Origin of the sequence: Thioclava sp. ES.031, assembly GCF_002563775.1 — a bacterium.
In the GTDB taxonomy this organism is placed as follows: domain Bacteria; phylum Pseudomonadota; class Alphaproteobacteria; order Rhodobacterales; family Rhodobacteraceae; genus Thioclava.
In genome coordinates this window covers 2,291,632-2,347,665 of sequence record NZ_PDJO01000001.1, presented here as the reverse complement: position 1 = coordinate 2,347,665, position 56,034 = coordinate 2,291,632, and the positions used below count along the sequence as shown (strand labels likewise).

Annotated in this window: 53 protein-coding genes, 1 tRNA gene and 1 riboswitch (2 of these 55 cut by a window edge); of the genes, 33 read left to right on the top strand and 21 right to left on the bottom strand. The window is 64.9% G+C overall.

Annotation, left to right across the window (positions count from 1 at the left end; all coding sequences use genetic code 11):
* The 4 genes from AXZ77_RS11210 to AXZ77_RS11195 form a co-directional block, all read right to left on the bottom strand.
* Positions 1-487, bottom strand: the 5' portion of a protein-coding gene (locus AXZ77_RS11210; RefSeq protein WP_255266479.1) for a phosphoadenosine phosphosulfate reductase. It extends 452 nt beyond the left edge of the window; the window shows 487 of its 939 coding nt (coding positions 1-487); its start codon is at positions 485-487; its stop codon lies beyond the left edge, outside the window.
* A 175-nt stretch (positions 488-662) separates the two neighbouring features.
* Positions 663-1,706 (bottom strand): glycosyltransferase family 2 protein, encoded by a 1,044-nt coding sequence (locus tag AXZ77_RS11205; protein ID WP_098411218.1) that lies wholly within the window; start codon positions 1,704-1,706, stop codon positions 663-665.
* A gap of 44 nt (positions 1,707-1,750) precedes the next feature.
* Entirely contained in the window at positions 1,751-2,416 is a 666-nt protein-coding gene (locus AXZ77_RS11200; protein WP_098411217.1) for an SDR family oxidoreductase, read from the bottom strand.
* Positions 2,417-2,480: 64 nt separating this feature from the next.
* Positions 2,481-4,796: a glycosyltransferase family 2 protein gene (locus tag AXZ77_RS11195; RefSeq protein WP_098411216.1), complete on the bottom strand. Its 2,316-nt coding sequence runs from the start codon at positions 4,794-4,796 to the stop codon at positions 2,481-2,483.
* Positions 4,797-5,592: 796 nt separating this feature from the next.
* Between AXZ77_RS11195 and AXZ77_RS11190 the strand changes: the two genes are divergently transcribed.
* The gene (locus AXZ77_RS11190) at positions 5,593-6,363 is read left to right on the top strand and encodes a hypothetical protein (RefSeq protein WP_098411215.1); all 771 of its coding nucleotides are present in this window, start codon (positions 5,593-5,595) and stop codon (positions 6,361-6,363) included.
* A gap of 182 nt (positions 6,364-6,545) precedes the next feature.
* On the opposite strand, the gene infC is transcribed toward AXZ77_RS11190, so the two are convergent.
* Entirely contained in the window at positions 6,546-7,088 is a 543-nt protein-coding gene (gene infC / locus AXZ77_RS11185) for a translation initiation factor IF-3 (RefSeq protein ID WP_078521052.1), read from the bottom strand.
* A 232-nt stretch (positions 7,089-7,320) separates the two neighbouring features.
* Between infC and AXZ77_RS11180 the strand changes: the two genes are divergently transcribed.
* The 4 genes from AXZ77_RS11180 (at position 7,321) to AXZ77_RS11165 (ending at position 11,890) form a co-directional block, all read left to right on the top strand.
* Positions 7,321-8,304, top strand: coding sequence for a hypothetical protein (locus AXZ77_RS11180; protein WP_098411214.1), 984 nt, complete (start codon positions 7,321-7,323; stop codon positions 8,302-8,304).
* 142 nt (positions 8,305-8,446) lie between these two features.
* On the top strand, positions 8,447-9,127 hold the full coding sequence (locus AXZ77_RS11175) for an FAD-binding oxidoreductase (protein ID WP_098411213.1): 681 nt from the start codon (positions 8,447-8,449) through the stop codon (positions 9,125-9,127).
* 145 nt (positions 9,128-9,272) lie between these two features.
* Positions 9,273-10,427 carry a heme A synthase gene (gene ctaA, locus AXZ77_RS11170; protein WP_098411212.1) on the top strand — a complete coding sequence of 385 codons (1,155 nt, stop codon included), beginning with the start codon at positions 9,273-9,275 and terminating at the stop codon, positions 10,425-10,427.
* Positions 10,424-11,890, top strand: coding sequence for a carboxypeptidase M32 (locus AXZ77_RS11165; RefSeq protein WP_098411211.1), 1,467 nt, complete (start codon positions 10,424-10,426; stop codon positions 11,888-11,890). Before ctaA ends, AXZ77_RS11165 begins: the two co-directional genes overlap by 4 nt.
* A gap of 84 nt (positions 11,891-11,974) precedes the next feature.
* Here AXZ77_RS11165 and AXZ77_RS11160 read toward each other — a convergent pair whose 3' ends face one another.
* A complete protein-coding gene (locus AXZ77_RS11160; RefSeq protein ID WP_098411210.1) occupies positions 11,975-13,828 on the bottom strand; it encodes an ABC-F family ATP-binding cassette domain-containing protein in 1,854 nt (617 codons plus the stop codon).
* 274 nt (positions 13,829-14,102) lie between these two features.
* On the opposite strand from AXZ77_RS11160, the gene ndk reads away from it, so the two are divergent.
* Positions 14,103-14,525, top strand: coding sequence for a nucleoside-diphosphate kinase (gene ndk, locus AXZ77_RS11155; protein ID WP_078520946.1), 423 nt, complete (start codon positions 14,103-14,105; stop codon positions 14,523-14,525).
* A 1-nt stretch (position 14,526) separates the two neighbouring features.
* On the opposite strand, the gene AXZ77_RS11150 is transcribed toward ndk, so the two are convergent.
* The 3 genes from AXZ77_RS11150 to AXZ77_RS11145 form a co-directional block, all read right to left on the bottom strand.
* Entirely contained in the window at positions 14,527-14,886 is a 360-nt protein-coding gene (locus AXZ77_RS11150; RefSeq protein WP_098411209.1) for a TfoX/Sxy family DNA transformation protein, read from the bottom strand.
* Positions 14,887-15,077: 191 nt separating this feature from the next.
* Positions 15,078-15,212: a hypothetical protein gene (locus AXZ77_RS19745; RefSeq protein ID WP_255266477.1), complete on the bottom strand. Its 135-nt coding sequence runs from the start codon at positions 15,210-15,212 to the stop codon at positions 15,078-15,080.
* 224 nt (positions 15,213-15,436) lie between these two features.
* Complete coding sequence (locus tag AXZ77_RS11145; protein WP_098411208.1) at positions 15,437-15,916, bottom strand: Rrf2 family transcriptional regulator; 480 nt, start codon at positions 15,914-15,916, stop codon at positions 15,437-15,439.
* 332 nt (positions 15,917-16,248) lie between these two features.
* On the opposite strand from AXZ77_RS11145, the gene AXZ77_RS11140 reads away from it, so the two are divergent.
* From AXZ77_RS11140 to AXZ77_RS11095, 10 genes are all read left to right on the top strand, one after another.
* Positions 16,249-17,259 (top strand): SLAC1 anion channel family protein, encoded by a 1,011-nt coding sequence (locus AXZ77_RS11140; protein ID WP_098411207.1) that lies wholly within the window; start codon positions 16,249-16,251, stop codon positions 17,257-17,259.
* A gap of 256 nt (positions 17,260-17,515) precedes the next feature.
* A complete protein-coding gene (gene speB, locus AXZ77_RS11135) occupies positions 17,516-18,487 on the top strand; it encodes an agmatinase (protein ID WP_098411206.1) in 972 nt (323 codons plus the stop codon).
* Positions 18,484-18,909 carry a DUF1499 domain-containing protein gene (locus AXZ77_RS11130; RefSeq protein ID WP_098411205.1) on the top strand — a complete coding sequence of 142 codons (426 nt, stop codon included), beginning with the start codon at positions 18,484-18,486 and terminating at the stop codon, positions 18,907-18,909. The genes speB and AXZ77_RS11130 overlap by 4 nt, the downstream gene beginning before the upstream one ends.
* Before the next feature lie 156 nt (positions 18,910-19,065).
* The gene (locus AXZ77_RS11125) at positions 19,066-20,112 is read left to right on the top strand and encodes a DUF475 domain-containing protein (RefSeq protein WP_098411204.1); all 1,047 of its coding nucleotides are present in this window, start codon (positions 19,066-19,068) and stop codon (positions 20,110-20,112) included.
* A 29-nt stretch (positions 20,113-20,141) separates the two neighbouring features.
* Positions 20,142-20,336: riboswitch (cobalamin riboswitch) on the top strand.
* A gap of 136 nt (positions 20,337-20,472) precedes the next feature.
* Positions 20,473-22,296 carry a TonB-dependent siderophore receptor gene (locus AXZ77_RS11120; protein ID WP_098411203.1) on the top strand — a complete coding sequence of 608 codons (1,824 nt, stop codon included), beginning with the start codon at positions 20,473-20,475 and terminating at the stop codon, positions 22,294-22,296.
* Positions 22,297-22,384: 88 nt separating this feature from the next.
* Entirely contained in the window at positions 22,385-23,134 is a 750-nt protein-coding gene (locus AXZ77_RS11115; protein ID WP_176536025.1) for an ABC transporter substrate-binding protein, read from the top strand.
* Positions 23,131-24,114, top strand: coding sequence for an iron ABC transporter permease (locus AXZ77_RS11110; RefSeq protein WP_098411201.1), 984 nt, complete (start codon positions 23,131-23,133; stop codon positions 24,112-24,114). Before AXZ77_RS11115 ends, AXZ77_RS11110 begins: the two co-directional genes overlap by 4 nt.
* On the top strand, positions 24,114-24,860 hold the full coding sequence (locus AXZ77_RS11105; protein ID WP_078570900.1) for an ABC transporter ATP-binding protein: 747 nt from the start codon (positions 24,114-24,116) through the stop codon (positions 24,858-24,860). Before AXZ77_RS11110 ends, AXZ77_RS11105 begins: the two co-directional genes overlap by 1 nt.
* Positions 24,860-25,678, top strand: a complete 819-nt coding sequence (locus AXZ77_RS11100) for a cobalamin-binding protein (RefSeq protein ID WP_098411200.1) — start codon at positions 24,860-24,862, stop codon at positions 25,676-25,678. The genes AXZ77_RS11105 and AXZ77_RS11100 overlap by 1 nt, the downstream gene beginning before the upstream one ends.
* A 64-nt stretch (positions 25,679-25,742) precedes the next feature.
* Positions 25,743-27,353 (top strand): FMN-binding glutamate synthase family protein, encoded by a 1,611-nt coding sequence (locus AXZ77_RS11095; protein WP_098411199.1) that lies wholly within the window; start codon positions 25,743-25,745, stop codon positions 27,351-27,353.
* Between the two features lie 278 nt (positions 27,354-27,631).
* On the opposite strand, the gene AXZ77_RS11090 is transcribed toward AXZ77_RS11095, so the two are convergent.
* Positions 27,632-28,522, bottom strand: a complete 891-nt coding sequence (locus AXZ77_RS11090; protein ID WP_255266476.1) for a serine hydrolase — start codon at positions 28,520-28,522, stop codon at positions 27,632-27,634.
* Between the two features lie 154 nt (positions 28,523-28,676).
* Between AXZ77_RS11090 and AXZ77_RS11085 the strand changes: the two genes are divergently transcribed.
* From AXZ77_RS11085 to AXZ77_RS11070, 4 genes are all read left to right on the top strand, one after another.
* Positions 28,677-29,192 carry a YeeE/YedE thiosulfate transporter family protein gene (locus tag AXZ77_RS11085; RefSeq protein ID WP_078540566.1) on the top strand — a complete coding sequence of 172 codons (516 nt, stop codon included), beginning with the start codon at positions 28,677-28,679 and terminating at the stop codon, positions 29,190-29,192.
* Positions 29,189-29,839, top strand: coding sequence for a DUF6691 family protein (locus AXZ77_RS11080; RefSeq protein WP_078540567.1), 651 nt, complete (start codon positions 29,189-29,191; stop codon positions 29,837-29,839). The genes AXZ77_RS11085 and AXZ77_RS11080 overlap by 4 nt, the downstream gene beginning before the upstream one ends.
* A 41-nt stretch (positions 29,840-29,880) precedes the next feature.
* Entirely contained in the window at positions 29,881-30,633 is a 753-nt protein-coding gene (locus tag AXZ77_RS11075; RefSeq protein ID WP_083077371.1) for a sulfur transferase domain-containing protein, read from the top strand.
* A gap of 69 nt (positions 30,634-30,702) precedes the next feature.
* Positions 30,703-31,494 carry a hypothetical protein gene (locus tag AXZ77_RS11070; protein WP_098411197.1) on the top strand — a complete coding sequence of 264 codons (792 nt, stop codon included), beginning with the start codon at positions 30,703-30,705 and terminating at the stop codon, positions 31,492-31,494.
* A 9-nt stretch (positions 31,495-31,503) separates the two neighbouring features.
* On the opposite strand, the gene AXZ77_RS11065 is transcribed toward AXZ77_RS11070, so the two are convergent.
* Both AXZ77_RS11065 and AXZ77_RS11060 read right to left on the bottom strand, forming a co-directional pair.
* A complete protein-coding gene (locus tag AXZ77_RS11065; RefSeq protein ID WP_078520929.1) occupies positions 31,504-32,088 on the bottom strand; it encodes an ImuA family protein in 585 nt (194 codons plus the stop codon).
* A 96-nt stretch (positions 32,089-32,184) separates the two neighbouring features.
* A complete protein-coding gene (locus AXZ77_RS11060) occupies positions 32,185-33,003 on the bottom strand; it encodes an alpha/beta fold hydrolase (protein ID WP_098411196.1) in 819 nt (272 codons plus the stop codon).
* 328 nt (positions 33,004-33,331) lie between these two features.
* On the opposite strand from AXZ77_RS11060, the gene AXZ77_RS11055 reads away from it, so the two are divergent.
* Positions 33,332-33,538 carry a cold-shock protein gene (locus AXZ77_RS11055; RefSeq protein WP_075775053.1) on the top strand — a complete coding sequence of 69 codons (207 nt, stop codon included), beginning with the start codon at positions 33,332-33,334 and terminating at the stop codon, positions 33,536-33,538.
* 63 nt (positions 33,539-33,601) lie between these two features.
* Here AXZ77_RS11055 and AXZ77_RS11050 read toward each other — a convergent pair whose 3' ends face one another.
* Both AXZ77_RS11050 and acnA read right to left on the bottom strand, forming a co-directional pair.
* Positions 33,602-34,213 (bottom strand): thioredoxin family protein, encoded by a 612-nt coding sequence (locus tag AXZ77_RS11050; protein ID WP_098411195.1) that lies wholly within the window; start codon positions 34,211-34,213, stop codon positions 33,602-33,604.
* 294 nt (positions 34,214-34,507) lie between these two features.
* On the bottom strand, positions 34,508-37,258 hold the full coding sequence (gene acnA / locus AXZ77_RS11045) for an aconitate hydratase AcnA (RefSeq protein ID WP_098411194.1): 2,751 nt from the start codon (positions 37,256-37,258) through the stop codon (positions 34,508-34,510).
* Between the two features lie 307 nt (positions 37,259-37,565).
* Here acnA and AXZ77_RS11040 point away from each other — a divergent pair, with 307 nt between their 5' ends.
* The 6 genes from AXZ77_RS11040 to AXZ77_RS11015 all read left to right on the top strand — a co-directional run bounded on the left by AXZ77_RS11040 (position 37,566) and on the right by AXZ77_RS11015 (position 41,603).
* Complete coding sequence (locus tag AXZ77_RS11040) at positions 37,566-38,408, top strand: thioredoxin family protein (RefSeq protein WP_255266475.1); 843 nt, start codon at positions 37,566-37,568, stop codon at positions 38,406-38,408.
* A 204-nt stretch (positions 38,409-38,612) separates the two neighbouring features.
* On the top strand, positions 38,613-38,966 hold the full coding sequence (gene rpsF, locus AXZ77_RS11035; RefSeq protein WP_098411193.1) for a 30S ribosomal protein S6: 354 nt from the start codon (positions 38,613-38,615) through the stop codon (positions 38,964-38,966).
* A gap of 22 nt (positions 38,967-38,988) precedes the next feature.
* Positions 38,989-39,213, top strand: coding sequence for a 30S ribosomal protein S18 (gene rpsR, locus AXZ77_RS11030; RefSeq protein WP_038073027.1), 225 nt, complete (start codon positions 38,989-38,991; stop codon positions 39,211-39,213).
* A gap of 12 nt (positions 39,214-39,225) precedes the next feature.
* Positions 39,226-39,852, top strand: a complete 627-nt coding sequence (gene rplI, locus AXZ77_RS11025; RefSeq protein ID WP_098411192.1) for a 50S ribosomal protein L9 — start codon at positions 39,226-39,228, stop codon at positions 39,850-39,852.
* Between the two features lie 209 nt (positions 39,853-40,061).
* Positions 40,062-41,225, top strand: a complete 1,164-nt coding sequence (locus AXZ77_RS11020) for a YihY/virulence factor BrkB family protein (RefSeq protein WP_098411191.1) — start codon at positions 40,062-40,064, stop codon at positions 41,223-41,225.
* An 87-nt stretch (positions 41,226-41,312) separates the two neighbouring features.
* Positions 41,313-41,603 carry a hypothetical protein gene (locus AXZ77_RS11015; protein ID WP_078520921.1) on the top strand — a complete coding sequence of 97 codons (291 nt, stop codon included), beginning with the start codon at positions 41,313-41,315 and terminating at the stop codon, positions 41,601-41,603.
* 109 nt (positions 41,604-41,712) lie between these two features.
* Here AXZ77_RS11015 and tig read toward each other — a convergent pair whose 3' ends face one another.
* The 3 genes from tig to AXZ77_RS11000 form a co-directional block, all read right to left on the bottom strand.
* On the bottom strand, positions 41,713-43,041 hold the full coding sequence (gene tig / locus AXZ77_RS11010) for a trigger factor (protein WP_098411190.1): 1,329 nt from the start codon (positions 43,039-43,041) through the stop codon (positions 41,713-41,715).
* 501 nt (positions 43,042-43,542) lie between these two features.
* Positions 43,543-44,475 carry a hypothetical protein gene (locus AXZ77_RS11005; RefSeq protein WP_098411189.1) on the bottom strand — a complete coding sequence of 311 codons (933 nt, stop codon included), beginning with the start codon at positions 44,473-44,475 and terminating at the stop codon, positions 43,543-43,545.
* A 119-nt stretch (positions 44,476-44,594) separates the two neighbouring features.
* Positions 44,595-44,678, bottom strand: a tRNA-Leu gene (locus AXZ77_RS11000).
* A gap of 179 nt (positions 44,679-44,857) precedes the next feature.
* On the opposite strand from AXZ77_RS11000, the gene AXZ77_RS10995 reads away from it, so the two are divergent.
* On the top strand, positions 44,858-45,391 hold the full coding sequence (locus AXZ77_RS10995; protein WP_176536024.1) for a Hint domain-containing protein: 534 nt from the start codon (positions 44,858-44,860) through the stop codon (positions 45,389-45,391).
* 307 nt (positions 45,392-45,698) lie between these two features.
* Positions 45,699-46,334, top strand: coding sequence for a Crp/Fnr family transcriptional regulator (locus AXZ77_RS10990; RefSeq protein WP_176536023.1), 636 nt, complete (start codon positions 45,699-45,701; stop codon positions 46,332-46,334).
* A 6-nt stretch (positions 46,335-46,340) separates the two neighbouring features.
* On the opposite strand, the gene AXZ77_RS10985 is transcribed toward AXZ77_RS10990, so the two are convergent.
* On the bottom strand, positions 46,341-47,096 hold the full coding sequence (locus AXZ77_RS10985; protein ID WP_098411186.1) for a Crp/Fnr family transcriptional regulator: 756 nt from the start codon (positions 47,094-47,096) through the stop codon (positions 46,341-46,343).
* A 216-nt stretch (positions 47,097-47,312) separates the two neighbouring features.
* Between AXZ77_RS10985 and AXZ77_RS10980 the strand changes: the two genes are divergently transcribed.
* The 4 genes from AXZ77_RS10980 (at position 47,313) to AXZ77_RS10965 (ending at position 52,294) form a co-directional block, all read left to right on the top strand.
* Complete coding sequence (locus AXZ77_RS10980) at positions 47,313-47,495, top strand: hypothetical protein (RefSeq protein WP_098411185.1); 183 nt, start codon at positions 47,313-47,315, stop codon at positions 47,493-47,495.
* 75 nt (positions 47,496-47,570) lie between these two features.
* Entirely contained in the window at positions 47,571-48,974 is a 1,404-nt protein-coding gene (locus AXZ77_RS10975) for a surface lipoprotein assembly modifier (RefSeq protein WP_098411184.1), read from the top strand.
* Positions 48,975-49,261: 287 nt separating this feature from the next.
* Positions 49,262-51,664, top strand: coding sequence for a calcium-binding protein (locus tag AXZ77_RS10970; RefSeq protein WP_176536022.1), 2,403 nt, complete (start codon positions 49,262-49,264; stop codon positions 51,662-51,664).
* Between the two features lie 36 nt (positions 51,665-51,700).
* Positions 51,701-52,294 carry a hypothetical protein gene (locus AXZ77_RS10965; RefSeq protein ID WP_141536261.1) on the top strand — a complete coding sequence of 198 codons (594 nt, stop codon included), beginning with the start codon at positions 51,701-51,703 and terminating at the stop codon, positions 52,292-52,294.
* Positions 52,295-52,480: 186 nt separating this feature from the next.
* Here the strand turns inward: AXZ77_RS10965 and AXZ77_RS10960 are convergent, their stop codons facing one another.
* From AXZ77_RS10960 to AXZ77_RS10950, 3 genes are all read right to left on the bottom strand, one after another.
* Positions 52,481-53,785: an HlyD family type I secretion periplasmic adaptor subunit gene (locus AXZ77_RS10960; RefSeq protein WP_098411181.1), complete on the bottom strand. Its 1,305-nt coding sequence runs from the start codon at positions 53,783-53,785 to the stop codon at positions 52,481-52,483.
* Positions 53,782-55,479 (bottom strand): type I secretion system permease/ATPase, encoded by a 1,698-nt coding sequence (locus AXZ77_RS10955; protein WP_098411180.1) that lies wholly within the window; start codon positions 55,477-55,479, stop codon positions 53,782-53,784. Before AXZ77_RS10955 ends, AXZ77_RS10960 begins: the two co-directional genes overlap by 4 nt.
* A 163-nt stretch (positions 55,480-55,642) precedes the next feature.
* Positions 55,643-56,034, bottom strand: the 3' end of a protein-coding gene (locus AXZ77_RS10950; RefSeq protein WP_098411179.1) for an NAD(P)H-hydrate dehydratase. Its footprint extends 1,174 nt past the window's final position; only the last 392 of its 1,566 coding nucleotides appear in the window; its start codon lies off the right edge, out of view; its stop codon occupies positions 55,643-55,645.

Here is a 56,034-nt window from a genome sequence, read left to right as displayed (position 1 = left end):
AGCGATCGGTGAAGGACATCCGGCGGGTCTGCGGGAACCGGTCATCCCAGCCCGCGAGTGTCGGATCGAGTGTCGCCTGCGGTGCGAGAGCGATCACCGTGGCGCCGGGTGCCGCGACTGAAAACGCGGCCGCCGCATAGCCGCAGGGACCGGCGCCGTAGAACACGACACGGTCGAAATCTTCAAAGAAGGCTTCGTCGACGAGACGGTCGAAATAGGCATAGATGGCCGGATCCCGGAACCAGCTTTCGTCCGAGGCGATAACGCTGAGCGCGGACCAGCCCTCATCGCGGGCGATCTTGTAGCCGAAGGGCAGGGCCTCCTCGCGATCGGCCTCGATCTGGGGCCGGGTCTCGAAGCTGACGATCAGGACGGGCGAGTCGTCGTGGAACAGCACCTCGTGATCGGGGCCGAGCGGCTCGTGATAGCCGGTCTCGTCCGCGATCTTTTCCAGCCGTGCGTGCCACTCCGTGTCTGCTTTGCTCACCTTCGCCTCTTTCAGCTTTCGTGCGCGCTTCGCATGCTGCGGGCGCGGGCGGGTCGCCGCCAATTCTGCTCACCCAACGTATCACCGCAAGAAAGGGGCACAAATAGGAGCCAAGCGAGGAATCTGCCGCCACATTTCTTAACAGGCAACAATTGGCGCATTTAGTGGCGTTTGTTCACGATTGCTCGGCAATCGCCGCTTTTGCAAGGCGGACCATGAGTTTAGCGGCTTGCGGCGAGAGCGGACGGCTTGGCGGGCAGAGCAAGAGCCGTCCGAAAAGCGCGCGGTAAGGCTCCTCGCGCAGAAGCGTGCGGGCTTTCGCCTTGCGCCACGTAACCGCCGCATTGTGCAGGCGGGGCAGGTCGGGATCGGCGCTCAGCTCGGCGAGGCGCGCCTGCGTGCCCGCATCGTGGCGACGGATCGAATCGTCCTCCACGTCCGAGAAATTCCGCTCAACCCAGTAGGACATGTCGAAGGCCCCGGCCTGCCGGTTCGACCGGCCCCGGTCACATTTCACGAGGTAGCCCTCCATCGACCCAAGCGGGTAATGGTTGAGCTGAACAAGGTCGTAAGGCGCGCTGCCGGGCGGGGTGAACAGCTTCTGGCGCTGATATTGCGGCGGCAGTTTGCGGCCCGATCCGTCGACCCAGAGCGTGCCCGCCAGCTTGTCGTCCTGCGGCGCACGGGGGCGGTGGACGCCGAGCTTGGCATAGGCGCCCGTATTGGCGAAGAGCGTCTTGAACATCGACGCGCGCCACGGCCAGAGCATGTCCGACGGCGCGCAGCGGGGGAATTGCTGCGTGACGGGGCGATCCTCGAAGCCCACCACGCCACAATTGCCGAACAGCCGCCACGTCATCGCGAAGGCGGTGGCCTGCGGGACGGCCTCGATCAGCGCGCCAAGCGTGCCGTCGCCGGTCTTTATGGTGACGAATTCGTCAACGTCGATCACCGCGATCCAGTCGGCCTGAGCCACCAGCGGATGCGCATCGGCCTGTTTCAGCGCCGCCCATTGCGGGCCTTCCTTCCACGGGCCGGGATTGGGCACATGGGTCAGCCAACCGATGTCTTGCAACCGATCCAGCATCGCATCGGTGCCGTCGTCGCAGTCATTTGAAAAGACAAGGAAATCCGTGAAGCCGATGGCGCGGTGATGGGCCAGCCATTCCAGCAGAAACGGGCCTTCGTTCTTGACGGATGTGATCGCGAGCGCACGCATTACGCCACTGTAGTGAGGCCGCGCGCGCCCGCAAGTGTCTGGGATCACACGGGGACGTGGCGCGGCAGGGCGGCCACGCTTGCCGCGATTTCCTCGGTGCCGTCGGTCAGCTCCAGAATTTCGTGGCTGATCTCGGGCGCGTCGATCAGCGCGGCCAGCACCGCTGCGACATGGCCGCGCGCGACCGAGCCGTAGTTGAGCGCATGGGCCAGCGCCACGCGCCCGTCGCCCTCCTCATGGAGAAGCGTGCCGGGGCGCAAGATGACATAGTCGAGCCCGCTCGCCACCACGGCGGCATCGGCGGTCTTCTTCGCCAGCATGTAATGCTCGAAACCCGGCTTGATCTCCTTGCCGCGCCCCGCATCGGGGAAGGCGGAGACGAGGTAGAGCCGCGGCACGCTCATCCGGTTCATCGCGGCGATCACGTCGAGCGGTGCCTCGCCATCGATCCGGGTGGTGCGTTCGAGCCCGGAGCCCGCAGCCCCCGCTGAGAAGACGACCGCATCATGGCCCTCGAACATCGGCTCGAAATCGCCCGCGGTCAGTTCCATCAGGTCGCCTTGCACGGGCGTCGCGCCCATCGCACGCAGGCTGTCGGCCTGCTCGGGTTTGCGGTGCAGCGCGGTGACCTCGTGCCCTGCCGCGATCAGAAGCGGGACCAGCCGATGCCCGACACCGCCTGTCGCGCCGATGACGAAAATGCGTGCCATGTGATCCATCCTTTCCTTTGACCGGAAAGCTAGGTCAGGGCCTTCTTGGGTAAAGGTGGCGCTCTCAGTGCGTCGCCTCGTCGGGCGCTTCGACGGTGAAGAAGAAGTCGTCGGGCAGATCGCGCGCGTGAAGGTCCTCGGGGATCACATGCGGGCCGGTGTTGAACACGGCCGAGCCGAAGACATGCAGCATCCGCGAGAGCGCCTCGAAGCGCTCCGAGGTCAGGGTCTCGTAGAACTCGCACTGATCGGGGCGCGCCATCAGTTCCTCGATCTTCGCGCGGTGGCAGGCGACGGAGTGATGATGCGCGGCGGCGATCTCGGGATCGGCCATCATGCGGTCGAACTCGGCGCGGGCGGCGGGCAGCATCCGCTGGATCGAGCGATCCTCGACCGCGTTATGGTTCATCCGGAACCAGTAATTCAGCCCCTGATCGCGATCGACATGGTTCACCCGGCCCCGGTCGCGCTTCACGAGGAAGCTCTCGGCCGAGCGCACCGCGTAATGGTTAAGCTGCACCCAGTCATAGCCATAGGTGTCGAGCGTCGAGCGCCAGCCATTGCGGAACATCTCGCGCGGCATCGGCTGGCCCGAGCCGTTGAGCCAGTTCACCTGATCCCAGAGGTCCGGGTTCAGCCCCTTGGGACGATGGACGCCCAGCTTTTTGTAGAGCGCGATATTGCGAAACAGCGTCTTGAAGCCCCAGGCCTGATGCGGCTTGCGCACGATCTCGGGGGCGCAGCGGGTGAATTGCCCGGTGATGAAGCCGTCCTCGTATTCATGGACATCCGCATTGCCGAAGAGCCGCCAGGTGAGCGCGATCATGTTCGCCTCGCCCATCGCCTGATACAGCGATTTCAGCGTGCCGTCGCCGATCTTCACATTGATGAACTCGTCCACATCCATGCAGATCGACCAGCCCGCCTTGGTGATCACCGGCTCGGTCTCCGCCGCCGCCAGCGCCGCGTGCTGCGGTTTCATGTCGACCATCGTGCGGAACGGGTTCTCGCGGTGTTGGACGTAGCCCTTGGCCTGCAGCAGGTCGAGCATCGTGTCGGTGCCGTCGGTGCAGTCGTTGGTGTAGACGAGGAAATCATCCACCCCGATCGCGCGGTGATAGGCGATCCATTCGAGGATGAAGGGGCCTTCGTTCTTCATCGTGGTGACGATGGCGGTGCGGCCTGCCTCGACGGCTTGGGCGGGCGCGTCCTTCACCTTCGAGACCGGCGGACGCACCGGCTTGAACCCCCAGATGTCACGCGACAGGTGCAACAGGCGTTCGTCCTCGACCAGCGAGGTCTTGGGCGCGAGTTCCGCAGGCGAGGTCCCCGGCACCCTCAGCGCCATCGCGCGCCAGAAGCCGTAGGTCAGCCCCGGATCGGGGCGGCAATAGCTGACGCGCAAGAGGCGCCACGTATTCTCCAGCCCGGCCTTTTGCGGCGCGCAGCCCCAGCGGGCGATACCGCGCCGCGCGTCGAACTGGCGGCAGATATGGTCGGGGAAGCGCGCAGGCTGATCGTTGCGCACGCGCCAAGGGTAGATGCGGCGGCCCACCAGAAGGATCACGCCGTTTTCGGCCTCTTGCGTGGCCTCGAAAGCCGAGGGCTGGCCCGGCTCGCGTTCGGCCAAAAGGTCGGTCACGTCGAGCACCAGCACCGAGGCCGCCTTCGCGAAGAAGCGCCATTTCGCGATCTCGAAGATCAGCGCCTGACCCAGAGGGCTACGCTGCGGATCGGGGGCAGGCGGCTCCATCCGGTCCTTGCCGGGCGCGTCGGGCGCGAGGAAGACATGGTTCTCCGGCCCCATCCCCGGCTTGCCGAGCGGCAGCGGGCTTTCAAGGATCGCGACCGGCAGGTCCAACTCGCGCAGCGCCATGCCCGCCTCGAGCGCATCGGCGAAACTCTCGCCGGACCCTGCGGGGCTGTCCTCTGGCGCGCGGTTCACGATCACCGCGCCTGTCGCGCCGTGATGATCGTGATGCCAGCTCAGCCAATCGAGCACCGTCTCGACGCTTTCCTCCAGCCGCAGCCCGAACAGGCAGTTGCGGCCTTCGAAGATATCCCAATCGGGGGCGGCGGGGGTGATCTCGCGCAGGCTGGGGCCGTCCGGCCCGCTCATCGCGGCCTGGATCGGTCCCGGCGCGGCCGGCTCGTAGATCGCCATCACCGCGCCCGCGACATTGCGCCCCTCGGCCAGATGCGCAGCCCCGGGCACGGCATCGAAGCTGAGATCCTCGGCCTGCGCGGGGGCGGCGAAGAAGGCGCGCAGATGGTGGCGGGGCCCGAGATCGGTGTCCTCGGTCCAGCCCACCGCGTCGAGCAGCGCGGGCTTGCCCGTTTGCGCCTGCATCCTGCGCCGGATCACTCGTTGCTTGCCCATGTCGATCTCGAAACTGCCTCTCGTTCCAACTAGCACGCAGGGGGCGGCGCAATAAAGAGCGCGCAATAGCCGGTAACCCGATTCCGGGCCGTGCCTGTCCGGGTTCCGATTTCGCCTCCGAACGGGGCGATTTCGCGCGGTGGGAATGGCGAAACCGGGGCAATCGCGGAGGCATGCGTGCAAGACCGGATGGGACGGGAAGAAAAAGGCACTGAAAGTTCGGTCGGGGCGACTCGCTCGCGTGATCGCGCCGTGTGTCTTGAGAGCCCGAAAAGACAGGTCCGAAGGCGGGGCGTCGGGCTTCTGGTAAGGTTTTCCTCACACGCGGCTCACCGACCCTGCCAGAAACGTGACCATTGGAACAGTTTGTCGCAGTTCAAACCGGATGAGTTTTGACCTAAGTCAAGTTCAGCACACGGATACTCCCATATCACAAGTGCATCGGGTTCTTGATCTCCCTGACGCGGCCCAAACCGCACAGAACCCGACCAGAGGAACAGACGTTCTCCCTCGTCTTTTCCCCAAAATGCGCCGCGGGTCTCCCTCCCGCGGCGCTTTAATTTTTTTGGGTGTTCGCAAAGCGTTTTGGTCCGCTATGCGCGCTGTGCGAAACTCGCGGCTCGCGCGAGTGCCGTTCCCTGTGCCAATGCGTCCCGATGGCGAGGATGCGACCTGTCGGGCGGAGCGCGGGCCCTGCAAAAACATACATCTTATTGACTACAATCAACGCAGGCTTCGGCCTCGCATGTTCTCCTAGCGCCGACGCCAAGGCGTCATGAATTAGGAGGAAATGGAAATGCGCAATTCAATTTTCACGAGTAAATCCCGCACGTCTCTCGTCGCTATTGCAGCGGCACTGGGGCTTGCCGTCGCATGGCAGGCACCGATCAACGGTCCGTTCAGTTCCGCGGCCTATGCCCAAGGAACCGGCGGCCAAGGGAGCGGCGGCCAAGGGAGCGGCAGCGGAAGCCAGGGCGGTCAAGGTCAGGGCAGCGGCGGCGCCCAGAGCGGGCAATCTCAAGGCCAAGGTCAGGGCGGACCCGGCGGCGATGCCGAGGGCAAGGGGCCGCAAGCCGGGGCGCCTTCTTCGTCCGGTGGCGGCAAGCCGACCTGGTCGCAGGAAGGTATTCCGGAGGTCGAGCTGGGGCGTCTGAACGTCGCGCGGTCGCCGGGACATGTGCTGGATCAGGCCTATGAAGAGGCGCTCGCGTCGATCTCGCCCGAGATGGTGTCGTTCTACAACCTCTCGCTCGACAGCGCGATCGAGGAGCTCTCCCTGAACTGGGACAACGTGACCTTCATCGACTCGCCGCTGCAGAACCTCGCGCTGCTGCAGGCGACGCTCGATGGGAAGACGCCGCTTTCGAGCGATGGCGTGACGAATGATGCTGACACGCTCGCCGCGATCTTCCTTGGCGCGGCGTCGGACAAGACCGTTCCGATCTCGACCGATACGGTGATCGCGGTCACGCAAATCCTCGGGGTGCCGGTGACGGGGGCTGCGGCCGAGTCGCTTGCGGCCGATGCCGAGGCTGTCCGGATCGCGATCCTCGCCGGCCATGGCTGATCGCGCCTGATGCGCAAAGATCCGGACCCGCCTATTGGCGCGGGTCCGGGTCGCGCGTTCTGCCGAGTACGCCAATCGGTTGATCTCTTCATCCCCCGAAACGCGAGAACCGCCCGCGACGGGCCATGAAAAAACCCTCCCGGTGAGGGGAGGGTTCAAACCATCTCGCGATGCTCGGGCGCTTATTTCGCCGGGGCGATCATCATCACCATCTGGCGACCTTCAAGCTTGGGCATGTTCTCGACCTTGCCCAGTTCGCCCACATCGGTGCGGACGCGGTTGAGAAGCTCGAGACCGAGATCCTGGTGCGCCATCTCGCGACCACGGAAGCGCAGGGTGACCTTCACCTTGTCGCCGTTCTCGAGGAACTTCACCACGTTGCGCATCTTGACGTCGTAATCGTGCACATCGGTGCCCGGACGGAATTTGACTTCCTTGATTTCGATCGTCTTCTGCTTCTTGCGGGCTTCGGCTTCGCGCTTTTGCTGTTCGTATTTGAACTTGCCGAAATCCATGATCTTGCAGACGGGCGGATTGGCGTTGGGCGAGATCTCGACGAGATCGAGCCCGGCCTCTTCGGCCATGGACATCGCTTCGCGCGGGGTAACCACGCCGACATTCTCGCCTTCCGCGCCAATGAGTCGAATCTCGTTCGCGCGGATACGGCCGTTCACTCGGGGGCCGGTGTCACGGGTCGGCGGGGCGTTATGGGGTCTGCGGGCTATGGTGGGAATCCTTCTGTAGCCATTAAGTAATTCGGCCGAAAAGATAGTCCTGCGCGCCGCCGTATTCAACCGCAAAGGCGCGGGAACCGGGCGGGGAGGATTCGCGTTGTCTTCTGCCGGGCCGGGCCAAGGTGATCGCGGTGCAATCGCAAGCCGCGCGGGCGGTTGAGCCCAGTGGTCGAGGCAGGGCGTAGAGTGCCCGCAAAGAGAGACAATCAAGGGAAATAGCGCGATGAACAAGCTTGTGGCAGCGGCGATCTTGGTGCTGGCGGTGGCCGCCGGACTGATCATCCTCAATACCGATATCGCAGACGGACCCAAGACGCCCGATGCGACGACGAACGCGACGGCGGGCTCTGAGGCCGCCGACAAGAGCGTCGCCGAGAAGGCCAGCGATGCGGTGAAGTCCGCGGGCGAGTCGGTGAAGGCCGCCGCCGACAAGGCAAGCCAGGCGGCGTCCGACGCGGCCGATAGCGTGAAGGAAAAAGCCTCGGGCGCGATGGATGCGGGCGCAAACGCGGCGGCGGATGCTGCCGATGCCGCGAAAGAGGCCGCGCAGAGCGGAGCCGGTCAGGCGCAAAGCGCCGCCTCCGATGTCGCCCAAAGTGCGGCCGACGCCGTCTCGAAAGCGACCGAGACCGCGCAGCAGGCGGCGGGCGATGCGAGCGATGCGGCCAAGGATGCCGCCTCGGCTGCGAGCGAGGCCGCGACAGCCACGATGGATTCTGCAAGCGATGCGGCCAGCGCGGCGGCCACCGATGCCGCTGATGCCGCAACGGCGGCGGCGGAAGCGGCCGCGAAGGCTGCGAATGCGGCCGCCTCGGCGGCCACCGGCGCCCAAGAGGATGCCACCGATAGCGCGGTCGAGGGTGCGAGCACGGCGGCGAAAGCGGCAGCCGAGGCCGCCAGTGAAGCCGCAAATGCCGCAGCCGACGCCGCAGCCGCCGCGACCAATGCGACGCAGACGGCTACCCCGGCAGCTACCGCGAGCACTGGCGACACGCAGGCATCGGTGCCCGCGCAGGGCGTGATGGCTGCGGCGAAGGCGCTGACCGTGGAAGGGTTCGACGCGGACCGGGTGATGGATATCGTCGACACGTCCGAGCTGCCCGAGGCTACGAAGGCGCAATTGCGCACGGCGGTGCAGAGCGCGCGCGACAATCCGCAACTCGTCGAAGGCGTGGTCGATCAGGTCCGTGCGGCGCTGGGCTTCTAAGCGCCACCCGCCGCCACATTCGCCGAGACCGAAGGGCCGCGCGACATCCCATCGCACGGCCCTTTTCTTTACCCATTCGGCGGGCGGGGTGGGAACGTCTGCGCTAAGCCTCGCGTTCGCTCTTCAACGAAAGGAGCCCGCCATGAGCACTCGTCTCGAATTGCAAAGCATCACACCCGTCACCCATGACACGCATCACCTCGTCTTCCCGCGCCCCGAGGGGTTCGACTTCGCCCCCGGTCAGGCGGTCGATCTGAACCTGACCCGCGAAGGCTGGGCTGACGAGCAGCGCCCCTTCACCTTCACCAACCCGGTGGATGGCGACACGCTGGAATTCGTCATCAAATCCTATCCCGACCATGACGGCGTCACCGAGCAGATCGCGACGCTCACGCCCGGCGAGGCGGTGGAGGTCTCCGATCCGTGGGGCGCGATCAAGGACGAGGGCCCCGGCACGTTCATCGCGGGCGGGGCAGGGGTGACGCCCTTCATCTCGATCCTGCGCGCGCGTCTGGCCCGCGAAGGTACGCTGGAGGGCTGCCGCCTGATCTTCTCGAACAAGACGGAAGCCGACATCATCCTGCGCGACGAGTTCGAGGCGATGGAGGGGCTGGAAACCGTCTGGACCGTCACCGGTCAGAGCGATCCCGGCAAGGGAGTCATTTCGATGCATGTCGATCGCGGCTTCCTCGCGCCCTTCGTCGAGAAGGAGAGCGGCAAGTTCTACATCTGCGGCCCCGACAAGATGGTCGATGAGATCGAGGCCACGCTGAAGGAGCTTGGCGTCGCGCAAGATCGCATCATCCGCGAGGATTTCGACTGACGCCGTCCGATCACGTCTAAGTGCCCTGAGGCCGTGCGCCCTGCGCCTTCCCGCCCCCTTGCCCCCGGTGAGGGGGCGGCCTAGTTTGCCCTCGCGCAAATTTCTGCCAAGAACAGGCGACAGACAAAGCCGGGGGCCCGCACGCATGAGCGAGAAACGTAGCATCTTCGAGGAAGTCGGCTCTGACGGCGCCACGACACGGGCCGAGCCCAAGGGCGGCATGATCGACGCCAAGCCGCGCGGCGCGCGCCGGGCGATCCGGATGTGGCTCTTCGTGCTGTTCACGCTGGTCGTGGCGATGATCGCCGTGGGCGGGGCCACGCGCCTCACCGATAGCGGGCTGTCGATCACGCGCTGGGATCCGATCTCGGGGGCGATCCCGCCGATGAGCGATGCCGACTGGCAGGCGGAATTCACCCATTACAAGGCCAGCCCGCAGTTCAAATACATGAACCCCGACATGACCGTGTCCGAGTTCAAGGGCATCTTCTGGTGGGAATGGGGCCACCGGCAGCTGGGCCGCCTGATCGGCATGGTCTGGTTCATCGGCTTCTTCGGCTTCTGGCTGACCAAGAAAATCCCGACCGGCTGGACGGGGCGGCTGTTCAGCCTCGGGGTCTTGGGCGGTCTGCAAGGCGCGATCGGCTGGTGGATGGTGTCCTCGGGCCTCGTGGGGCGGATGACCTCGGTCGCCTCCTACCGGCTCGCGACCCATCTGGGCCTCGCCTTCATCATCCTCGGTCTGATCTCCTGGTTCGCGCTGCAACTCTCGCGCCCGGAATCGGCACTTCTGCAGGCCCGCCGTCTGGCCGAGCCGCGCCTGAGCCGGATCGGCTCGGTGCTGATCGGGCTGGTGTTCGTGCAGATCATCCTCGGCGCGCTGACCGCGGGGATCGATGCCGGCCTCGCCTTCCCGACATGGCCGTCGATGAACGGGCAATTCCTGCCGTCGGAGAGCTTCGACTACACGCCGATCTGGCGCAATTTCTTCGAGAACCCGGCGCTGGTTCAATTCATGCACCGCATGGTCGGCTATCTCGTCTTCGCCTCGGGCCTTTACGCCGCATGGCGCGCGCGCAGCTCGGCTCATCCGCGCACCAAGGAGGCCTTCGCGCTGATGGCGGCGATGATCTTCTTCCAGATGGTGTTGGGTATCACCACCGCGCTTGAGCTGGTGAATTACTGGTGGCTGGGTCTCATCCACCAATTCGGTGCTATCATCACCTGGGTCCTCGTGATCCGCGCGCGTCACATGGCGCGCTTCCCCCTTGTTCGTTCCATCCGGGAGGGCCGCGTATGAGCGCCTATCAGGACCTGCTCGCGCATCAGCGCGAAACCGAAGCGCTGGGCAATATCGCCGGGCTGCTAAGCTGGGACCAAGAGGTGATGATGCCGCGCGGCGCCGCCGATCAGCGCGCCGAGGAATCCGCCGCGCTGGAATCGGTGCTGCATGCGCGCCGCACCGATCCGCGCATCGAGGACTGGCTGGCCCGCGCCGAGGCCGATGATGCGGTCAGCGCGCGCGTGCTCGATCTGGTGGGGCGCAGCTACAACCGTGCGACCCGCATTCCCGCGCGCCTCGCGACCGAGATGGCGCGTCTGACCTCGCTGTCGCAAGGCATCTGGGCCGAGGCCCGCGCCAATGAGGATGCCTCCGCCTTCCTGCCGACGCTGGAAGAGGTCGTGCGCCTCAAGCGCGAAGAGGCCGAATGCCTGTCCGAGGGCAATCTCTACGATGCGCTGCTCGACGATTTCGAGCCGGGCGCGACGTCGAAGGAAATCGCCACGGTCTTCGACCGGATGCGCGGCCCGCTGGTGGAGCTGCGCGACCGGGTGCTGGGCTCGGAGGTCTCGCCGGAGCCCTTCGACAAGGTCTTCCCCGAGAACGCCCAGCTGCGGCTGGCGCGGAAATGCGCCTCCGCCTTTGGCTATGACTGGACGCGCGGGCGGCTCGATATGTCGGTCCACCCGTTCTCTTCGGGCGGCGGCGACGATGCGCGCATCACCACCCGGATTTCCGAGAGCGACCCGTTCGGCAATATCTACTCGACGATCCACGAGGTCGGGCACGCCACCTACGAGCAGGCGATCAACCCGGCCTATCGCTTCACGCCGCTGGGCCACGGCGTCTCGATGGGCGTGCACGAAAGCCAGAGCCGGATCTATGAGAACCAGCTCGGCCGCTCGGCCCCGTTCACCGGCTGGCTGCATCAGCGCATGACCGACGCGTTCGGCGATCTCGGCATGGATACGGAAGCCTTCCACGCGCTGGTCAACCGCGTCGATATGGGCTTCATCCGCACGGAATCGGACGAGCTGAACTACAATCTCCACATCATGCTGCGCTTCGATCTGGAGCGCGATCTGATCTCGGGCAAGCTGGAGGTCGCGGATCTCGAAGAAGCGTGGAATACCCGTTTCGAACAGGATTTCGGCGTGAAGGTCACCAAGCCCAGCCAGGGCTTCCTGCAGGATGTGCATTGGTCGGTGGGGCTGTTCGGCTACTTCCCGACCTATGCGCTGGGCAATGTCTATGCGGGCTGTCTCGACGAGGCGATGCGCGCGGTCACGCCGGGTATCGACGCCGCATTGGCCGAGGGCGATGCGACGCCTGCCAAGCAATGGCTCGACGAGAACCTGCGCGTCCACGGCGGGTTGCGTCCGCCGCGCGAGACGATCCAGAACGCCTGCGGGTTCGAGCCGACCGAGACGCCGCTGCTGGCTTATCTGACGCGGAAATTCGAGGGCATCTACAAGCTGTGATGCGCCGCGCTGGTTGAGGGGGCAGGCGCCTCCGGCGGGGATATTTGGATCGAGAAGAAGGGGCGCGCGGCCCCTTCATCGATCTCAGTCCTGCTCGGCGGTTTCCAGCTTTTCCAGCGCCGCCATCCAGAGCGCCTCGGCTTTCTCCATCGCCCTGGTCGCCTCGGTATGCTTCGCCTGCCAGATCGCGAGATCTCGGGCTTTTTCAGGCTCGTAGAGCGTGGGGTCGGCGAGTTTCGCGTCGAGTTTCTCGAGCATGTCGCTCAGCTTCTCGACCCGGGCCTCGCAGTCGCGGACCTCGCGCTTCATGGTGGTCATCGCACAGCGCGACGGCTTCGCGGCTTTCGGCGCGGCCGATTTCGCGGGCTTGTCCTCGGGCGGCGGCGCCAGAAGCTCCGCGCGGTAGCTTTCCAGATCGCCCTGATAGGGCGCGACCGCGCCGCCTTTGACCAGCCAGAGCCGGTCGGCCACCAGCCCCAGCAGGTGCATGTCGTGGCTGACAAGGATCACCGCGCCGGAATATTCGGTGAGCGCGGTCACCAGCGCCTCGCGGCTCTCGATATCGAGGTGGTTGGTCGGCTCGTCGAGGATCAAGAGATGCGGCGCATCGAGCGTCGCCAGCAACAGCGACAGCCGCGCCTTCTGCCCGCCCGAGAGCTTGCCCACCGCCGTCTCCGCCTGATCCGCACCGAGGCCGAAGCCCGCAAGACGGGCGCGCAGCTTGGCGGGATGCTCGTCGGGGCGCTCGCGCTTGAGATGGGTGAGCGGCGTCTCTTTCAGGTCCAGCTCGTCGACCTGATGCTGCGCGAAATAGCCGATCCGCAGCTTGGACGAGCGCGTGATCTTGCCGTCCATCACCTGAAGTTTGTCCGCCAAGAGCTTGGAAAGCGTGGATTTCCCCTCACCATTCCGGCCCAGCAGCGCGATCCGGTCGTCCTGATCGATACGCAGGTTGAGCTGCTTGAGGATCGCGGGCCCGCCATAGCCTACGGCGGCGTTTTCCATCGCGATGATCGGCGGGGAGAGCTGTTCCGGCGCGGGGAAGGTGAAGACCTGTTTCGCCGCTTCTTCCGGGGCGGTGATCGGCTCCATCTTCTCGAGCATCTTGACGCGCGCCTGCGCCTGCTTGGCCTTGGTGGCCTGCGCGCGGAAGCGATCCACGAAGCCTTGCAGATGGGCGCGGCGCGCCTCCTGCTTCTTGGCTTGGGCGGCCTGCGCCTCGCGGCGCAGCCGGCGGGTGCGCGCAAACGTGTCGTAACCGCCTTGATAAAGCGTGAGTTGCCGATCCTCGAGATGCAGGATCGAGCCCACCGCGCGGTTGAGCAGATCGCGGTCGTGGGAGATCACGATCACCGTATGCGGGTAGCGCATCAGATAGCTTTCCAGCCAGAGCGCGCCTTCGAGGTCGAGATAGTTCGTCGGTTCGTCCAAGAGCAGCAGATCGGGCTGCGCGAACAGCACGCCTGCGAGCGCCACGCGCATCCGCCAGCCGCCGGAGAAATCCGAACAGGGGCGCTTCTGCGCCTCCATGTCGAAGCCGAGGCCTTTCAGGATGGCGCTCGCCCGCGCTTCGCCCGACCATGCGTCGATATCGACCAGCCGCGTCTGCACGTCGGCGATGCGATGCGCGTCGGTCGCCGTCTCGGCCTCGGCCAGAAGGCTCGCGCGTTCCTCGTCGGCGGCGAGCACCGTATCGAGCAGCGAGGTCGAAGAGGACGGCACTTCCTGCGCCACGCCGCCGACGCGGGCGCGCGAGGGCAGGCCGATCTCGCCGCCATCCAGCGTCAGCTCGCCCCGGATCAGCCGGAACAGTGTCGTCTTGCCCGCGCCGTTGGGGCCGACGAGGCCGACCTTGTGGCCTTCGGGGATGGTGGCGGAGGCGTTCGCAAAGAGCGGACGGCCTTCGATCGAAAAGGAGATATCGGAGATGCGCAACATGGGGCCTGACTTGGCGCAGGGGCGGGCAACAGTCAATCGCTGCTGCGCGTCGCGGCCCTTTCGCCTTGGCAAAAATATCCCCGCCGGAGGCATCTGCGGGCGCAAACCCGCGCGGCGGCCTGCCGATCGGCCTTGACCAAACGGTCACAAAACCACGCTAGAGTCGCTGCAAGCCCGCCCATGAGGGCTTTTCAAGGCTTCCCCTGCATGGTAGCAGGCGCGGCAGATATTTCGGACCGGATACCGGCCACGAACCACAAGGAAAGGGTCACACATGGCCATCGAACGCACGCTGAGCATCATCAAACCCGACGCGACCAAGCGCAACCTCACCGGCAAGATCAACGCCAAGTTCGAGGAAGCGGGTCTGCGCATCGTCGCGCAAAAGCGCATCCAGCTGACCATGGATCAGGCCGGCAAGTTCTACGAAGTCCACAAAGAGCGCCCCTTCTACGGCGAACTGTGCGAGTTCATGGCATCCGAGCCGGTCGTCGTTCAGGTGCTCGAGGGTGAAGGCGCGATCGCCAAGAACCGCGAAGTGATGGGCGCGACCAACCCGGCGGAAGCCGACGAGGGCACCATCCGCAAGGAATACGCGCTCTCCGTGGGTGAGAACTCGGTGCACGGCTCCGACGCTCCGGAAACCGCTGCGGAGGAAATCTCGTTCTTCTTCTCGGGTCTCGAGATCGTCGGCTGATCTAGCGTTTCGCGATCAGACCAATTTCCGAGAGGGCCGCGTCCAGCCGGGCGCGGCCCTTCTCTTTTGCGGATTGGGTGCTGCTGTCGCCCGCCGCGATCCGCACCTTAAGTGCATCGAATTTCTTGCGGAATTCGGCTTTCTCAGCGCCGCGGCAGTCGTTCCACGGGCGGCCCTGCAGCGCCATGTGCAGCGCGTAATAGCCGATGAAATGGGCGGGGTTGCCGACCTCGATCCAGGCGGCATAGGCGGCGTCCGCGCCGATCTTGCGCAGCTCCTCGGCCGAGGTGATCCCGGCGCGGATAAAGCCCTCGGCGGTGGCGGGGCCGATCCCCTTGATGGATGTGAGAGAGTTGCTCATCGTGCCGAACGGTCCTTCGGGGCGCGACGCGTTTGCAGCGCGACGGCTTGGCGGATCATCGCAGTTTGAGAGCGGACTTCGCGCCACGCAAGAGCAGCGCGAAGGAGATGTCGGTTTGCAGGCAGTGCGCGCGCCGGGTTGCGGCCGCGGGGCCTGCGCGCGCCGCTGTTATCGCGGCGCGAGGAAGAGCGTCAGATCGACGCCCAATCGTCGAAAATCGTGCCGTTCTGTTGGGTGGTGTTACCCGTTTGACCTTGCTGCTGGCCAGGACGGTTCGTGCCGCCTTGCTGTTGCTGGCCGGATTGAGTGCCCGATTGCTGTTGCATGACCTAAGCCTTGTGATGAGTCGTGTTTTGCCGGGAGTGTCCCGTTACTGCGACAAGTAGCCACAGGCTCTCGCTGGCGAAAGGGGGGGTCAAGCGAAACTGAATTCTGGTCGCTTTGCCGTGATCGGGTGTCATAAAACTGTGACGTTGCCGCAACGGAAACACCGCTGTGCACGGGAATGAGTCAGAAATATGGACCAATCGGCGCGGCCTCTATGCGGCGGTTATTCCGCGGCGCGTGCGGTTGCGCAGATCGAGAGCGACTGCAGGCCCTGCAGGCTGAGCATCGCCTCCAGCGCGGTGTTGTTGTCGACCAGATCGGCGAGGGTCTTGCGGTCGAGCGTCCCGTAGAATGCGTCGAGCGCGTCGCTCAACGCATCGCGGAACAGGCAGGCGTCGCGCAGCGGGCAGGTGTTCGTCTCGGTGTCGAAACATTCGGCGAAGGGCAGGGCGGCCTCGAAGGCGCGCAGCACCTTGCCCACGCCGATCTCTTCGGGCGGGCGGGCAAGCTGCATCCCACCGGCGCGGCCGCGCAGGGTGGTGATGAAGTTCTCGCGCGCGAGCGTGTTGATGACCTGCGCGAGATGGTTCTCGGACGCGTTACAGGCCTCCGCGATCTCGTGTTTGCGCACGGTTCGATGCGGATTGACCGCGCAGAACATCAGCACGCGCATCGCGAGATTGGTTCGTGTGGTCAGACGCATCGTAACTCCTCCAGCTCACGAAGCGGTGATATAGGTAAGTTTACCTCGTAGGTTTGACCTATGTCACGTTCCTCGAAAAATTTCGTCACACAGAGAGGCGGGCTCCAGCGGGGATCCGCCGGGATCAATACCCGCTGGACGGAGACCTGCGCGGCACCCGGCGCGGCGAATGCGTCCATTTGTCAGACTCCTCAAACACGGGCGCGTGAGTAAATGAGAGATGTTGCCCGTCGTGTCATTCGGTCCGGTCGATCCGGCGCTGCGCGGGCGATCTGATCCGTCGCGGAGCGGCCATTTCGGGCGCGGGCGGCGATTCCCACGGGGAGGGCAAGATGAGCAGTCTGGCTGAAACGAGTGCCGCGCATAGCCGGCTCGAGCATTTTCCGATCACCTTCTATGCGACGACGATGGGGCTCGGGGGCTTCACGCTGGCCCTGCGCGCGGCAGCCAAGCCGCTCGGGCTCGGGCCGTTGCCCTATCAGGTGAGTTTCGCGGTGACTGTCGTGGTCTTCGTGCTGATCTCGGTCTTCTATCTCGCCAAGGCGCTGAAGCACCCGCAGGGCGTGAGCGCGGAATGGCATCACCCGATCCGGCTCGCCTTCTTCCCGACCGTCGCGATTTCGCTGTTGCTGCTGGCGACCGGGGCGCTGACGGTCTCGACCTCGCTTGCGCTCCTGCTGTGGCTGGCGGGCACGACCCTGCAGGGGATCATGACGCTCGCGGTCGTGACCAACTGGATCGGGACGCGCAGTTTCAAGCACGGGCAGCTGAACCCGGCATGGTTCATCCCGGCGGTGGGCAATGTGATCGTGCCGGTGGCGGGCGCGCAGCTCGGTTTCATCGAGATCAGCTGGCTGTTCTTCTCGGCCGGGATGCTGTTCTGGCTCGTGCTGCTGACGCTGGTGTTCAACCGTCTGATCTTCCACGATCCCTTGCCGAGCAAGCTTCAGCCGACACTGGTGATCCTGATCGCACCGCCCGCGGTGGCCTTCATCGCGTGGCTGCGCCTGACCGGCGAGCAGATCGTGCCCGGGGCCGGGATCGGGCAGGGCGTCGATCCTTTCGCGCATATCCTGCTGTCGCTGGCCTATGTCTTTGCCGCGCTCGTCGCGGTGCAACTGCCGCGCATTCTGCGGCTGCCCTTCGCGATGAGCTTCTGGGCGCTGAGCTTCCCCATCGCGGCGCTGACCATCGCGACCTTCCTGCATGCCGAATACGCCCATTCCGAGCCGCATCTGCGCATGGCGGTGGCGTTCCTCGCGATCCTTGCCGTGGTGATCGTGGGGCTCGTCTGGCGCACGGGGCTTGCGATCCTGCGCGGAGAGATTTGCCAGCCGGAGTGAGGGGGGCGGAGTTCAGGTCTGAGATCGCCCGGGGCGACTAGCCCCGGGCCGCGCCCGACCCTCCCCCCCGGGAGGGCGCGTTGGCGATGTCAGCGCGGGCCCACGCGTCATTCGGGCTTGCGAGATAAAGCGACAAGCCACAGAGCGCGTCCAGCGCCCAGCCGAGGTCGGGCGCGGCCCTCTCCACATAGATGCACGCCGCTTGACCTCCCGCGAGGGCTGGCGCAGATTTCGCGGGCGAAAAGGAGGGGCGATCATGGCTCTGGAAGATGCGAAAACCCAAGTGGATCAGGCTTTTACGCGGGCAGAGGCACGTGGCCTGAGCTTCGAGAACACCTTCGGCGGGGCCACCAGTTTCCTGCGGCGGCGCTATACGAAGGACCTCGCGGGTGCGCAGATCGCGGTGACCGGCATCCCCTTCGATCAGGCGGTGACGAACCGCCCCGGCACGCGCTTCGGGCCGCGTGCGATCCGCGAAGCCTCGACGCTGCAGGCGTTCGACGCCCCTTATGGCTGGGGCTACGACCCGTTCTCTGAACTCGCCATCGTCGATTACGGTGACATGCCCTTCGACTATGCCAATGTGCCGGAGGTCCCCGGCCGGATCGAGGCGCATCTGGGCGCGATCTTCGGGGCGGGCGTCGTGCCGATCACGCTGGGCGGCGATCATTTCATCACGCTGCCGATCCTGCGTGCGGCCGCTGCTGCCCATGGTGAGATCGCGCTCGTTCAGTTCGACGCCCATTCCGACACCTGGGCCGATGACGATATGGACCGGATCGACCACGGCACATTCCTGTATAAGGCGATCAAAACGGGCGTCGTGACGGCCGAGAATACCGTCTCGGTCGGTATCCGCACCGACAATCCCGATACGCTGGGCGTGACGATCGTGGATGCGCCTTCGGTGCATCGCGAGGGCGTAGAGGCCACGCTGGAACGCATTCGCGCGGTGGTGGGCGAGCGGCCCTGCTACATCACCTTCGATATCGACGGGCTGGACCCGGCCTTCGCGCCTGGCACCGGTACGCCGGTCTGGGGCGGTCTGGCCAGCTGGCAGGCGGCAGAGTTGTTGCGCGGGCTGAAGGGCATCAACCTGATCGGCGGCGATGTGGTCGAGGTCTCTCCGCCCTACGATCCGACCGGCGTGACGGCCATCGCGGGCGCGCATGTCGCGACCGAGCTGATCGCGCTGGCCGGTTGGGGGCTGCGGGAGGGCGCGGAATGAGCCGAGCCGTGACGATCCTCGCGCTTGGGCTGGCCGTGATGGCCGTGGCCGATGGCTGGGTGCGCTTCGCCCCGATCGACCCTGCGCGCTACAAGATCGAAGGTCTGGCGAAAGCGCCCGGCGATCACCCCGAGACGGGCGGGTTTCAGGCTGCGCGCGAGGTGGCCGACCCGCTGGCGCAGATGGCCGCGCTCGACAAGATCATCCGCGCCACCGCGCGCACCAAGCGCGTCGCGGGCAACGTCGATGAGGGGCATGCGGCCTATGTCACCCGCTCCGCCTTCTGGGGCTTTCCCGATGTCACCACGCTTTGGGTCGAGGGCAATACGCTGCAAATCCGTGGCCATCTCGTCTACGGCAGATCCGATCTCGGGGTGAACAAGGCCCGGATCATGGGCTGGCTCGACGAGGCAGGGCTGTAGCGGGTCTGATCCGAGGCGCGGCTTCCGCGTCTCGCGGCGCGTATCCCGCCGCCTCGATCCGCGCTCGCCGGGTCACAGCGATCAACTCTGACGGCGCGCTCCCTTGCGAAGAGAGGGGGCGGAGCCTAAGTGAGGCCCCATGCAGCCGGAGCCAGCATGACCACCATGTATCGTTATTTTTCCTGGGCCATCGCCGTCACCGTTGCGGGGCTGGTCGGGTCATTCGCGCTGGGGTTCACCCAGACCGGCGGGCTTGGCGGCGCGGTCTCTTTCCTGATGATCACGGCGGTGCTTGCCGTGCTGGAAATCTCGCTGAGCTTCGACAACGCCATCGTCAACGCCAACAAGCTGCACCAGATGACGCCGAAATGGCAGCGTCGCTTCCTGACCTGGGGCATCCTGATCGCGGTCTTCGGGATGCGTATCCTGTTCCCGCTGCTGATCGTCGTGGTCGCAGCCGGCATCGGGCCGTGGGAAGCGGTTCAACTCGCCGCGAAACATCCGGCGGAATATGCCGAGATCATCGAGGACGCGCATCTGTCGATCGCGGGCTTCGGCGGGGCCTTCCTGATGATGGTCGCGCTCACCTATTTCATCGACGAGGGCAAGGAGGTCGACTGGATCCGCACGCTCGAATGCCGGTTGCGATCGCTCGCCTCGATCCGCGGGCTCGAGATCGGCCTCGTGCTGCTCGTCATTCTGGTCTTCACCTGGATCTTGCCGGAAGGGCGCGAGGACGATTTCATGTTCGCCTCCATTTGCGGGCTTGCGACCTTCCTGGGTGTCGAAGTCCTGAGCCACGTGCTCGACCGGACGAATATCGCCGCCGATACGGCCAAGGCGGGCCTCGGCGCGTTCCTCTATCTCGAAGTGCTCGACGCGTCTTTCAGTTTCGACGGGGTGATCGGGGCCTTCGCGCTGACCCAGAACCTGTTCCTGATCGCGATCGGTCTGGGGATCGGCGCGATGTATGTGCGCTCGATGACCCTGATGCTGGTGGAGCGCAACACGCTGAGCGAATTCCGCTATCTCGAGAACGGCGCCTTCTGGTCGATCCTGATCCTTTCCGTCGTCATGTTCGCGCAGACGCTGGTGGAAGTGCCCGAGGTAATTACCGGGCTGATCGGGGCCGGGCTGATCGGGCTGGCGCTGCTGTCCTCGATCCGGTTCAACCGGCGCAGCAGAGCCGCCGTCGAGAGTTGAAATTTTCTTGACAGACTGCGGCGCGCGCGGCACAGCAGGGGCACTTCGGTTCCGCCTTGGCGGATGAAAAGGGAACCCGGTGCGATGCGTGCATTCATTCCGGGGCTGCCCCCGCAACTGTGAGCGGCGAGTGACGGCTGACTGAGCCACTGGGGCGACCCGGGAAGGCCAGCCGAAACCAAGACCCGCGAGCCAGGAGACCTGCCGAGGCGCTCATCCTTTCTGCCTGTGCGGGGCGCGCAGCGGAGGCGGTATTCCGTCAGTGGTGACATTCTCACCGTCGGCGGAAATTCTAAATTTCCAAAGACTTACGATACGAAGTTCACGCGACCGTAGAGTCGCGATACGAGGGAATTGGATATGATCCGCACCCGTTTGACCATGGGCCTGATGCTCACCACCGCGCTGGCAGGCCCCGCGCTTGCGCAAGACAGCCAACCTTACCAACTCGATGAGATCGTGATCTATTACGGCGCGCTCGAGCCGCACTCTGCGGACAAGACCGGACAGGCGGTCACTGTGCTGTCGCGCAAGGATATGGAGCGGTCGGGCGAGACGCGCCTTGCCAATCTGATCGCGCAATCGCCGGGCGTCGGCATCCTGTCGCGCGGGCCGATGGGCGCGCAGACCGGCTTCACCATTCGCGGCGTGTCGCAGAACTACGTGAAGGTTCTGGTGGACGGCATCGACGTCTCCGATCCGTCCGCGACGCAGGTGCTTCCCGATCTGGGCCGGTTCAACACGTTCAACTACGACCGGGTCGAGATCATGCGCGGCTCGCAATCGGCGGTCTATGGCGGGCAGGCGGTCGCCGGTGTGATCAACCTCGACACGCCGCGCCCGACCGAAGATGGCGTGAGCCAAAGCGTCAAGGTTGAGCTCGGTTCCTACCAGACCGCGAATGCGGCCTATAACTTCGGCTGGAAGAAGGGCGATGACGAGCTCGCGATCCAGCTGTCGAAAGTCTACACCGCTGGCTTCTCGGCGGCCGACAAGAAGAACGGCAATACCGAGAAAGACGGCTACCGCGCCGACCGCGTCAGCCTGCGCGCGCAGAAGCGCATCTCCGACAACCTGCTGATCGGCTTCAACGGCTTCGCGCAGAACGACCGGGGCGAGTTCGATAACGGCTTCAGCTCGCCGCCCACGGACAGCAACGAATACACGATCCACAAGGAGCGGGGCGGGCGTCTCTTCGCAGAATTCACGACCGGTCCGCTCGATCACGAGCTCGGCCTGACCTATTACACGACCTCGCGCTGGTATCCGGTCTATGACTATGGCTACGAGGGCAAGCGCCGCAAACTCGACTGGAAAGCCTCGACCGATTTGGGGCCGGGGCGGCTGACCTTCGGGGCGGATCGCACGCTGGAAACCTATACCGGCACCTATGTCACGGGCGATGTCCTGACCGCGGATACGGGCGTCTTCGGCGAATATGCCTTCTCGCCGATGGACGGCGTGAACGTGATCGCCTCGGCGCGCCACGACGATCACTCGGATTTCGGCGGCAACACCACGGGCCGTCTCGGCGTCACCTGGCAGGCCAATGCCGCGACCCTCGTCCGCGCCTCGGTGGGCAACGGGTTCCGCGCGCCGTCGGGCTACGAGCTTTATGACGGCTATGCGGGCAATCCCGATCTCAAGCCCGAGAAATCGCTGAGCTACGATCTGGGCGTCGAGCGTGATTTCGGTGCGCATAAGCTGACCGCGACGCTGTTCCATATCGAGGTGAAGGACCTGATCGACTACAGCAACACGACCTTCAGCTATTACCAGACCTCGGGCACCGCCAAGCGGCAGGGTCTGGAACTGGGTCTGAAGGGGCCGATCTCCAACAAGGTCAACTACAGCCTCGGCTATACCTATCTGGACTCGAAGAACCCCGACGGGCTCTCTGCCGGCTCGACGTGGAACTCGGCCTTCGGGCGCCATACCCTGACCGCCGGGATCGACGCGCAGGTGACTGACAAGCTGACGCTCGCCGCCGATATGCGCGTGGTCACCGATCGTCAGAGCCAGCCCGATTACGGCTTGCTGAACGCGCAGATGACCTACGATCTGGGCAATGACAAAGAGGCCTATCTGCGCATCGAGAACCTGACCGACACCGATTACCAGCTGTGGCCGGGCTACGGCACCTCGGGTCGCGCCGCCTATGTGGGGCTGCGTGCGCGGTTCTGATCTGAAAGGGGCGGTTTGCGCCGCCCTTTTCGCCGCTCTGGCGGCGACCTCCTCCGCATGGGCGGAGGAGCCTGCGCGGGTCGTGTCCATGAACCTCTGCACGGATCAGTTGGCGCTGGCGCTGGCCGATCCGTCGCAGATCGTCTCGGTCAGTCATTTCGCGACCGATCCGTCGATGTCTGTGCATTGGAAACAGGCTGAAGAACTGCCCGTAAACTACGGTCGTGCCGAGGAAATTTCGATTCTGTTTCCCGATCTCGTTCTGGCCGATACATGGTCGAACCCGGACACGATCCGCATGTTGCGCACGCTCGGAATCCGGGTCGAGCAACTGCCGCCCGGCACCTCGCTGCCCGAGATCCGCGGCCGGATCGAGACGATGGGCAAGCTGCTCGGCCATCCCGATCGCGCGGCGAAGATGCTCGCGGATTTCGATGCGCGGCTGGCGGCGATCCAGACACCCGCGCCGGGGCTGAAAGCTGCGATCATCGGGCCCTCGGGCTATGGCTACGGGCCGCGGACCCTTGAAGGGCAAATTCTTGAAATGGCAGGGTTTGAGAATGTCGTCAGCGGGCCGGGGCTCGACTGGGGCGGGCGGTTGCCGCTGGAAGATCTGGTGATGGATCGCCCCGATCTGGTCGTCGTCGGCGGCTCGCAAGGCGGCACCGGCACGAGCCGCGCGCAAGAGGTGCTGGCGCATCCGGTGCTGCGCGATCTTCCGGTCGTGCGGGGCCTGCGCGATGCAAGCTGGACCTGCGGCGCGCCCGCGATGCTGGGCGCGGTGGAGACGCTGGCGACGCTCGGGCGTAAAATCGAGAAAGAGAAGCTGACGCAATGAGTTACCGTGCGATCCTCATCCTTCTCTCCATCCTTTGTGCGGTGCTGTTCGCAGCCTCGCTGCTGATCGGGCCGTCGGGCATTTCGCCGCTTCACGGCCTCTCCGCGCTGATCTCGGGCGATGGCGCGGCAGGGCTGGTGATGCGCGAGTTGCGCCTGCCGCGCGCGATCCTCGGGATCGGCGTCGGCGCGGCGCTGGGGCTGTCGGGCGCCGCGATGCAGGGCTTCCTGCGCAATCCGCTGGCCGAACCGGGGCTGATTGGCACCTCCGCGGGGGCGGCGCTTGGCGCGGTGATCGCGATCCAGACCGGGCTTTACGCGCTCTTCGCTCTGGCCCTGCCGCTGGCCGCATTGGCAGGCGCGGGCGTGGCCGTCGCGCTGATCCTGATCCTCGCCGGGCGCGAGGGCCGAGCGCTGGTGCTGATCCTTGCGGGCATCGCCGTCTCCGCGCTGGCGGCGGCGGCGACCGCGCTGGTGCTGAACCTCGCGCCCTCGCCCTATGCCGCGGCCGAGATCGTGTTCTGGATGATGGGCTCGCTCGCCGATCGCTCGATGACCCATGTCGCGCTGGCGCTGCCGTTCCTGATCGTCGGCGCGCTGATCCTGCTGCGCGCGGGCGCGGGGCTGGATGCGCTGAGCCTTGGCGAAGATGCTGCAGCTTCGATGGGTATCTCCTTGAAAAGTCTGCGTCTTCAGATCGTCTTCGGCACGGCGCTGATGGTCGGTGCGGCCACGGCTGTCGCGGGGGCGATCGGCTTCGTCGGCCTCGTCGTGCCGCATCTGTTGCGCAAATCCGTGGGCGCGCGGCCCTCGCGGCTGCTTCCGGCTTCGGCGCTTGGCGGGGCGGCGATGCTGACGCTGGCAGACATCGCGACGCGGGTGATCGCACCCGAGCGCGACCTGAAACTGGGTGTGCTGACCGCGCTGGTCGGCGCGCCGTTCTTCCTGTCGATGATCCGCAAAATGGGGCGCGAGGGCTGATGCTGGAGCTGGAAAACCTCACCGTTCTGCGTGGCGAATGTCCGGTGGTCGATCGCGTCTCGGCGCAGGTCGGGCCGGGCGAGGTGATCGGGCTGATCGGGCCCAATGGCGCGGGCAAGACCTCGCTGCTGCGGGGCGCGATGGGGCTCTTGTCGCATCGCGGGGACAGCTCGCTCTCCGCACTCGACCCGATGGCGCGGGCGCGGGCGGCGGCGTGGCTGCCGCAGGCGCGCGAGATTGCCTGGGGGCTGTCGGTCGCCGATCTGGTGGCGCTGGGGCGGCTGCCGCATGGCCGCGATCAGGCGACGCGCGGGGCGGCCGCAGTGGAGGAGGCGCTGCGCCGGATGGGGCTCGACAACTACCGCGACCGTGCCGCCACGCAGCTCTCGGGCGGCGAGCAGGCGCGGGTGCTGATCGCACGGGCGCTCGCGCAGGAAAGCCCGCTGATCCTCGCCGACGAGCCGATCGCAGGGCTCGATCCGGCGGCGCAGATCGCGACGATGCAGGTCTTCACAGCCCATGCGCAGGCGGGCGGCGCGGTGGTCACCTCGCTGCATGATCTGGGGCTGGCCGCGCGCCATTGCACCCGGCTCTGGGTGATGGATCGCGGGCGGCTGGTCGCGGACGGTGCGCCCGGCGAGGTGCTGACCGAGACGCTTCTGGCCGAGGTCTTCCACATCCGTGCGCACTTCAAGATCACGCCGGAAGGCCCCGTTTTTCAACCACTTTCCACCTTGGGGGTCTGATGGCATTTCCGGCCGAGCGCATCGTCTGCCTGACCGAGGAAACGGTCGAGACGCTCTACCTACTGGGCGAAGACGCGCGCATCGTCGGCGTGTCGGGCTACGCGGTGCGGCCAAAACGGGTGCGTCAGGAAAAGCCGCGCGTCTCGGCCTTCATCTCCGCCGATCTGCCGAAGATCCTCGCGCTGAAGCCGGACCTCGTTCTGACCTTCTCGGACCTTCAGGCCGATATCGTCGCGGGGCTGGTGCGCGAGGGCGTCGCCGTGCATGCGTTCAACCAGCGCTCGGTCGCGGGTATCCTCGACATGATCTGCACGGTGGGCGCGCTGGTGGGTTGCACCGAGCGCGCGGAACTGCTGGCTGCGGGTTACGAGACGCGTCTGGCGGAGATCGCCGCGAAGCCGCGCCCCAACCGTCCGCGCGTCTGGTTCGAGGAATGGGACGAACCGCTGATCTCTGCCGTGGGCTGGGTGTCGGAGCTGATCGAGATCGCGGGCGGGCGCGACGTCTTCGCCGATCTGGCGAGAGAGGGCAAAGCCAAGCATCGCATCGTCACTCCCGAACAAGTGATCAACGCCGCGCCCGAGGTCATCGTGGGGTCATGGTGCGGCAAGAAATTCCGCCCCGAGAAAGTTTCCGCAAGGCAAGGCTGGCAGGATGTTCCGGCTGTTGCGCGAAACCGGCTGCACGAGGTCAAATCGACCCTGATCCTCCAACCCGGGCCTGCAGCGCTAACGGACGGGCTCGACGCGCTGGAGGCCGCGATCTGGTGCGATCCGGGCCCGATCCGGGGTTGCGGGCGTAATTGTTCTTCGACATAGAACCCGCGCGCGCTAGAGTGGGCGTGCATAAGAACACACGATAAAAAACCCCGCGGGAGGGGGCATGTTCACGCGTTTTATTCGGTTTTCTCCGCTCGTCCTGTCAGCGCTGCTGACCCTCGGCGCGCTTTCCGGCTTGATCCTCACGGATTGGTTTCTGGTCGCCGCGATCCTCTTCGGTTTCCTGACGCTGGTCGGGATCCACGATCTGATCCAGACCAAACACGCGATCACCCGGAACTATCCGATCCTCGGCCATCTGCGGTTCTTCTTCGAGGAAATCCGCCCCGAGATCCGCCAATATCTGATCGAGGGGGACGACGAAGACATTCCGTTCTCCCGCGCCACCCGCACGATCGTCTATCAGCGCGCCAAGGATATCGAGGACGCCAAGCCCTTCGGCACCCGTATCCGCGTCTCGGAATCGGGCTATCAGTGGATCACCCATTCGGTGAAGCCGCGCCATATCGAGGATAGCGATTTCCGCGTCGAGATCGGCGGGGAGGCGTGCAAGCAGCCCTACAAGGCGTCGATCTACAATATCTCGGCAATGTCCTTCGGGGCGCTGTCGGCCAATGCGATCACGGCGCTCAACAAGGGCGCGAAGATGGGCGGGTTCGCGCATGACACGGGCGAGGGCGGGATTTCGCGCTATCACCGTGAGGGCGGCGATCTGATCTACGAGGTCGGCTCGGGCTATTTCGGCTGCCGCAACCATGATGGCAGCTTCAACCCCGAGAAATTCGCCAAGCGCGCGCAGGACCCTCAGGTCAAGATGATCGAGCTGAAGCTGAGCCAGGGCGCGAAACCGGGCCATGGCGGCATGCTGCCTGCGGCCAAGATCACCCCCGAGATCGCCGAGGCACGCGACATTCCGATGGATCGCGACTGCATCTCGCCCGCCTCGCATTCGGCCTTCTCGACCCCGCTGGAGATGATGGAATTCATCGGCCAGCTGCGCGAGCTGTCGGGCGGCAAGCCGGTGGGCTTCAAGCTCTGCGTCGGTCACCGCCGCGAGTTCATGTGCATCGTCAAGGCGATGCTGGAGACCGGCATCACCCCCGATTTCATCGTGGTCGACGGCAAGGAAGGCGGCACCGGGGCCGCGCCTCTGGAATTCGCCAACCACATGGGCTTCCCGCTCGTGGAAGGCTTGAGCTTCGTGCACAACACGCTGCGCGGGGCGGGCTTGCGCGATCAGGTGAAGATCGGGGCCTCGGGCAAGGTCGTCACTGCCTTCCATATCGCCAAGGTTCTGGCGATCGGGGCGGATTGGGCGAACTCGGCGCGCGGCTTCATGTTCTCGATCGGCTGCATTCAGGCGCAGTCGTGCCACACGAATAAATGCCCGACCGGGGTGACGACGCAGGACCCGATCCGTCAGCGCGCGCTGGTGGTGCCCGAAAAATCGCAGCGCGTGGCCAATTTCCACCGCAACACGATGAAGGCGCTGGCCGAGATGACGGGGGCCGCGGGTCTCACCCATCCGGGGCAGTTCCTGCCGCATCACCTGCTGGTGCGCGACCGCGAGCGCGATTTCAAAGTGGGCGACGAGATCTATCACTACATGCCCGAAGGGTTCCTCCTGCGCGAGGATGACGACCGCTTCGGCTATCTCAAGCGCTGGAAGCGCGCCCGCGCCGAGGCGTTCGAGCCCTTCGACAGCGGCGTGTGAGAACGGATTTCACGGTATCTTGGGAAAGGCGGCGACGGAGGTTGCCGCCTTTCTTTTTGGCGGCGTCTCTTGCTTGCGATGAGGGGAGCGCCCGAGGTCTCGGAACGCGTCTGAAACCGTGCCTTCGCCCGGGCGGCCAGCCCGGGCCGCGCCCGACCCTCCCCCCGGGAGGGCGCATCTGCACCGGAGCCGCGGGAACGCAGGTTAGGGAGAGGTGGAGCGATAAACCGAAATCCACCTAGGGAGCGCATGCGCCCACCCAGGGTCGGGCGCAGCCCTCACCGCCCCGCTACGAGCTTGAAGACGGCCTGTTCGGCCGGGCCCTCGAAGGGGCCATGCGTGAAGGCGGCGGCGATGCGGCCTGTCTCGGGGCAATGATAGACGGCGTTGGAGCTGAACGGCCCCGCGCCGGAATGGCCGAAGACGCGCAAATCGCTCCAGTCGCCGCACATCAGCCCAAGCCCGTATCCATGCCGCGTCCAGGGGCGGTCGGGCAGCGCGCCGCCCAATTCGCGGCAGGCGGTCATGCGGGCGAATGCGGCTTCTGGCAGCAGCCCGCCCAGCCCGTGCAACAGCCGCGCGGCATCGCCCGCCGTGCCGATCAGCGTGCGGTGATAGACCCAGCCGGGGTGATAATCGCGCGCCTCGGGCCAGTGAAGCGGGGCGAAATCGGCGGGCGTTTGGGCGAGCCGGACACTCTCCAGCCCCAGCGGCCCCGCGATCCGCTCTTGCACCAGTTCCGCGAGGCCCATCGCCGCCGCGCCTTCGATCACCTCGCGGGCGAGCATGTAGCCGAGGTTGGAATAGCTCCACCCTTCGCCCGGTGGGGGAGCCGCACGCTGTGCCAGCACCCGCGTCACTAGCAGATCGCGCGGCCAGGGCGTCCGACCCGCCGCGACATCCGCGTGATAGGCGGGCAGGGAGCCGTAATCGGGCAGGCCCGCGCTGTGATCGAGCAGATGGGCGAGTGTGCAGCCTTCGGGCAGCTCCGGCAGATCGAGCGGCGCGTCCAATTCGAGCCGCCCCTCGGCCTCGAGGATCAGCGCGAGCGCCGCGATGACCGGCTTGGTGAAGCTCCAATAGGGAAAGAGTGGCGCGCCTTCCTGCGCCGTTTGGCAGCGAGTGTCGCGGTCAATCGTCGCGGTGAAGACGGTGGCGGGTTGGGGCAAGGCTTTGTCTTTACGTAATTTTTCTGGTGGATCGGGCAGGGCGCTTCCCGAGTTTATGTCATTTGCCGCATCGCGGCGCTGAAAAAAGTTGAAACGGCTTTGGCGATTTGTATCATCACCTATGAATATGATCATGGGAGGAAGGGAGGCTTTCATGAGAGACGCACCCAAAGCATTTTGGTCACCGCTCGCCGCCGGCACCGCGCTCGGCCTGGCTCTGCTGTTGACCTTCGTCGTGACCGGGCATGGGCTCGGCGCATCCGGCTTCGTGACCCGCTTCGCGGCACAGGCCAATGACTGGGTCGCCCCGCAGGCGACCGCAGACAATTCCTATTTCGGTCCCTTCATGGCGGCGGGTAGCCCGCTTCTGAGCTGGATCACCTGGGAAGTGGTCGGTGTCCTGATCGGGGCGTGGCTCGGCGCGAAAGGCGCGGGCCGGATTTCGGTCAAGGTAGAGCGCGGCCCGCGCACCACGAGCGGCAATCGCCTCGTTTATGCGCTGCTGGGCGGCGCGCTGGTGGGCTTCGGCGCGCGTCTGGCGCGCGGCTGCACCTCGGGTCTGGGCCTGTCGGGTAGTGCTACGCTCGCCGTGGCGGGCTTCGTCTTCCTGATCGGCTTCTTCGCGGCGGGCTTCGCCGTCTCGATGATGATGCGGAGGATCTGGCAATGAGCATCCCTCTTTACGATAGCGGCATAGCCTCGGGCCTCCTGTCGGGCATTCTCTTCGGCTACGCGCTGGAGGCGGCGGGCTTCGGCTCTCCGCGCAAGCTGACGGGGCAGTTCACCCTGCGCGACTTCTCGGTCTTCAAGGTGATGTTCACCGCCGTGATCGTCTGCGCCGTGGGGCTTTACGTGCTGCGGACGATGGGCTGGATGGGCCCGGCTGCGGTCTTCATCCCCACGCTCTTCTTCTGGGCGATCCTGCTGGGCGGTGTCTTCATCGGCGCGGGCTTTGCTGTGGGCGGCTATTGCCCGGGCACGTCGGTGGTCGGCGTGGCCTCGGGCCGGATCGACGCGGTGGTCTTCGCGATCGGCATGGTGCTCGGCACCTCGGTCTTCGCGTGGGTCTTCGACCCGATCAAGGATTTCTACCTCGCAGGTCAGGGGCCGACGGCACAGACCCTGCCGCAGCTCTTCGGGCTGCCGGAATGGGTGATCCTGCTGGCGCTGATCATCATCGCCGCCGTGGGCTTCCGCCTCGGCACGATCCTCGAGCGGTCGCGCGGCGGTCCGTTCACCGCCGAAGAGGTCTGCGCCCCGGATGACGAGGCCGACGAGTTCGCCCTGACGTCCGCATCGGCAGATGCGCGCGGGTAACGGTTTGTAATACGGACGAAATTCTAGGGAGGAAAAAGTCCATGAAACTGCATAAGAAACGCAAGAGCCTGCTGCGCGCCGCAATGGTGCCGGTGACTGCGGTCGCGATGAGCGCCGCCGTTCCCGCCACTTCCAGCGCGCAGGCGACCAACCCCTGCGCTCCGGCTGTGACGAACCCCTGTGCGCCGGCCAACCCCTGCGCTCCGGCGGCCGCCAACCCTTGCGCACCGGCTGCGGCGAACCCCTGCGCGCCCTCGGCGGCCAAGGCTGCGGATGCGGGCAGCGACGCGGCACCGATGGCCAGCGGGCCCTATGACACCACCGTCAAGGCCACCCAGGCGCCCTATGGCGACAAGATGCCCCCGATCGTCGACAACTACCTGCGCGCGACGCCCTATGTCGGCACCGGTGGCTTCATCGACCCGACGGGCATTCCGATGCTCAAGATGCTCGGCTTCAAGACCGTCGTGAGCCTGCTCAAGCCGGACGAAGGTGCGCCGAACGAGGGCGATCTCGTGCAGAAGGCCGGGATGAATTACATCCAGATCTCCGTGCCGACCAAGGCGCCGACCGAGGCGCAGGTCGCCGAATTCGCGAAGATCGTCGAAGACCCGGCGAACTACCCGATCCTGCTGCATTGCGAGAGCTCGAACCGGGTGGGCGCGATGTGGGCGCTCTACCGCGCGTCGAAAGGCGTGCCGAACGAGATCGCCATCGAGGAAGGCCGTCAGGTCGGTCTGAAGACCTCGCGCGAACCGGCTGTGCGTGAAATGCTCGGCATGGAGCCGCTCTGAGCGCAGATGTCGCGATGACAAGGACGGGGTCAGCGCCTAGGCTGGCCCCGTTCGCATGAGGAGAGACCGATGACCCGACCCGAAACGCCCTCCGAGATGTCACCCGACAGCGCCAACCCGGCGACGCCCGCGCCCACGCTGCGCATCGCCAATCCCGGGATCGAGGGGCTGCCGCGTGCGCGCCTCGAAGAGATGCATGACGCGGCCGAGACCGTGCTCGAATGCGAGACGGTGCTGGCGAAATCGGGGATGAGCGTCGTCTCGGAAGTGCTGCGCGGGCAGGGGGATTTCCTTGTTTGGTCGCGCTATCCGCAGGGCGATGTCTTCGATACCGAGACGCATTGCCACTATTTCTACCACGCCCATGACGCGCGCGAGATGGCCGAGGGGGAGAACGGGCATTTCCACCTGTTCATGCGCCCCGAAGGGATCATTCCGGGGCTGGAGCCGTGGGACCTGCCCGGTGCGAAGATCCCCGAGGATACGGCTGCGCGCTTCGTCCATATCGGCGCGATCAGCGTGGATGCGAAGGGCCGGGCGATCCGCATTTTTACCACCAATCGCTGGGTCACGGATGAATGCCTCTACCGCGCCGAGGACATGATCCGGCTGCTCGATCATTTCGCGATCGAACTGGCGCATCCGAACTGGGCGGTGAACCTGTGGCTGAGCGGAATGGTCACGCTCTACCGTCCGCAATTCGCGGCCCTTCTGCGCGCGCGGGATGCGCAGATCGAGGCGTGGCTGGCGGATCATCCGGGCAGCGAGGTGCTTGAGGATCGCGGCTTGCAGAATATCAGCCAGTGGCCCGTCGATCCCGTCGCTCAGATCGGCGCGATCGAGGATAAGCTCGACCTCTGAGCCGCGGGTCTACACCGGCACGCTCGAGGGTGCGCAGTCATTGACCGAGAGGATCTCGGGCGCGCGGGTCTTCGCGTTCCACTCCACCTCCCAGGCGCGGCAGGGGCCGGATTTGTTCTTCAGCTGCCGCCAGCGCAGCCGGGGCGAGTCCACCCCCTCGCGCAGCAGCTTGTCGTAGACGGGCATCGCGTGCCAGCGCGTCTCCGCCGCGTTCGAGCCGCCATCGGGCAGGATCAGGCACAGCCCCGTCGCGCGGCCCTCCTTGGCGGCCAGTTGCAGCCGCCGCCCGGCCGTCAGCCCGATCTCGCGCGGCAATTCCCCGATCACCAGCGGCACCGAGCCGTCGCGCAGCGCCTCTTCCATCACCGCGAGCGTGTCGGTCTGATCCTTGCCGCGCGCCAGCAGAAGCCGCGCCGGGTCGAAGAAGCTCACCAGCCCGCGCGGATTGAGTCCCTCGCGGCGATGGCGTTCGTTCACCCAGAGGATCGGCCCCGTGGTGCTGGCGCAGACCGCACAGGCGAAGCTTGTGGCGCCGATGCCGCAGACCTCATGGGTGCGGCCTTCGCGCAGGGGGAACGGGTGGGGCGTGGTCATCGGTTCGGCAGCGGGTCAGGTGGAAACAAAGCATGAACATAGTAGGCAAGAGAAATCCGGCCCGCAAGGGATCGCAGGCCGGGAAAGCGGGTGGCGTTACTTCAGGAACTCGAGCAGCGCGATGTTGAACTCATCCGAATGGGTCACGTTGCAGCCATGTGGCGCGCCCTTGATGATGAAGAGCTGGCTGTCGGGGATCGCCTTGTAGGTCAGCGCGCCGGAGCCTTCGAGCGGCACGATCGCGTCGCTGTCGCCGTGGATCACCAGAACGGGCACGCGCACCGCCTCCAGATCCTCGCGAAAATCGGTGGTGCCGAACGCCTCCATGCAGCCAAGCGCTGCGCTCTGGTCGGACTGGTGGCACAGAGTCACCGCCTGTTCGCAGTCCTCGGCAGAGGCCTTGAGATCGCCATCGACGCTATAGAAACTCTCGACGAATTGCGGGAAGAACGCATCGCGCCCGTCGCGCAGCCCCTGTTCCATCTCGGCTGCGGCCTCCTTGGTCAGTGGGCCGTCGGGATTGTTCTCGCTCTGCATCAGGCAGGGCGTCACGGCGGAGGCGAAGACGGCGGCGCGCAGCCGGTCCTCGCCGTGGTTGCGGATGTAGCGCGCGACCTCGCCGCCGCCCATCGAGAAGCCCACAAGCGTCACGTCATGCAGATCCATCGCGGTGAGGATCGCATCGAGATCGGCGGCGAGCGTGTCGTAATCGAAGCCTTCGGTGGGTTTTTCGGCGAGACCGAAGCCGCGACGATCATAGGTGATGACGCGGTGACCGGCAGCGATCAGGGCGGGGACTTGCTTTTCCCACGCCTTGCCCGAGAGCGGCCAGCCGTGGATCAGGACCACGGGCCGACCCGAGCCGCCATGGTCGATTGCGTTGAGCTGGCCGGGGCCGAGCGGGGCTGCTGTCATGAGGGTCCTCCTGCGTCTTCAGTGGTCGAAGATCTCGCCTGTTCATTGGAGGTAACGCGGGCGAGGCGGGCAAAGGTCCGAAATCTCGTATATTTTTTGCATGTTTTCACAGCCCGGCGGGAGGGCGCCGAATTGCGTCGATCGCGGCGCCGTGCAACCCCCTCAGATGCTTTGATCATTGCAATTAGGGCCCGTTCGCCTTATGTCTTCTCTCGCTACGTTTGATTCCCAGATGCACTGTCTCCTTACGGCTTCAGTTTGCTTTCAAGAACTGACTACGCCGAGCTGACGCATTTCGCAGGCAGCATAATTTAATAGGAGACTCACGATGGCCGAAGGCACCGTGAAATGGTTCAATAGCACCAAGGGTTATGGCTTCATCGCACCGAACGATGGCGGCAAAGACATCTTCCTTCACATCTCCGCCGTTGAGCGCGCTGGCATCCAGCGTCTCGATGACGGTCAGAAAGTGACCTACGATCTGGAAACCGGCCGTGACGGCCGCCAGTCGGCAGGTAACCTCGCGCTCGCGTAAGCTGAGCCCGTGTGACGGTTTGAGACGGCCCGTGCAATCGCGCGGGCCGTTTTCATTTGGGCCTTACCAGACGTCCGGGTCGATGCCCTTCGCGCTGAGTTCCGAGAACTTGTCCTGCAAGAAGCGCTGGAATGGCTGATCGGCATAAGCGCCGCTGGCCACGTATTCGAGCCCTGACAGATGGTGGAAGGGCTTGAAATAGCCCGGCATTCTGAAGGCTTCGGCCTCGCGCACGGATTGCGCCCCTGCGCTCGCGGCCGGGATCAGCACCTGCGTCGGCGTGAAGTTCACCGCCCATTTCTGCGCCAGCGCGCGTTCCTCCAGCGCCTCGCCGTCGAAATCGGTGACCTCGCGCGCACCCCAGAGATCGAGCTGCACGACCATGTAGCTCTTCTCGATCAGCCCGGTGATTTCGGGCTTGGCGAAATTCACCAGATGCATCTCGCGGCAATAGGGGCAGCCGCGCTGCTCGAAGAGCACCAGAAGCCCCTTGCCCTGATCGGCGGCCTCCTGAAGATCCTCTCCCAGATCGAGAAAGCCTTCGTGGAAGAAGGGCTGCTGATAGAGCCCGCCATCGCCCATCACCGCCTCGGCCTGCACGGGCCGCACGCCTCCCAACGCACCTCCCACTGTCATCGCCCCGACTGTCAGGGCCAACATCTCGCGTCTGTTCATCGCGTCGTCCTCCCTTGTGAGAGGCCGAGTATAGCACAGGCCGGGCGAATGGCGGGAATCGCGCGCTGAGGGCCGCGCCCGACCTCGGGTGGGCGCTCGCGAGATGTGGGCGAGGGAACTTTATTTCTCCATCGCCCCGACGGCCTAGTCTCAGTGGTGCAGTGCAGTCGCGCCCTCCCGGGGGGAGGTCGGGCGCGGCCCGGGCTGGCCGCCCGGGCGGCTCGCAATCGGCTGACCCGCAACGAAAAAGGCCCCGCGCTCGCGGGGCCTTCTCCAATCTCGTGACCGTCAGCCTCAGGCTTTGGCGAGGTTGCGCAGCACGTAGTGCAGCACGCCGCCGTTCTTGAGGTATTCGATCTCCACCGCGGTATCGATCCGGCTCTTGAGCTTGATCTCCTTCGTGGTGCCGTCCTTGTAGGTGATGGTGCAGGGCACGATCGACTGCGGCTTGATTTCGCCTTCGAGACCTTCGATCGAGACCTCTTCCTCACCGGTCAGGTTCAGATCCTTGCGGGTCTGGCCTTCGGTGAACTCGAAGGGGATCACGCCGAAGCCGACGAGGTTGGAGCGGTGGATACGCTCGAAGCTCTCCGCGATCACGGCCTTGACGCCGAGCAGGTTGGTGCCCTTCGCCGCCCAGTCGCGCGAGGAGCCTGCGCCGTATTGCTCGCCACCGAAGATCACCAGCGGCTTGCCGGCTTTCTCATAGGCCATCGCCGCGTCGAAGATCGAGGTCTGCTCGCCGTCGGGGCCCTTGGTGAAGCCGCCCTCGACGCCGTCCAGCATCTCGTTCTTGATGCGGATGTTGGCGAAGGTGCCGCGCATCATGACTTCGTGGTTGCCGCGGCGCGAACCGTAGCTGTTGAAGTCCTTCGGCGCGACCTGACGCTCGACCAGGTATTTCCCGGCCGGGGTGTCGGGCTTGAACGAACCCGCCGGCGAGATGTGGTCGGTGGTCACGAAATCGCCCAGCACGGCGAGGATGCCCGCGTCCTTGATGTTCGAGATCGTGCCAGCTTCCGGCGACATGCCTTTGAAGTAGGGCGGGTTCTGGATGTAGGTCGACTGCGGCGGCCAGTCATAAGTTTCGCCGCCTTCGACTTCCACGCCCTGCCACTTCTCGTCGCCTTTGAAGACGTCGGCGTATTTCTCGATGAACTTCTCGCGGGTGACGACCTTCTCGACGAGATCGGCGATCTCTTTGTCCGAGGGCCAGATGTCTTTCAGGTAGACGTCCTTGCCGTCCGGCGTCTGCGCGATCGGGTCGCTCGACAGGTCGATGTTCATGTCGCCGGCCAGCGCGTAGGCCACCACGAGGGGCGGGGACGCGAGGTAGTTGGCGCGCACGTCGGGCGAGATCCGGCCTTCGAAGTTCCGGTTGCCCGAGAGCACCGAGGTCGCGATCAGGTCGTTGTCGTTGATCGCCTTCGAGATTTCCGGCTGGAGCGGACCCGAGTTACCGATACAGGTGGTGCAGCCGTAACCCACGAGGTTGAAGCCCACCGCGTCGAGGTCTTCCTGAAGGCCAGCGGCTTCCAGATATTCCGACACGACCTGCGAGCCAGGGGCCAGCGAGGTCTTCACCCAGGGCTTGCGGTTCAGGCCCAGTTCGCGCGCCTTGCGCGCCACGAGACCCGCGCCGATCAGCACGTAGGGGTTCGAGGTGTTGGTGCAGGACGTGATCGAGGCGATCACCACCGAGCCGTCGCGCAGCTCGTAATCCTCGCCTTCGACCTTGGCGGTCTTGCCGATGGTGACCGACTTGGTTGCGATCGGGCCTTCGTCGGCCATGTCCTTGGCGTCTTCCGAGATGTCGATGCCGCGATAGTCGGCCACGACGTTCTCGAAGGCGTCGGCGGCTTTGGTCAGCGCGACATAGTCCTGCGGGCGTTTGGGGCCCGAGATCGCCGGAACGATGGTGTTCATGTCCAGCTCGAGCGTCGACGAGTAGACCGGCGCGTAATCCGCGTCGCGCCACATGCCGTTTTCCTTGGCATAGGCTTCGACCAGCGCGATGCGGTCCTTGTCGCGGCCCGTCTGCTCGAGATAGCGCAGGGTCTCGTCATCGACCGGGAAGAAGCCACAGGTCGCGCCGTATTCGGGCGCCATGTTGGCGATGGTCGCGCGCTGAGCCAGCGGCAGGTTGTCGAGGCCGTCGCCGTAGAATTCGACGAACTTGCCGACCACGCCATGGGCGCGGAGCATTTCGACGACTTTCAGCACGAGGTCGGTGCCGGTGGTGCCTTCGACCATGGAGCCGGTCAGCTTGAAGCCCACGACTTCCGGAATCAGCATCGAGATCGGCTGGCCGAGCATGCCGGCTTCAGCTTCGATACCGCCCACACCCCAGCCGAGAACGGCCGCGCCGTTGACCATGGTGGTGTGGCTGTCGGTGCCCACGAGCGTGTCGGGGTAGGCGACTTCGGTGCCGTCCTGATCCTTGTCGGTCCAGACGGTCTGTGCGAGATATTCGAGGTTCACCTGGTGGCAGATGCCGGTGCCCGGCGGAACCACGCGGAAGTTCTCGAACGCGGTTTGGCCCCACTTGAGGAACTTGTAGCGCTCGATGTTGCGCTCGTATTCGCGGTCGACGTTCATCTGGAACGCGCGCGGGTTGCCGAATTCGTCGATCATCACCGAGTGGTCGATCACGAGGTCGACGGGCACGAGCGGGTTGATCTTCTGTGCGTCGCCGCCAAGACCCTTGATGCCGTCACGCATCGCGGCGAGGTCGACCACGGCCGGAACGCCGGTGAAGTCCTGCATCAGCACGCGGGCGGGGCGGTAGGCGATCTCGCGCGGGTTCTTGCCGCCTTGCTCGGCCCATTCGCCGAAGGCTTTGATGTCGTCGGTCGAGATTGTGAAGCCGTTATCCTCGAACCGCAGAAGGTTCTCCAGAACCACCTTCAGCGAGGCGGGCAGCTTCGAGAAATCACCCAGGCCAGCCTCGGTGGCGGCGGGGATCGAGTAATAAGCATAGGTCTTCGAGCCGACGCTGAGTTCGCGGCGGGTCTTCGCGGTATCCTTACCGGTAACGATGGGCATGAGAATGGCCTCCCTTCAAGGGTCCTAAGGGTGTCGCTGGCGTGTGTTTGCCCCAAGCGCGCGATCCGTTCAAGAGGGTCGGGACATTTTTAGTATACCATTGCACACAAAAACGCGCGACTGGAGCGACCCTGCGTCATGTTGAACCGCGCTTGGGCCTTATACGTTGGACATATATCGTTTCGCGCGCCCGGACAGAAAGAAATCTCTCAAAACATTGATTAGGCATGGTCAGAGCAGAAACGCTAGGTATAAAGACGGCGAAGTGAGGAGTGTTTTTCGAGTGCGCGCAGGACGTTTGACCGCGATGGGAGCTGCTTTCGCCGCAGGGCTGGTAAGCTTTGCGGAATTTGCGTCTGCCCAAGGGGCAGCCGACGCGCCGCCCGGGATGCGTCTCAATGCGTCCGAAGCGCTTCTCGACCAGATGGCCTCCGAGAAATCCGACACCCCCGCGAAGCCGAACCCCGTGGCGCCCGATCCCGACACCGAAGGCGAACACGACCCGGTCGTGGTCGAGCTTTATACCTCGCAGGGCTGCTCGTCCTGCCCGCCGGCGGATGCGCTCTTGAAGGAGCTCACGGATCGGGACGATGTGATCGCGCTGGCGCTGCATGTCGATTACTGGGACTACCTCGGCTGGAAGGATCCCTTTGGAAAACCTGAGTTTTCCGCCCGCCAGAAATCCTACGCGATCGCCGCGGGCGAGCGCACGGTCTACACCCCGCAGATGATCATCGCGGGCCGCGAGGCCCTGATCGGGCCGCAGGAAGCGGCGCTCGATGCCGCCATCGCACGCGAGAGCGACGCCCATCCCGAGGTCGATCTGAAGGTCACGGGGAAGGGCGATCATTACGAGATCGCGCTGAGCCCGGTCGATAAGCTGGAGACGCCCGCGATGGTGCAGCTCGTGCGCTACAAGCCCTCCGCCACGGTCGACATCCTGCGCGGCGAGAATGCCGGGCGCACGGTGACCTACAAGAACATCGTCACCAGCCTGACCGGCATCGCCGAATGGGACGGGCGCGCGCCGGTGACGCTCTCGGTCGATCTCGACGGGGACGCGCCCGCCGTGGTGATCGTGCAGGAGACCCGCCCGAGCGAACATGGCCCGCTGCCCGGTCCGATCCTCGCCGCAGGTCAGCTCGACTGACCGGGTCGGGTCGAGCTGGGCCGAGCCTTTGAGGGCAGGGCGCAATCGCCCCTTCGGCACCCTGATTTTTCCTTGCATCCGGACGCGCATCCCGTATAAGGCCGCATCTTCCGCGTTTGCTATGAACCGGCGGAGCCTCTCGTGTTGGGTTGCGGAAGTGTCAGACGCCCAACTTTGAAGCCGCCTCGAAATACAGGAGTTCGCATGCCGCTTTACGAGCATGTCCTCATCGCGCGTCAGGATCTGTCCAACGCGCAGGCCGAAGGCCTTGTCGAACATTTCTCCACGGTCCTGTCGGACAACGGCGGCAAAGTCGTCGATTCCGAATACTGGGGCGTGAAGACCATGGCCTACAAGATCAACAAGAACCGCAAGGGCCACTACGCCTACCTGCGCACCGACGCCCCGTCGGCGGCCGTGCAGGAAATGGAGCGTCTGGCTCGTCTGCATGACGACGTGATGCGCGTCCTGACCATCAAGGTCGACGCGCACGAAGAGGGCCCCTCGGTCCAGATGCAGAAACGTGACGAACGCGACAACCGTCGCGAGCGCCGTTGATCGGTAGACAGGAGTAGACACCATGGCAAAACCGTTTTTCCGCCGTCGTAAGGTCTGCCCGTTCTCGGGTGAGAACGCGCCGAAGATCGACTACAAGGACACCCGTCTTCTGCAGCGCTACATCTCTGAGCGCGGCAAGATCGTCCCCGCCCGCATCACCGCCGTTTCGGCGAAGAAGCAGCGTGAACTGGCCCGCGCGATCAAGCGCGCCCGTTTCCTCGCCCTGCTCCCCTACGCCGTGAAATAAGGAGACCGACCGATGGAAGTGATCCTTCTCGAACGCGTGGCCAAGCTCGGCCAGATGGGTGACGTCGTCACCGTCAAGGACGGCTTCGGCCGTAACTACCTGCTGCCGCAGGGCAAGGCGCTGCGCGCCAACGAAGGCAACATCAAAGCTTTCGAAGAGCGCAAGGCCCAGCTCGAGGCACGCAACCTCGAAACCAAGAAAGAAGCCGAAGCTCTGGCGTCGAAGCTCGACGGCGAGACCTTCGTCGTGATCCGTTCGGCTTCGGACGGCGGCAACCTCTACGGTTCGGTCACCACCCGCGACGCGGCGAACATCGCCTCCGAGCAGGGGTTCACGGTCGACCGCAAGCAGGTCATCATCCGCCAGCCGATCAAGGTTCTCGGCCTGCATGACGTCGAAGTGCACCTGCACCCCGAAGTCGTCGCCGAGATCCAGCTCAACGTCGCACGTTCGCCCGAAGAGGCCGAACTGCAAGCGTCGGGCAAGTCGATCCAGGACGTGGCGGCCGAGGAAGAGGCTGCAGCCGAATTCGAGATCGCCGAACTGTTCGACGATATCGGCGGCGCGACCTCCGACGACGACGAGGGCGGCCCCGTTGCCACCCCCGAGGCGGCAGCCGAAGAAGAAGACAAGGCCTGATCGGCCACGTCGGTTCTTCAGCCGAAAAGATAGAGAACCGCGCCTTTCGGGGCGCGGTTTTTTCATGCTTGCCTGTCGGGGCAGTTCTGCCGAAATATGTCTAATGACATAGTGGGTGCCCGACGCGCGGCGCAGACCCCGGAACCGCGTGCCGCAATCCGGCGTTGGCCCCTAAATGGCCCTCAGGGCTTTGAAAACAGGGGACACGCATGACGAAACGATCGGGGCAGGGCCCACGCGACGACGCATCGAGCCGACGCGACCGGCTTGTGCAGGCGGGGCTTCTGGGTTTCGGCGTCTATCTCATGTGGCGGCGCTATCAGGACGATCGGCAGGCCGCGATCCACGGCCCGACCGAAGGCCGCAGCGCCCGCCATGTGCCCGCGACCCGCACCGACCGCTACGACCGGCCCGCCGACCGCGCGCTGGGACGTCAGGCGGAAAGCCCGTTCGAGATCCCCCGCGCGGGCTGGAAGGCCATCGCCAAGCGCGCTTACGGCCAGATCGACGAGGACCGGGTTCTGGCGGTCGCCGCAGGCGTCACCTTCTACGCATTGCTCGCGCTCTTCCCCGCGCTGACCGCAACCGTCTCGATCTACGGCATTTTCGCGGACCGCCAGACCATGCTGCAAGACCTCGATGCGCTCAAGAACGTCATCCCGCCCGAGGCGCTGAGCCTGATCCGCACCCAATTGGAGCAACTGATCGGGTCCAGTTCCAACGCGCTCGGCCTCGCTTCGATCTTCGGCGTCCTTCTGGCGCTCTGGTCGGCCAATGGCGGCGCGAAGGCGATGATCGGTGCGCTCAACGTGGCCTATGGCGAGAAGGAGCGACGCAGCTTCGTACGGCTCAACGCCTTCGGGCTGGGCATGACGATCACCGGGATCGTCATGGTCTGCGCGCTGATCCTCGTGGCGGCGGTGCTGCCCGTGATGCTCGATTACATCCCGATGGGCGGGGCGCTGGATGCGGTGCTGCGCTGGGGGCGCTGGCCGGTGATGGCGCTGGTGCTGATGGGGATGCTGATGCTGCTCTATCGCTTCGCGCCCGCACGCAACGCGCCGCGCTGGATCTGGGTGGTGCCGGGGGCGATCGTGGCGTCGATCCTGCTGCTGATCGTCTCGGCGGGGTTCTCTTTCTACACCTCGAACTTCGCGAATTACTCGAGCACCTATGGCTCGATCGGCGCGGTAGTGGTGCTGATGATGTGGATCTGGCTCTCGACGACGGCGGTGCTTCTGGGGGCCGAGATCAATTCCGAGGCCGAACATCAGACCGCGCAGGACAGCGCCGTCGGCGCGCCGCGTCCCTTGGGCGCACGCAATGCAGTGGCCGCCGATGCGGTGGCGCCTGCACCTGCGCGCAAGCGCTGAGCGCGGCGGGGCGCGCGAAACGAGCCTCAAAATCGCCGTTTTTACAGGGAATCCTGTCCGGGCAAGCAACCCTGACGAGGCCCTGCCATGCGGCTGTTTTCGATCCTGCACTTCGCGCTGACCCACACGATCCTCGTGACGGGCGGGCTTTTGTATCTGCACGATCCCGAAGGCGCGCGCGATCGGCTCGCATCGGCGGGCGAGGTGCTGCGGACGGCGATCTACGACCGGATCGAGCCCGGCAATCCCGCGGCGGATCGCACCGCGTCCCTGCATGTGGATCGCGCGGCCCAGAAGCTGCGCGAGGTCGCGACCGCGACCGATCTTCCCTCGCTAATCCCGAACGCGAAATTCCTGAAAGTGCCGACCGCGGAGTGAGGCGCAAAGAGAATAGCGGTAGGCGCGACCCGCGCCACCTCCCATCCACGAACGCAAAAGGCCGCCCCGAGAGGCGGCCTTCGCTATTGTTGGGCTGAGCGCCCGAAGATCACAGCTCGTCGAGCTTCTCGATCTCTTTCTGCAGCTCTTCCTTGGAGACTTCCTTGTCGTCCACATTGGCTTCGCCAGCGATGTAGTCGACGACTTTGTCTTCGAAGAGCGGCGCGCGCAGCTGCTGCTGCATCTGCGGGTTCTGCTGCACGAATTCGAAGAAGGCGCGCTCCTGACCCGGGTACTGACGTGCCTGGTTCATGATCGCCTGGGTCATCTCGGCGTCGGAGACCTCGATCTCCTGCTTGCGGCCGATTTCGGCGAGCAGCAGGCCAAGACGCACGCGGCGCTCGGCGAGGGTGTTGTGCTCGTCGGTGGTCTCGATCTCGCCATGGTCATGGCCGTGATCGTCCGGGTTCTCTTCGTGATAGAGCTGGTGCGCGATCTGCTTGGCCTCGGCTTCCACGAGCGAGGGGGGCAGGTCGAACTTCACCTGATCGTCGAGCTGGTCGAGCAGGCCGCGCTTCATCACCTGACGCGCTGCGCCCTGGTATTCAGCTTCCAGACGCTCTGCGACCTGCGCTTTCAGCGCGGCGAGGTCTTCGGCGCCGAACTGCTTGGCCATCTCGTCGTCGATCTCGGCAGCCTTCGGCGCCTTCACTTCGTGGACCTTGCACTTGAACAGCGCTTCCTTGCCCGCGAGATGCTCCGCACCGTATTCGGTCGGGAAGGTCACGGTCACTTCGACGTCGTCACCTGCGCTCGCACCGGTCAGCTGCTCTTCGAAGCCCGGGATGAACGACCCCGAACCGATTTCCAGCGGGTAGCCTTCGCCCTTGCCGCCTTCGAACGCTTCACCGTCGACGAAGCCTTCGAAGTCGATCACGACCTGATCGCCGTTCTCGGCCTTGCCTTCTTTGGTCTCGAAGTTCTTGGCGGTCGCGGCGAGGCTTTCCAGCGCTTCGTTCACTTCGCCCTCGTTGGCCTTGACGACCAGACGCTCGAGCTTGACGCCCGACAGATCGACATCCGGGATGTCCGGCAGCGCTTCGTACTCGACGGTCACGATCACGTCGTCACCCTCTTTCCAGTTCTCGCCGTCCTTCATCTCGATCTTCGGCTGCATCGCGGGGCGGTCGCCGGTCTTCTCGAAATGCTCGCTCATCGCGCCGTCGACCGATTCCTGCATCGCTTCGCCGAGGATGCGCGGGCCGAATTGCTTGCGCAGCATCGCCATCGGAACCTTACCCTTGCGGAAGCCCTTCATCTCGATCTCGGGCTGCGCTTCGGAAAGCTTCGCGGTGACCTTCTCGTCGAGTTCCTTGGCGGTGATGGTGATCTCGTAGCCGCGCTTGAGGCCGTCGTTCTGGGTCTCGGTGACCTGCATGGTTTGTCCTTTGTCTCTGGGCGCCGCGCGGATCGCGGCCGGTTCTCGAATTTCAGGCGTCCTTCTATTGAGCCTCAGCCATGGTGGCAAGGCGAAAAGGGGCTGCGGGGCGGCCTCCGGGCGGTGAAATACGCGCGCGGGCGGGCGCGTGCGAGGAGATGCCGGGAACACAGGATCGAGAGCGGGCAGGGCGGGCGCTGACAAAGCGGCGCAAGGTGCGGGGCGCGGCTGCGGTGGATCGGGCGGGAAGTTGCAGCCGGGACGCACCACCCCACAATGGTCGCCCCGGCCGCGAATCCGGGATTGCGCCGCGCGGGCGCGTCGTCGTGATCTCTCACCGCTTCGGCGGATCCGCCCCCTTGTTTGCGGAGCCCAAGCGAAGACGTCACGACCTCCCTGAAGGTCCACTCTAAGCCGGAAGTGTTTGAAACTCAGCGGTCATTTTCGGACAGATCGCGTCTTTGCGCCCCGTGTTGCGCCCGGAAAACCGCTCTCTCGTCCTCACGCGACGGCGCGCCAGCCGCGCTCGACGCATTCGAACTTCACCGCCTGCCTGCGGAAATGGTCGCGCACGAAATCGGGCGAGAGCCAGAGCCGGCCCCGCCTGCGCGGCAATTCCCACCCAAGGTGGCCCGCCTCTTCGGCCTTCTGGATCATTCGCTTGATCTTCGAGACTGAGATCAGGAATTGCTCCGCCAGCGCGGCGATGCTGACCGGTTCGAGATAGATGCGCCCGTCGGTCTCGCGCAGGTCGGTGAGCATGCGGATCAGCGCATGGAGCAGGATGCCGCCGGTGTCGGAGCCGAGGAAATGCGCCATCGAGGGCGGCGGCGCGCGCCATTCGGGATCGGCGCGGATGATCTCGACCATGTGCCGCTGCATCGCGAAGGGAAGATCGGGATCGTTGCGCGCCGCTGCCAGCCGCGCGCCACCGTCGAGCATATCGAGGCAATGCAGATGCCCCTCGCACCAGCGCCGCATCCCCTGTTCGGCCATGAGCGTGGTGGTGACGGGCCGCAGCCGCCGGTCGCCCTTGGGCTCGGAGGGCGGGGCGAGCAGGCCGTGCACCTCCATCTCGCCCAGATACTGGCTCAGCGTCTTGCGGTTGATCTCGACATGGGGCGTCAGCGCCGCAAGAAGCCGGCCCGGCGTCAGCTCCGGCGCGTCCGACCCCGTCTTCGCCCGCATCGCAAGCGCGAAACTGGTCTGGCTGACGAGCCAGCGCCGATGCGAGGCCATGTGCCGCGCGATCCGCGGCGTCTGCGCCTGCACGTCGAGCAGCATCGTCGCCACCACTTTCTGGGCGGCGAAGAAATTCGGATTACCCGCAATCGCGTCGCGGCTGAGCGCGTGGCTGGAATTGGGCCTGTGCGAGCGGGACTCCGGCGCGTCTTCGACAGGCCGCCGGGGCGGCATTTGCGGGCCTTCGACCATCACGCCTCCCACGCTTTCGGTCACCAAAGCGGGGGCGTAGCAGGCCCGCGCAGCCATCCGAAATTAGCACGCTCGCGTGATAAGGCGAGGGTATCTTGTGATATTCCGCAAGTGGGGAGTGGTGCGGGTGAAGGGACTCGAACCCCCACGCCAAAGGCGCCAGAACCTAAATCTGGTGCGTCTACCAGTTCCGCCACACCCGCATCAGGGGCGTAATAGCAACAGCCTGAGGGCTCGGAAAGAGGAAGATGCGATTTTGCTCGTCTTAACGCGATGGTGAGGGTTAGCCTTTATCCAAAGGCGCGTCAGACGCCAAAGTTACGAGTAGGCAAGAGCAGGTATCGCCATGGGACAGGCACCAGGGCGGGGGGATGGCATGGCCATGCTCCGCCAGATAATCGAATCCAATCCACGCCACACATTGCCGGGCCCGGCCGGTCCGGTCGTGACCGAGCGCGCAGCGCCGCCCGAGGCGCGCAGGCCCACGCCGGATCTCAGTGCGGGGATCGCCGCCGGGGCGCGGGTCTACACGCTGGACGGGGCCATCCCGATCGAGTTTCTCGAACCCGGCGACCGGATCGTGACGCGCAGCGGGACCTGCAGGCTCAAGGCGTTGCGGGCGGGCGAATATGTGGGCGCGCTGATCCGCATCTCGCCCGGCGCGCTTGGCCATGACCGGCCCGGGGCGCCACTTCTGATTGCGCAGGGCGCGCAGCTAATGATGCGCGACTGGCGGGTGCAGGTGATCTACGGCAAGCGCGAGGCGCTTCTGCCGGCGCAATCGGTCGTCGACGGGCACTATGTCACGCTGGGCCAAGGCCGCGCGCGGCTCTTCGTGCTGGAATTCGAGACGCCCGAAGTGATCTATGTCGACGGTGTGGAAATGGCCGCCGCAGTGGCAAGCGTCGACGCCTGATCCACGCGGAATTTCTGACAATTTCCATAAGTCTCAGAGGGTTGCGAGGCATCGTCTCGTCACATCTGCGATAGTGATTTGACATATATGCACTCTATCACGCGCATGTGTTGACAGTCTGATATGTCATTTGCATAGTCTTATTACGCACTAGGGGACGAGTACGCAGTTTTGCTGCGAAGAGTGTGGGTAAACCCCTTCGGAGATTGCGATGACGGCACCTTTGCGAAATGCAGAGGCGATCTTGCATTGCGCAGGTTGCAACGGGCGCAACCAAGGCGTGTGCGGATCCCTCTCGGATCGAGCCTTGGCTCGGGTCGTGGAACAGGCGCGCACGATTACCTGCGCGGCCAATGACCGGCTTTGCGAGGAAGATGTCACCTGCAACCATATCGCGCTGGTTCAGCGCGGCATGTTGCGGATGCAGAGCCATTCGCTCTCGGGGCGACGCAAGATCACCGGTCTCGTCGTGCCGGGCGACAGCGTCGGGCAGATTATCAACGGAACGCGCGACACCGCGATCGAGGCGGTGATCGACACGGATCTTTGTCTGTTCGAGTCGGCGCGTTTCACGCAGCTGATCGATCAGGAGCCCGAATTGCGCCGGGCGCTGTGTCATCAGGCGGAAAGCTGGATCCACAAGGCGCGGCGGCTGAGTTGGCTTCTCGGGGCCTGCGGGCCCACCGACCGGCTGCGCGTGCTGCTTCTGCTCTCGCGCAATATCATGCCGTGGCAAACCCTGCCCAAAGGGGGCGGCATGTTGACGATGTTGCTGCCGCGTCAGGATATCGCCGATCTGATCGCCACGACGCAGGAGACGGTCAGCCGGTCGCTGCATCAGTTCCAGAAGGACGGGCTGATCGACATCCTGAATTCCCGACAGTTCCGGCTGAACGATCTCGACGCCTTGGCCGAGGGACTGGAAGAGTTTCTGGAAAGCTGAGCGCTCTCAGGCGTCGCGCATCTCCAGCGAATTGCCCGAGATGTCGATCAGCGCCGCGAGATCCGCAAGCTCGATATCGTAGGGGGTGACGAGACGGATCGCGCCCCTGCGCTCGAGCTGATGGAATGCACGGCTCAGCGATTCCGGCGAGGTGCCCAGCAGATGGGCGATATCGACCCGCTTGATATGGATATGCAGGCGCAGCTGGACAGGCTCATGCGCGGTGCCTTCGGGTGTGCGGTATTTGTGGCGGCTCAGGATGATCAGGAGCGAGGCCAGCCGCTCGACGACTTTCGAGCTGCCCAGCACCATCACCCATTCGCGCGCGGCATCAAGTTCGTCGAGGATGCTCAGCAGAAGCAGCCGTTCCGCCTCGTGCGAGCGGCTGATGATCGCTTCGAATTTCTGCCGGTCGCAGGTCAGAACCGCGCCGCCGCTGAGCGCTTCGATCCGGTAGCCGGAGGGCCCGTTGAAGGCGCGTCCGAACATATCCGATGGCGTGATCAGCCCGATGATGTGGCGATGCCGGTCCTGCAGCGTTTTCGACATGGCGAGAAAGCCGTCGGTGACGAAGCCGATCCGGTCCGCAACCTCGCCGTCTTCGATCAGCACATCGCCCGGCGAGAAGCGGATGATTTGCCAAAGGGGTAACATCTCGGTGCGAAGATCGGGCGGCAACGCATTGAGAAGGCGCTGCAATTTGCCCTGCGCCAAGACGCCTTCAAGCTCTATCGGCTCCCCGGCTTTCGAGTGCTCGTTCATCGCGTTTCGCCTCCCTGTCGCGTGAAGGAGTCTAATCACGCTCGGAGGGGGATGCGAGGGGGTGGAACCCGAAAAGCCGCGTTTTCGCCGGTCTTTTCATCGCCCTGTCGCAAGATTTCGCAGGAAAAATCGTGATGCGCAGTTAGCACGTTGATCGGCATCAAAGAATCACGCTGAATAGTCACGGTAAAATAACCTGCAACAAAGGAGAGACAGATGAAAAACCTGCTTATCATTCTTGGCGTGACTGCGGCTCTGGCTGGCTGCGAAACGATGACCGGTCCGGCAGCGACCGACATGAACGACGAAGCGATGATGGCCCCGGCGGGTACGTCGACGGACACCACCGGGACCCACACGCAAGACCAGGACCGCTCGCGCGATCAAGCGTCGCAGTAACCTGACACGGGCGGCGAGGGGCTTTCACCTCTTGCCGCCCGTTTCGTCTGGTCGCTTGGCGTCAAAGGGGTGACGATGACCGAATTCGATACCGGCGGGCGCAGGTTGCAACGCGCACGGCGTATTCTGCGTGGCGGAGCGATTGCTCTGCTGCTTTGCGTTTTCGGATCCGGTCCCGTGGCCGCAGAGGTTCCGGTCGTCGATGCGATGACGGACGCGGCGCTGTTGCAGGTTCTGCGTTCGGGCGATTGGAACGCCGCGGAGGCTGCGGCGCGCGCACGTCTGGCACGCAATCCCGACGATGTGGCCGCGCTCGTCGTGCTGGCGCGGGCCCTTCGTGCGCAGGGCGACCCGGCAGGGGCGAAGGCGGCGGCCACTCGCGCCAATGCGCAGGCCCGGACACAGCAGGAAAAATACGTCAGCGCGGTCGAGATGGCGGCGGCGAATTACGATCTCGGTCATCCGCTCGCAGCCCAGCTCTGGCAACGCCGCGCAATCGAAATGGCGCCGAACGACGCCGTGCGCGCCGCGAGCGTGCGGGATTATCGCGCGCTTTCCGCGGCCAGCCCGTGGAGCTTCTCGGTGAATTTCGACGCGGGCGCGTCGAGCAATGTCAACAATGGCAGCCTCGCCGATACCGTCGATATCGGCGGCATCGACTTCACGCTCAATCCCGATGCCAAGGCGCTGTCGGGATATGAGATTTCGCTGTCGTTGAAGGCGCGCTACAAATTCGCGGGTCTGGGGGAGTTGCCCGCCAGTTTCGGCGCGCAGATCTATACCAAACAAGTGATCCTGTCGGGCGATGCGACGGACACGGTGCCCGATGCGCGCGGCTCGGATTACGCGTTCAGCGCGATCGAGACGACGCTGGGGCAGGCGCTCAGCCCGGCCGATGCGCCGCTGCGCTATCGCGTCGATCTTCTCGCGGGCAAGAACTGGTATGGCGGCGACGACCTGAGCAATTATCTGCGGCTTTCGGGAAGCGCGCAGTGGGGTGATCCGCGCCGCGCGCTCACGCAGGTGACGCTTTCGGGCGAGCGGCAGTTGCGCCTCGACAGTTTCCGCAATTCGGCGACGATCATCACCACGAGCCTGAGCCATCGACGGCAGCTCCGGTCGGGCGATCGGTTGGGCCTGTCCTTCGCCCTGCGCGATGCCTCCTCCGAGGCGGTCGAGATCGATCATCAGGCGGTGCTGGCGGGCGTGTCCTACGATTTCGCCAAACGGCTTGCCGGCACCGTCACGGTCGGCGCGGCGCTGGAACTGGAGCGGCGCGACTATGATGCGACGCTCTACGGGCCGGGGGCGCGTTACGACACGCGCGGGCGGCTGGCGCTGCAATTCGGGTTCCCGAAGCTCGAATTCTACGGCATCTCGCCCACGCTGCGACTGGAGGGGGAGGAGACCCGCTCCAATGTCGATTTCTACGACAGCTCGCAGGTGAAGCTCCGGCTTGGGCTGCGGTCGAATTTCTGACCTTTCGCGCCGGCGCGAGAGGTCTTTTCCCCTGCGAAGATGCCACTTCTGCGACCGAGAAATCACGTCGCCGGACTGCTTAGGGTTTCATTGACACATATCAATGCGAATCACGAGGCATTCACATGAATGTGACTCACGGTGAACGGTAATTTCGCAGCGAAATTAGGTCGATAGGCCTCATTTTCCTGACCGGACGCCACTGAACGCGGGGCCGTGACGGATGAGGGGCAGGCAAGTGCCTGAGGGTTCGTCGGTTCGCTCATATGCAAAAAGGGGACGCAGACATGGCGACACAGATTGACCCAAGCAATGTCGACGACTGGGACGAGCCGCTGAACACAGATCCGATGTTCCGCTCGTCGCATGTTTTCAGCACGGCGGATATTACGGTGACCTTCGACGGGATGACGGTCGGCGCGGCGGAGGATCCGCTGGCTTACTTCGATACAACCGGAACGAATGGTACGAAGGAAACCAAGGAAGGAGTGACGCTCTATCCGATCGAGAGCGAGTTCGGTTATAACGTCGCCGATTTCCAAGACGCGACCCAAAAGGTCATCGATCCCGAAAATCCTGACTATGCCGAAGGCTGGGCTGGCGATGTCTACGACGGCGAGGGTAATCAGCTTGGCCTCGTGATCTCCGACGCGCCGACCGACACGTTCAAGACGCCGGCGCTCTACGGTACGTGGCTCGCGGGTCTGGGCGGCAACACGGTGAAGGCCTCGACCGAGCATTACGTCGTGATGCAGAACATCCTGTCGGATCAGAAATTCCCCGGGGATCCAGACGCGCTCTATCCGCTCGACGACGAGCTTCGGGTTGTCAGCAGCAGCGATGCGGCGCTGAACGGCAGGCTGGTCTCCGATGTGATCACCGAACTTGAAGCGCTGCCTAACATGGAGGGCGACAAAAACGGCGATGGTGTCATCGACATCAAGGATGTTCTCGCCCCCAACGAGACCGAGATCACCGAAAATATCGCGGTCAGCAGCGATTATTCGGTGACGGTGAAGGATGACGGCAAGCTGCTCTATCGCTGGGGTAACACGATCAAGAAGCCCAATGATGTGCGTCTTGAAGCGACGATGGACCTGCCCGACGAGTGGAGCGAGTACAACCCCTATACCTCGCTGCGCAACATCTACCACGTGACCGAGGCTGAGCTGGTCGTGCACCACACGATCACCAACAACCCCAACGATCAGGTGCGCCCCGAAGATTTCGAGAACGAGGCCGCGATCGGCACGTTGCCGACCTATTACATTGATCCGGCCTATAACGACGATGGGCTTGGGCCGCGCGAGGTCTGGCTGACGACGGATGCCTATTACGCGGGTGACGGCACGCTTTATCCCGCAGACACGATCCTGCGCGATGAGTATCTCGCCGATCAATGGGATGCGAGCGATCTTGCGGCGATTGGCGCGGAAGACGGGGCCGAGGGCTTCACCAATGCGTGGTACACCACGATGGATCGCGAGCCTTTCGAGCCGGTCCTGAACGAGGATGGCACGGAATATGCCGATAGCGGCCCGCGCTGGCGTCTGCAGCCCGACAAATATGGCCAGGATCTGCCCTCGGTGGTTATTCCCGACGATCCGAGCGACCAGCCGCCGCCCACCAATGACGAGGTGAAATACGAGGTCGGCGCAGAGACCCAGACGGTTCTGAACCTGCTCGACTGGGGCTATCCCGCCCAGCCGCTCTCGGTTAGCGCGGGTTGGCAGGACAAGCCCGGCGATGTCTCGGTCAACGGGATGAACTATTCCGACGGCTTCGATATGGCGGTCTATATCAAGGGCGATATCAAACCCGCGACGGTCTACAGCGCCGAGCTGCTGATGGATTATGAGCTGGTCACGCCCTACGCGGTCGAGGCCGATGTCGTCGGCACGGACGGGAATGATTTCCTTGTCGGGATCGGTTCGAACGCCTTCACGGGCGGCGCGGGCACCGATCTCTTCGTGCTCAGCTACGGCTCCTCGGTGGAGGGCGTGCCGCTGACCGCAAGCACCATCAGCGATTTCGAAGTCGGCACCGATGCGATCGGCCTGATCGGTCTGGGCGTCTCGGACACGAATTTCGCCGACAACATCTCGCAAGTGGTGAACGGGACCAATCTTGAAATCTACCTCGACACGGATGGGGCTGAAGCCGGCGCCGACCCGGTTCTGATCGCGACGCTGACCGACGTGGCGGGCGATCTCGGGCCGAGCCAGGGGCTCGTCATGGAGGAAGACTTCCTTCTGGCCAACCCGGGTGCGGGCGATGCGCCGGTGTCCGAGGCGCCGATCGAAGGCACCAGCGGCAACGATCACCTGACGGGGACCCTCGGGGACGATGAGATCCTCGGTCTCGCCGGGAACGATACGATCTACGGCCTGTCGGGTGACGACACGATCGACGGCGGGGCAGGGTTCGACCTGCTCTATGGCGGGGTCGGCGCGGACACGTTCGTCTTCGCCGACGGCACGAATGTCGACATGGTCTACGACTTCGACCTCGGCGTCGACTCGATCCAGCTCTCCGGCTTTGTCGAAGGCGATGTTTCGGTGTCCGAATACGGGTCGATCGGGACGCTTCTCACGGCAGGGGATGACTACATGATCCTCCGCGGCGTGGACGTGGCGGACTTCAACGCCGAACCTGACGTCTTCATCCCTGACAACACTTTGATGGCCTGAGCCTAGCCAGCTGATTGAACTACAAGGACTAAAATGATGAAAAACCAAGTGAAATACCTCGTTCTGGCTGGCGTAATTGCGGGTCTCGCAGGCTGTGGCGGCAGCAGCAGCTCGACGCCCGCCGTCAGGGACTACGCGACGCTCGTCTCCGAGGCGCAGCAGATGGCTCTGGATACGGGTGTCATCGACACCAACACCGGCGCGATTGATCCCAACGCCACTGCTCTGACCACGTTGCCCACGAATGGTTCGGGCACCTATACCGGCTATGTGTCGGGCTCGGCCAATGGCGGCGAGTTGATCGGGGAACTCACCCTGACCGCAGATCTGGCCACGCCGCAGATCAGCGGGTCGGCAGCGAACTTCCAGCATGAGACAGACGGGGCCTATTCGGGCTCGATGACGATGCCGAATGTGCCCATCTCGACCAACTTGGCGGGCGAGCAGGAGTTCGCGGGCCAGCTGAGCGGGGATCTGGATAATGGCGGGTCGACCTACGCAACCGTCATTGGCATGACCGGGCATTTCTACGACGGCGACAATGGGGTGAACACGATCGCGGGCGATACCACGACGACGATTGATCTCGTTCCGCAGCCTGAACCCGGTGTGTTCATCGCGACCCAATGATCCCGGGGCGATGAACTGGTTGACTGGGGGGAGGAAGGCCCGGCGGAGCGATCCGCCGGGCCTTTTTCATTCGGCTGCCTCGGCGCAGCAATCTGTCCCCGATCACGAAAACGGCCCGGCGAGGTATCCGCCGGGCCGTTCATCTTGATCGTTTGGGACGCTGCCTAGGGTAGGCTAGATGCCCCCTCATTCCCCCCGGAAGGCGCGGTTGAAATAGATCGTCAACGGCTGGGTCAGGTAGGACAGCGGCGTGCGCGCATCGGTCTTGAGGAAGGCCTCCACCGGCATGCCGGGCATCAGCTTGACCTCGGGCAGGGCGGCCAGCGCTTCCGGGTCGGGCTCCACCGTCGCCTCGTAATAGGTCTCGCGGTTCGCCTCGTCGGTCTGCACGTCGGGCGAGACCCGCAGCACCTCGGCCGGGATCGCGGGCGTGGTGCGGCGATTGAAGGTCGAGAATTGCAGCGAGACCTGCTGGCCGGAATAGACCTGATCGATGCTCGTCGGATCGACGCGGACCGAGACGTAAAGCGGCTGATCGCTGGGCACGAGGAACATCATCGGCTGGGCGGGCTGGATGACCGATTGCAGCGCGAAGACCTGCGAGCCGAACACCACGCCATCGACCGGCGCGCGCACGTCGAGCCGCGCGAGCTTCTCGCGCAGGGTGGTCTCGCGTTCGACCAGCGAAATCTCGTTATATTGCAGGTCGCGCAGCTGGGTGATCGCGGCCTCGCGGCGATCTTCGGACAGGCCCACCACCTCGATCTCGAGCGAGGAGATCCGCACGCGGGCCTCCGCGATGACCGAGTTCAGCCGCCCGATCTCGCCGGTCAGCTTGGCGTGTTCGCGCTGAGTGGCGAGGACGCGCGAGGCTTCCATCAGCTTGCGCTCATAGAGGCTTTGCTTGTCCTCCAGCTCCTGCGACACGAGGTCGAGCTGCTCCATCAGCGAGACGCGCTGCGCCTCGACGCCTTCGATCTGCTTTTCGATCTGCTGCTGTTGTTCGCGCAGCTGGTTGATCTTCTTGGCCATCGTCGCCTGACGCGCGGCAAAGAGGTTGCTCTGGCCCTCGCGTTGCTGGGCGACCTGTTCGGGATCGAGCATCGGGAAGTCGGGCAATACGGTGAAATCGACCTTTGCCAGATCGTCGCGCTCGGCGGCCAGCCGGGCCTTGCGCACCGCGATCTCCAGAAGCTGCGCCTGCACGATCGCGAGCTCCGAGCGCAGGAAGGTCCCGTCGAGGCGCAGCAGCACGTCGCCCGCATGCACCTGATCGCCGTTATGGGCGAGGATTTCGCCCACGACGCCGCCGTCGGGGTGCTGGATCACCTGCCGTTCGCTCTCGACCTTGACCACGCCGCGCGACACGACCGCGCCGTTGATCTTCGCGCCGACGCTCCAGGCGCCCATGCCGCCGACGAGGAGGGTGATCGCGCCGAAGCCTGCGGCGAGCAGAAGTCGGCTATTTGCGAAATCGGAGGATTTGCTCATTTCTCGGCCCTCATCGTCAGAATGCGTTGCACGTCCTGCGCGTTCTTGATCATCGACTGGATGACCTCGTCGCGTGGCCCCTGCGCGGTGATCTGACCGCTTTCGAGGATCACGAGGCGCGAGCAGGCTTTGATCGCGTTGGTGCGGTGGGTCATCAGCACGACCGATTTGCCTTCCTCGGTCATCGCCTTCACCACGGCGTTCAGCGCCTCGGAGCCCTCGGAATCGAGCGCCGAGTTCGGCTCGTCGAGCACCAGAAGCACCGGATCGTTGTAGAGCGCACGGGCCAGACCCAGTCGCTGGCGCTGGCCGCCCGAGAGCTGCGCGTCGCGCGCGCTGATCTGGGTGTCATAGCCCTTGGGCAGTTGCAGGATGATCTCGTGGATATGCGCTTTCTTGGCGGCGGCCACGACCCGCTCGGCATCCGGCGATTGCGCCATCTGCGCGATGTTCTCGGCGATCGTGCCATCGAAGGTCTTCACCACCTGCGGCAGGTAGCCGATGAACTGGCCCAGCCGCTCGGGGCTGTATTGGTCGAGCTTGGCGGCGGCGAGGCGCACCTCGCCCGCGGTGGGCGAGACGAGACCCACCAGCGCCCGCGCCAGCGTCGTCTTGCCCGAGCCGCTCTTGCCGATCACGCCGATGGCTTCACCCGGCGCGACATCGAAGCTGACATTGAACAGGATCGGACGTTCGCCGCGCTTGCGCGAGACCGAGACGCCGCGCACCGAGAGATTGCCGGTCGGGGCGGGCAGTTCGGTCGGTTGGCGCGGTTCGGGCACGGAGCCCAGAAACGCCCGCAGCGAGGCCCAGCCGTTGCGCGCGCGGTGCAGCAGCGTCCATTGGCCCAGCACCTGCTCGACCGGGGCCAGCGCACGGCCCAGCAGGACCGAGCCCGCGATGATCGCGCCCGCCGTCATTTCGTGATTGAGCACCAGCCACGCGCCCACGGCGAGCACCGCCGATTGCAGCAGCATCCGGAAGCCTTTGGAGAAGGCGCCGAACGCGCCGGTCCAGTCGGCCGCGCGCAGCATCTTGCGCTGGCCCTCGGTCTGGGTGTCCTGCCAGCGCGCGCGCATGGTCTCTCCCATGCCCTGCGCCCAGAGGTAATCGGCCCCGTCCTCGACCTGCCGCGCGATTTGGTTGCCCGCGAAAGAGGTGCCCTGCGCCTCGGTCAGGCGAGTCTGGGTGATCCAGTGGTTGAGCAGCGAGGTCACGACCAAAAGCGCACCGCCCGCCAGCGCCAGCCAGCCCAGAAGCGGGTGGAAGATGAAGATCGCGGCGGCGAAGACCGGCGTCCACGGGATGTCCAAGAGCGACAGCAGCACCGGCGAGGCGAAGACGGTCTTCACCGCATCGAGGTCCTGCAACGCGCTCGCGCCCTTGTCGGTGCGCCCGAGCGCTGCGCGCTCCAGCGAGGCGCGGAAGACCCGGTCGGAGAGATTGGCATGAAGCCGTGCCCCGACCCGCGCCATCACGCGGGCGCGGACGAATTCCAGAATGGTGTAGAACAGGTAGAGGAACACCACGAGGCCGAACAGCGCGACCAGCGTCTCTTCAGAGCGCGAACCGATTACCCGGTCATAGACCTGCAGCATGAAAAGCGGCCCGGTCAGCAGCAAAAGATTGGTGAAAAAGCTGAACAGAACAGCCGAGCCGATCAGCCCACGGCTCCCGGAAAAAGCGCGCCGCATTTCCGACCGCGCGCCCGAAGAAGAAAGTCCCACGCCAATACCCCAAAAGTTGCGTTTCCCGTGCTCATTTTCACGACGCGGTGAGGGGTATCATTGATTGATGTCAATTTTGCGCGAGGCAGGTCGAAAAAAGCGATGCGCAGAGCAGGGCGCCCGGGTGGCCTCAGTCCTGCGCCATCAGCGCGCGCAGCACCTGCGGCACCGCTTCGGGCAGGTCTTCGGCGATCAGGCCGGGGCCGAAGTGGCGCGCGGCCTCGACATGGAGCCATGCGGCGGAGGTCGCGGCGTCGAAGGGGGTGAAGCCGCGCGCAAGCAGCCCCGCGATCAACCCCGCCAGCACATCGCCCGCGCCTGCGGTCGCAAGCCACGGGGCCGCGCGGTCCTGCGTTGCCGAATGCAGCGCCACGCGCCCGTCGGGGTCCGCAATCGCGGTATCGGCCCCTTTGAGCAGCACCGTGCAGCCCGCGCGCGCCGCGGCGTCGCGGGTGGCATTCAGCTTGGAATAGGTCGGGTCGTCGCCTGACAGCTTATCGGCCAGATCGGGGAAGAGCCGTT

Coding starts and splice junctions, on each gene's coding strand:
- AXZ77_RS11100 (WP_098411200.1), top strand. CDS start 24,860: ATGGCATTTCCGGCCGAGCGCATCGTCTGCCTGACCGAGGAAACGGTC.
- tig (WP_098411190.1), bottom strand. CDS start 43,041: ATGCAGGTCACCGAGACCCAGAACGACGGCCTCAAGCGCGGCTACGAG.
- AXZ77_RS11105 (WP_078570900.1), top strand. CDS start 24,114: ATGCTGGAGCTGGAAAACCTCACCGTTCTGCGTGGCGAATGTCCGGTG.
- acnA (WP_098411194.1), bottom strand. CDS start 37,258: ATGCCCATCGTTACCGGTAAGGATACCGCGAAGACCCGCCGCGAACTC.
- AXZ77_RS11085 (WP_078540566.1), top strand. CDS start 28,677: ATGAGAGACGCACCCAAAGCATTTTGGTCACCGCTCGCCGCCGGCACC.
- AXZ77_RS11160 (WP_098411210.1), bottom strand. CDS start 13,828: ATGTTGCGCATCTCCGATATCTCCTTTTCGATCGAAGGCCGTCCGCTC.
- AXZ77_RS11125 (WP_098411204.1), top strand. CDS start 19,066: ATGACCACCATGTATCGTTATTTTTCCTGGGCCATCGCCGTCACCGTT.
- AXZ77_RS11165 (WP_098411211.1), top strand. CDS start 10,424: ATGAGCGCCTATCAGGACCTGCTCGCGCATCAGCGCGAAACCGAAGCG.
- AXZ77_RS11060 (WP_098411196.1), bottom strand. CDS start 33,003: ATGACAGCAGCCCCGCTCGGCCCCGGCCAGCTCAACGCAATCGACCAT.
- AXZ77_RS10965 (WP_141536261.1), top strand. CDS start 51,701: ATGAAAAACCAAGTGAAATACCTCGTTCTGGCTGGCGTAATTGCGGGT.
- AXZ77_RS11050 (WP_098411195.1), bottom strand. CDS start 34,213: ATGAACAGACGCGAGATGTTGGCCCTGACAGTCGGGGCGATGACAGTG.
- AXZ77_RS10970 (WP_176536022.1), top strand. CDS start 49,262: ATGGCGACACAGATTGACCCAAGCAATGTCGACGACTGGGACGAGCCG.
- AXZ77_RS11005 (WP_098411189.1), bottom strand. CDS start 44,475: ATGGTCGAAGGCCCGCAAATGCCGCCCCGGCGGCCTGTCGAAGACGCG.
- AXZ77_RS11150 (WP_098411209.1), bottom strand. CDS start 14,886: ATGAGCAACTCTCTCACATCCATCAAGGGGATCGGCCCCGCCACCGCC.
- ndk (WP_078520946.1), top strand. CDS start 14,103: ATGGCCATCGAACGCACGCTGAGCATCATCAAACCCGACGCGACCAAG.
- AXZ77_RS11190 (WP_098411215.1), top strand. CDS start 5,593: ATGCGCAATTCAATTTTCACGAGTAAATCCCGCACGTCTCTCGTCGCT.
- AXZ77_RS11130 (WP_098411205.1), top strand. CDS start 18,484: ATGAGCCGAGCCGTGACGATCCTCGCGCTTGGGCTGGCCGTGATGGCC.
- AXZ77_RS10960 (WP_098411181.1), bottom strand. CDS start 53,785: ATGAGCAAATCCTCCGATTTCGCAAATAGCCGACTTCTGCTCGCCGCA.
- AXZ77_RS10995 (WP_176536024.1), top strand. CDS start 44,858: ATGCTCCGCCAGATAATCGAATCCAATCCACGCCACACATTGCCGGGC.
- AXZ77_RS11200 (WP_098411217.1), bottom strand. CDS start 2,416: ATGGCACGCATTTTCGTCATCGGCGCGACAGGCGGTGTCGGGCATCGG.
- AXZ77_RS11120 (WP_098411203.1), top strand. CDS start 20,473: ATGATCCGCACCCGTTTGACCATGGGCCTGATGCTCACCACCGCGCTG.
- rpsR (WP_038073027.1), top strand. CDS start 38,989: ATGGCAAAACCGTTTTTCCGCCGTCGTAAGGTCTGCCCGTTCTCGGGT.
- rpsF (WP_098411193.1), top strand. CDS start 38,613: ATGCCGCTTTACGAGCATGTCCTCATCGCGCGTCAGGATCTGTCCAAC.
- AXZ77_RS11110 (WP_098411201.1), top strand. CDS start 23,131: ATGAGTTACCGTGCGATCCTCATCCTTCTCTCCATCCTTTGTGCGGTG.
- AXZ77_RS11065 (WP_078520929.1), bottom strand. CDS start 32,088: ATGACCACGCCCCACCCGTTCCCCCTGCGCGAAGGCCGCACCCATGAG.
- AXZ77_RS11205 (WP_098411218.1), bottom strand. CDS start 1,706: ATGCGTGCGCTCGCGATCACATCCGTCAAGAACGAAGGCCCGTTTCTG.
- AXZ77_RS11140 (WP_098411207.1), top strand. CDS start 16,249: ATGAGCAGTCTGGCTGAAACGAGTGCCGCGCATAGCCGGCTCGAGCAT.
- AXZ77_RS10985 (WP_098411186.1), bottom strand. CDS start 47,096: ATGAACGAGCACTCGAAAGCCGGGGAGCCGATAGAGCTTGAAGGCGTC.
- AXZ77_RS11175 (WP_098411213.1), top strand. CDS start 8,447: ATGAGCACTCGTCTCGAATTGCAAAGCATCACACCCGTCACCCATGAC.
- ctaA (WP_098411212.1), top strand. CDS start 9,273: ATGAGCGAGAAACGTAGCATCTTCGAGGAAGTCGGCTCTGACGGCGCC.
- speB (WP_098411206.1), top strand. CDS start 17,516: ATGGCTCTGGAAGATGCGAAAACCCAAGTGGATCAGGCTTTTACGCGG.
- AXZ77_RS11020 (WP_098411191.1), top strand. CDS start 40,062: ATGACGAAACGATCGGGGCAGGGCCCACGCGACGACGCATCGAGCCGA.
- AXZ77_RS11145 (WP_098411208.1), bottom strand. CDS start 15,916: ATGCGTCTGACCACACGAACCAATCTCGCGATGCGCGTGCTGATGTTC.
- rplI (WP_098411192.1), top strand. CDS start 39,226: ATGGAAGTGATCCTTCTCGAACGCGTGGCCAAGCTCGGCCAGATGGGT.
- AXZ77_RS11115 (WP_176536025.1), top strand. CDS start 22,385: ATGAACCTCTGCACGGATCAGTTGGCGCTGGCGCTGGCCGATCCGTCG.
- AXZ77_RS11180 (WP_098411214.1), top strand. CDS start 7,321: ATGAACAAGCTTGTGGCAGCGGCGATCTTGGTGCTGGCGGTGGCCGCC.
- AXZ77_RS11070 (WP_098411197.1), top strand. CDS start 30,703: ATGACCCGACCCGAAACGCCCTCCGAGATGTCACCCGACAGCGCCAAC.
- AXZ77_RS11015 (WP_078520921.1), top strand. CDS start 41,313: ATGCGGCTGTTTTCGATCCTGCACTTCGCGCTGACCCACACGATCCTC.
- AXZ77_RS10980 (WP_098411185.1), top strand. CDS start 47,313: ATGAAAAACCTGCTTATCATTCTTGGCGTGACTGCGGCTCTGGCTGGC.
- AXZ77_RS19745 (WP_255266477.1), bottom strand. CDS start 15,212: ATGCAACAGCAATCGGGCACTCAATCCGGCCAGCAACAGCAAGGCGGC.
- AXZ77_RS11080 (WP_078540567.1), top strand. CDS start 29,189: ATGAGCATCCCTCTTTACGATAGCGGCATAGCCTCGGGCCTCCTGTCG.
- AXZ77_RS11040 (WP_255266475.1), top strand. CDS start 37,566: ATGGGAGCTGCTTTCGCCGCAGGGCTGGTAAGCTTTGCGGAATTTGCG.
- AXZ77_RS10955 (WP_098411180.1), bottom strand. CDS start 55,479: ATGCGGCGCGCTTTTTCCGGGAGCCGTGGGCTGATCGGCTCGGCTGTT.
- AXZ77_RS11055 (WP_075775053.1), top strand. CDS start 33,332: ATGGCCGAAGGCACCGTGAAATGGTTCAATAGCACCAAGGGTTATGGC.
- AXZ77_RS11195 (WP_098411216.1), bottom strand. CDS start 4,796: ATGGGCAAGCAACGAGTGATCCGGCGCAGGATGCAGGCGCAAACGGGC.
- AXZ77_RS11095 (WP_098411199.1), top strand. CDS start 25,743: ATGTTCACGCGTTTTATTCGGTTTTCTCCGCTCGTCCTGTCAGCGCTG.
- AXZ77_RS11075 (WP_083077371.1), top strand. CDS start 29,881: ATGAAACTGCATAAGAAACGCAAGAGCCTGCTGCGCGCCGCAATGGTG.
- AXZ77_RS10975 (WP_098411184.1), top strand. CDS start 47,571: ATGACCGAATTCGATACCGGCGGGCGCAGGTTGCAACGCGCACGGCGT.